Origin of the sequence: Streptomyces sp. NPDC085932 (genome assembly GCF_044540525.1) — a bacterium.
Lineage (GTDB): Bacteria > Actinomycetota > Actinomycetes > Streptomycetales > Streptomycetaceae > Streptomyces > Streptomyces levis.
In genome coordinates this window covers 1-54,266 of the sequence record NZ_JBITSJ010000011.1, presented here as the reverse complement: position 1 = coordinate 54,266, position 54,266 = coordinate 1, and the positions used below count along the sequence as shown (strand labels likewise).

The following is a 54,266-nucleotide window of genomic DNA, read 5'->3' as shown; positions in this document are numbered from 1 at the left end:
ATCTGCCTGTGCGGGAGTGGTCGGCCTTTCGGCCTGGATGGCGGTCATGCATGCCTCCTAGCAGTGGGTGATGCGGGGTGCCGAGGCCCGTCGGGCTCCGGTGTCTGCTACCAGACGGTGACGAGCAGCGAAGTCGGCTGGGAGCGGTCGCGCGCCTGGAGTCGGCGTGTGGTGCGGTCAGGCTGCGGTGGCCGGCGCGTGCGGGTGGTTCTTCGCGGCCTGGGCCAGCACTCGGGTGAAGTGCTCGGCGCGCTCGTTTCCCTCGGCCTCCTGGGCGCGGAGGTCGCCGAAGCGGGCCCAGTACCGCCGGCAGACGTCGCTGTCCATCAGCTGAGCGGCGTACCACGGCAGATGGCCGGCAGGGACGAAGCCGAGGCGGTCGCGCAGGCTGAGCATGCAGATGAGTTGGTTGGCCTTCAGCAGCTGCATGTACTCCTCGACGTCCATGTCCTGGGGCGTCCAGAGCTTGGCGATGTCGGGATTGGTGGACATATGCGTGAGCCAGCCGAGCTGGTTCTGTGTGAGGACTGCATCGTTGCGCTCGGCCTGGTGCCGCGCGTCCTGCCTGAGCCGGGCGGTTGCGACCACGGCGGTGGTGAGGGAGACGGCGACACCGGTAGCGATGACGGCGCTGGTGAGCTTCATACGTGAACGGTCCTTCGACTGGAGTGAGGGCGCGGACGAGTATTCGGATGGTGAGCAGGCAGCGGCTTCGTTCATGCGGCTTCCGGGAATGCGTCGGCCAGCGTGCTTTCGGCACGCGGCATCGAGGTGTACCTGCGGCGCACCGTGTTGAGGGCGACCGCGATGGGTGGCAGCCCGACGCTGGCTCTTCGCTCGTCCAGTGATTCCGGTGCGCGCAGTGGGCACAGTTCGATGCCGTTTGCTCGCAGGAGGAACTGGGTTCCGTACTCCTGTGCGTGCCCGCTGGTGATGAGGGCGCGGTCGTGCAGGTGTGCCCAGTGCTGAATGAGCGCGTCGCCGGCGTGGACCGCGCGCTGCAGCAGGGTGGTGGCGGCGCGCTGGAAGTCGGGTTCGTCATCGCTGTGCAGGGCGATGCTCCAGGCGGCGCGGGCGGTGGCCGGGCCAGTTGTGTTCGGCCAGGATGCGGCGCAGCACCTTGGTGTTGGCGTGATCGGCGTGACGGCTCTGGCCGAGTTGGAGGGCGTCGAGCTGGTTGCGCACTCGTTGGGCCCGGTGCGTGGCCGAAGCTTGGGCGCGGGCGATCAGCTCGCGAGCGAGGTCGGGCCGTCTGGGTTGAGCGGTCGTCACGTGCTGCCCCGTTCTTCCGGAGTGGCGGCGTGTGGCTCGTGGACGCGGCAGCCGATCAGTGCGCTCAGCCCGGGCCGACGTTCGGCGGCGATCTCGAGGCGGGCGACTCGGTCCCCTTCTTGTCCTGGGCCGGATCCCTGTACCTCCCAGCCCATGTTGGTGAGGCGACGCAGGAAGGCGGCGATGGGTTCGGCGTCGAGGGTGTGGCGGGCCAGTGCCTCGGCCCGTACGAGGGGGAGGTCGAGCCGGGCGGCGAAGTCGGATGCCCACAGGGTGATCAGCCGGGTGACGTCGTCGGGCTGGTCGGGCAGGGTGTGGACCCTTCCGAGGAAGAGGCTGGGGCCCTTGCCCCATCCGAGGCCGGGGTCGCGCTTGGGGATCATGCAGGCGAGCAGCTTCTCGTCCTCGAACAGCCCGGCCGGCTTCGTTTGCGGGTCGCGGAGGAGGGCCGGGATGTCGGCTCCGGCGGGTACCGGGAGACCGCGCAGGGCGAGCCAGCGCTGCCGGTCCTGTACGAGGGTGGCGGCTTCCTCCCGTTCGGCGTCCGTGTGTAACGTGCGCATCTCGTATGCGGCGGCCAGGGGCGCCGGGGTGAACGACGCCGCAGCGTGTTGCTCCCTGCGGCCCACGGGAGTTGGGGGCCTGCTCACCGGCTGGCTCCGCTCCGTGTCCGGTGGGCCTGCTCGGCCGTCAGCAGGTTCCAGCCATGGGCCAGAATCACCAGCTGGGTGGTGTCCTGTGCGCCCGTGTCGGCGAGGAGCTGGTTGAGCGCGGCGCGCAGGTCGGCCGGGGCGAGTTTGGCGGCGAGGGCGATGTCGCGGGCGTCGCTGTGCTCGGCGACGGCTCGCAGGAGCAGCAGTTGGTCCGCGCTGAGTTCCGGTGCCGGCCTGTCCGTTGTGGGCGGGGCGACCTGCTGTTCGGTGATCAGGCGGTGGACGATCACCGGGCGCTTGCAGCGGGGCGGGCAGTGGAGGCTTTCCCGGATGTCGCGCACGTACTGGCAGACGGTCACGGCCGACAGTCCGGTGCGTGTGGCGACCTCCGGGGGTGTGAGGCCGTTGGCGAGGTGCTGGGCGAGGCGCTGCAGGGTCGGCGTTAAGGGAGTGATCGGTGCGCTGGTCGTCATGGACGGGGTCACGGTGTCTCTTTCTCAGCTGAGTGGATGGTCGTGGGGAGGGGTGCCGCCGGTCCCCGCGGGGTGAGGGGGCCGGCGGCATGAGGCCCGTGCGCGGCGGTCTGTGGATCCGCGGGCGCCGCGCACGGGGGCTTATACGGCCGTGGGGCCGGGGCGTGCCCGGGTGGCTTCGGCGGCGAAGCGTTCGGACCACTGGATGTGGTCCTCGCCGAAGGCGGCGTCGGCCAGGCGGATGCGCTGGACTTCGCCGGTTCCGGCCGGTGGGTAGGTGTGCTGGATGTCGCGCCACAGGCGTTGGAGGCCGCAGTCGTCCTCGAGGGCGTAGGCGCCGTGCAGTTCCATGGCGTCCTGCCGGGGAGCTTCAATCGGGGCTGGTGCTGAGTACGGCAGGTCCCGGCACGTGAGGGCTTGCCAGCTGGCAGTCCGGGTTGAGGGAGGCGGGCCGTACCACCGGGCTGAGCTCTCCTGGCGGCACTTGACCCTCCCGCTGGGGCGGCGGTTCCTGATGTGGCACTTGGCTGATTGCCAGCAGCGTGAACCGGTGCGGTGCGGTTCCTCCTCAGGCTCGGGGAGCGGGCACCGGCTTGCTCAAGAACACAGCTGTGGAGGATCCCGAAGGTGAGGGATTTGTGCGAGGGACCTGCGTTCAATGGCGGTGGGTCCTATGGGTCGAGGGCGAGAGCCATGCCGATCACCAGGCCGCACGATCCGCTGATCATGATGATGAACAGAACTCCCGCGTACCGTCCGATGACGCGCTTCACAGCCCATACCGACTGTTGCTGTTCCTGACGGCCAGGCGGGCGCTCAGTTCCTCTCGCGTGCTGGGGGCTTTCACGGTCTCCGGGACGGCCTCCCACTCCTTCCCGCCGCCGATCGGCCTGAGGTGCACCCGTCCACCGAGCTCACCCATGACGACGCCGATACGTCCCCTAGCGGTGTCCTTCGCAAGTTCACCGATGCCTGGTCTGGTCTGCTGGTTGCTCGCCATGCAGGGAGCATCGCGAAACCCGGACCATCGCCAAAAGGTCCGCCTGGTTACCCAACTTGGGTAATATCGCGGCTAGTACAGCACCAGCGACGTTGCGTTACTATCGCAGCGGGGGAGTCAACCGATGCCCGACGCCGACCGGCCCCAAGAATTGCCTGCCAGGTTGCTCACCGATCCGCAGATGATCGATGCCTGCCGGGCCCGAGACTTTGCCAGGGTGTTCCGGCTAGTGAAGACCAGGGCGGGCATCTACCCGTCGATGATCGCCAGGCGCTGCGATCTGACGCCAAGCCGTGTCGGTGAAGTGATCGCAGGCAGTCGCAGGTTGCAGCACATGGACGTCATCGAGCGCATCGCGGACGGGCTGCGCATCCCGGGGCACATGTTGGGACTGGCCCGCCGATCATGGGAGACGCCGCCCACGCTCGCCATTGCCGAGCAAGAGCTCCCCCGAGTAGCGCTGCCCGAGCAAGAAACTCCCGCATCGCTGCCGGGCCCCGGCGTCGACAGCATTCTGGCCATGGCCGCCAACATGCCATTGAGCGGAGCGACCCTTGAAGCCTTCCAATCCTCCATCGAGGATTACTGGCGACGAGACGACCAGCATGGAGGGGAAGCACTGAGGCCGGCCATTGTGGGACAGCTCCGTTTCGTGGTGGCGTTACTGAAAGAGCACCGACCGCCCTCATTGCAGAACGGTCTCTACCGGATCGCTGCTGAACTGGCACGGCTCACCGGCTGGACCTACTTCGATGCCCGCCAATACAATCAGGCTCGCGTCTACTTCACCGAGGCGCTGCAACTGGCCAAGGAGATCGACGACCGCCAGTTCATGGCCAACGTCCTTGCGTGCATGAGCCTGCAAGCCACCTACCAGGACAAACCCGCAGACTCACTGGCACTCGTCACCGCCGCACAGGATCAAGCACGCTCAACCCCCAGTACCACCCCGCGAGTGCTGTCCATGCTGTCCATGCGCGAAGCATTCGCCCACGCCACTCTCGGGAGCCGGGGCGCCACCTACCGCGCGATCAGCGAGGCTCACGACCATTTCGAGCAGACCCAGACCAGCGACCCGGACCCGTCATGGGTGACATACTTTGATGAGCCAAAACTTATCGCAGACACGGGAATCGCCCACGGCCGGCTGGGAGAAGCTGCAACTGCGGAGCCGTTAATCATGGAGGCTCTCCGGCGGGAGGCCCGTACCAATATGCGAGGCCGAGCCTTCCACTCATTCTGGCTGGCACGGATGCAGCTAGACCAAGGCAAAATCGACCAGGCATGCCATACTGCCACCCAAGCTCTAGAGCCTGCTTCGGCCGTGGCTTCGGAACGAGTAACCGGACACCTGCGCGAATTCTACGGTCAGTTGGCCCCACATAGGAATGAGCCCGAAGCCCTCGCCTTCGAGGCCAGACTGAGGGAACTCCTCGCACCTGTTAGCGGTTCGCTTCGTCCATGAGCAGATACAGCAGACCCACAAGCGAGCCACTGCTCACGACCTCCCGGCGGTCGATCATGCCGCGCACCTCTGCCAGGGGAATCCACTCGATGCGGTCGGACTCGTTCTTTTCCGTGGGCGGTCCGGTAAGAACCGCACCATCGATTCGAAAGACATGATGCTGAGAATCGGTGATGCCGTTGGCCGGTTCCGCGTAGATCAGGGGCTTGATGGGGCCGGGGCGCCAACCAGTCTCCTCCAGCACTTCGCGGGCCACCGCCTCCTCCGGAGTTTCGCCTTCCTCAACCAACCCCATGGGCAGCTCCCAAGCCCATGAGTCCGTGATGAAGCGATGGCGCCACATCATCAGAACCTCTTGACGATCGTTGACCACCGCGGCCACGGCCAAGTGCCGAAGACGGACGACGTGGTACTCCCACCTGCGCCCATCCGGCTGCTGGACGTCCACAAGACACAGGTTCACCCAAGGATTGGTGTAAATCTGGCGCTCACCGTGGGTCTTCCACTCCATACCTGCGGCCCCTCTCGCTCGGTCTCTAGGATCTCAGACCGGCACCGAGGGCACGCCAGTTCGGCGCATTTTTGCGTCATCCTGACGAGATGTCTGCAGGGGGGCAACTCGCGCTCGATCGCGGCAGCGATCGTAACCGGAACGGGACGCTGGAGGGGAGGGCGAGGGCCAGGCAGGCGACGCACCCGCTTTCACGCATGTGACGGCGCGGCTGCGGGTTCCGCGCGGACGCCGGCGGCCCCGTACCGAGACGGGCATGGTCTAGGCAGAGTCGCCGGGCAGATCGATGTCCCCCGCGTCTGCGGAGAAAGGACTCGTCCGTGGACGTCAGCCGGACACGGCCAGGTGGAAACCCCTTCGTTGGCAGGTAGGACGGCTCGCATCTGCAGACGTACATCCAGCCCAGCGGACCACTTTCGCGTCGATGGGGAGGACCACCCAGGCCTCCCCGCCCCGACCCGTCACGAAGGAACGCCCCCGCGTTGGCAGGGAGGACGCGATACCGACCGCGGCCCCGCCTGCCTTCACCAAACCCTCCCCGCGTCGGCGGGTAGGACCGCGGCACCCTGCAGGCCGACATCTCCAGCGGCGGAGCACCTCCGCATCGGCGGGGAAGACGAGGACCACAGCAACGGCCGCGGAGACTGCGACGGAGCCCCCCTCGTCGGCGAGGGGGGGGCTCGATGGACACGCCCCGGTGGTCCAGGGAGACCGGAGCACCCCCGCGTCGGCGGGAGGACACGATCATCGGCATGCGAGGGCCTCCCTACTTCAGAGCACCCCCGCGTCGGCGCGGATGACAACGTCACCGTGTAGCCGCCGGTGCTGCCCAGCGGAACACCCGCGAGGGCGGGCAGGACCCCTCGTTAGTGCGGCCGGCAGTCGCCTTGGGCGGAACACCCCCGCCTCGGCGGGGAGGACCACAACCGGGCGATTACGGCGATTGGGTGGGGCGGAACACCCCCGTGTCGGCGGGGAGGACTCGACGGCGACGGCCGCGACTGCCGCGTGCGCCGGAACACCCGCGTCGGCGGGGAGGACCTGCGCGAGGCCGTGCCGGGCAGGGTGTACATCGGCCCCCCCCGCGTCGGCGGGGAGGACACCAGCTTCCGCGACACCACCCCGGTCCCCGCCGGAACACTCCCGCGTCGGCGGGGAGGACGCGGCGCGCAGCACGTCGAGCGGGTGCGCACCCCGGAACATCCCCGCGTCGGCGGGGAGGACGCGCCGAGCATGCGCGCGGTGTCGTCGACGGCCGGAGCACCCCCGCGTCGGCGGGGAGGGTTGCGGTGTACGAGCGCCGGGGGACGCCCCGTACGGAACACCCCCGCGTAGGCGGGGAGGACTGCTGGGTCATGCCAGGCCGCAGCCGCTGCTGCGGAACACCCCCGCGTTGGCGCGGACTTGCGGTCCATCTCGGCCCGCATGGTGTGGATCGGAAGACCTCGCGTCGGCGGGGCGGACGAGACGTTCAGGCCGTGCGCGGTCTCGGCGATCGGAACACCCCCGCGTCGGCGCGGAGGACGGAGGTCTGGCGACGACGGTACTCCGGAGCACCCCCGCGCTGGTGGAAGGACGACCCGACCACCGTCACCATCCCCATCGCGACCGGAACACCCTCGCGTCGGCGGGAGGACAAACCCCGCACCCACGTGATCGTCGCAGACACCGAAACGCCCCCGCGTCGGCGGGGAAGACGGGTTGTTTCACCACAGCAGTTCCCACGGATCCGGAACACCCCCACGTCGGTGGGGAGGACACCGTGATGTCCAGTCCCCCATCGGGACGGAACGGAACATCCCCGCGTCGGCGGGGAGACCCGGCGCGGCGATGGCGTCGCGCAGCGATCCGGGCGGAACACCCTCGCGTCGGCGGGGAGGACGAGGTCGACCCGTACGACCCCGGCGACGCCTCCCGAACACCCCCGCGTCGGCGGGGAGGACGGCAAGCCGAGGATCGCCCGGGACAAGGACGGCGGAACACCCCCGCGTCGGCGGGGAGGACACGAACGCCCCTCGGATCGTCGCCTCGTTCTCCGGAACACCTCCGCGTCGGCGGGGAGGACGACCGGCGGCTGTTCCGGCATCGGCGGGACGACGGAACACCCCCGCGTCAGCGGGGAGGACGTGGGCGGCACTGAATGGACCCGGGTCGACGACGGAGCACCCCCGCATCGGCGGGGAGGACGACGGCGCGACCCTGCAGTGCACCTGCCGGGACGGATCACCCCCGCGTCGGCGGGGAGGAGGCCGCGAGCGCAGCGCCCGCAAGCCAGGTGCCCGGAGCACCCCGCGTTGGCGGGGAGGACCCTGACAGGTCGACGAGCCAGCGCCCGGGAACCGAAGCACCCCCGCGTTGGCGGGGAGGACGTGTCGAGGTGCGCGGCGACTTGCAGCATGAGCGGAGCACCCCGCGTCGGCGGGGAGGACACCGAGTATGAGACGGAGTTCCCCGGGGACGGCGGGACACCCCCGCGCCGGCGGGGAGGGCCGGGCCGTCGACTACCAGCAGGCCGTGCTGTACGGAACACCCCCGCGTCGGCGGGGAGGACTCCCTCGCCTCCAGCTCAAGAACCTGCTGCTCCGGAACACCCCCGCGTCGGCGGGGAGGACGCCTCACTCGGCCTCACCGAGACTCATGATCGCGGAACACTCCCGTGTCGGCAGGGAGGACGCCTGCCTCGGATTCGTCGCCATCGTCGTCCTCGGAACACCCCCGCGTTGGCGGGGAGGACCGCGTGAACTTGTCCACGGTCTCGTCCCGCGGCGGACCCCCCGCGTCGGCGGGGAGGACTCGGAGGCGGCCCGCGAGGCGGACCCCGTCGACGGAACACCCCCGCGTCGGCGGGGAGGACCGGCAGACCCTCATCGTCGCCAGCATCGGCGGCGGAACACCCCCGCGTCGGCGGGGAGGACTGGGGGCCTGCTCCTCAGTGCTCAACTCGGGTCGGAACACCACCGCGTCAGCGGGGAGGACTCGACCAACGGCACCCAGGCCGCCCTCATCGGCGGAACACCCCCGCGTCGGCGGAGAAGAAGCCACCGCGTTCGAACGCACCATCCCGCCAGTCGGATTACCCCCGCGTCATCTGCCCGTACGAGCCGATGGGGATCGCGTACAGAACCCCCCCCGCGTCGGCGGGGAGGACGAGATCGAGGCCCCGGCCGACGACGCCCCGGTGGGAACACCCCGCGTCGGCGGGGAGGACGCGGCGCCGGCAGCGACGCCGGCGACGACCGACGGAACACCCCCGCGTCGGCGGGGAGGACAGGACACTGTTCTGCGCCGCGGAGGTCTCGGCCGGAGCACCCCCGCGTCGGCGGGGAAAACTGTTCCTTGGCGAGGCGACGAGCCTCGTCCACCGGAGCACCCCCGCGTTGGCGGGGAGGACGCGGCGCGGATGCTCCTCACGTAGTCATCGCACGGAGCACCCCCGTGTCGGCGGGGAGGACTTCTCCGGGCTGATCACGAAGTTGTTCGGGACCGGAACACCCCCGCGCCGGCGAGGAGGACGTCGTTGAGGACCCGGTCCGGGCCTCGCTGTACGGAACACCCGCGTCGGCGGGGAGGACCGACTGAACGGTCCACGATCCGCGGCCCGCTGCGGAACACCCCCGCGTCGGCAGGGAGGACCACATGCAGTCCGCGGCCGGGACCCTGCACGGCGGAACACCCCCGCGTTGGCGGGGAGGACATCGCCGACACGTTCAACGAGTACAGCACCATCGGAGCACCCCCGCGTTGGCGGGGAGACGCACCGCCGCCGAAGTGACTGGCGTCAATGAACGGAACACCTCCGCGTTGGCAGGGAGGACGGGGCCGGCTTCACGGCGATGAGCCGGTTGGGTGGAGCACCCCCGCGTCGGCGGGGAGGACTCCACCACCGGGCCGTGAGTCAGCGATCCGAGCGGAACACCCCCGCGTCGGCGGGCAGGGCCGGGCTCGACATTAGCGACACCGACAGCCACGGAGCACCCTCGCGTCGGCGGGGCCGGTTCAGGTCCTTCAGACGTCACGATAGTGCGGAACACCGCCGCGTTGGCGGGAAGAACCGGCCCCTTCGGTGACACACGGGGCACGAAGGCAAACACCTGGCCCGATGACAAGGCCTTCTTGGGTAAGCCAGCCGACGCAGGAACCGGTCTGACCCACATCGGCGCCCGTGAGTACGACCCAGCAATCGGCCAATTCATCAGTGTCGACCCCCTGCTCGCGCTTGATCAACATCAGTCCCTCAACGGATTTTCCTATGTCAGCCAGCATCCGGCCACGAGCAGTGACCCGACTGGTCTGTGCGAGGACGTTGTAGGAAATGGGCATTGCCGGCCAGGCAAGGTTGGAAAGGATGCAGTAGACCCGGCCTATCCGACTGACCTCACACCGCGTCCCGGTGGCACCGGTGGAGGTACCGGTCGCAGCGGCGGAACGGCGAGTACCGACAGTTCCGGAAACACCAGTAGCGGGGGATCAAGCAACGCATGTTGGCCGGTCTACGCCTGTGGTGCCAAGAAGGGTCCGTCGGACACCATGAACAACATGGGCAACGCCGGAGGCCCCGATATCCCGTCCATGTTCGATTCATTCGTGAATTCCTTCACCCAGGGTCCACTCGCAGCCTTCCTTTCCGGAGACATGGACGAGGCTTGGAGTCGACTCAACCCCGATTGCCCTAATCCCGCAGTGTGTGAGCCGGCTACGGGTTCGTTCGACGTTGGCGGGTCATCGTTGCTCGCTCGGGCAGCCACGAAGGCAACCTCCAAAGAGCTTGCAGCACAAGTAGAGGTCTTGTTCGCAAAGCAAATTGCAGGTAAGCGCCGAGCTGCTCTGGCGGGGAGGCTGGAAATCGAAGGAAGCCCTTCCTTGCTCCTTCTGGCGACGAGTGGGAAGCATGAGCAGGTAGGGCTCGTTCCGGTCGTGGGCGGGAATGGAAATCCCGCTCGCTACACGGCCACATCCACCGGAAAAAACGGTCGGGTGAATGACACGGAGTACAAGATGCTCACCTACATCGCCAATCAGTTGGGTGCGCCATCTAAGGTCAAGGGGAGCCTCACGTTGCACTCTTCGCAACAGGCGTGCTCTTCTTGTACACCCGTGATCGGAGAATTCGCTAAGGAGTTTCCCAACATTCGGATCAATTACACGTCGGGTCGATAGCGAATTTTGAACCCCCCGGGCCCTGTGGGGCTTCGGGGGGTTCATGTATCATCAGAGGATGATTGAGTATGTGAGTAATCTATGGAGCCCGACCCACCAGGCTGTTGAAGATGGCGATGTGGTTGAGTTGGCTCGGCTGTTGGACTCTGGCGCGGACCCGAATGAAGTTTGCTGTGGTATGACGCTTTTGGCTCACGCTGTTGACTATGAGGCCGATGTTGCCATCCAGAGCGGTCAGGAGATGGGAGTGACGCTGATTGCCGTCCTCCTTGCATATGGGGCATCTCCGATAATTACCGGTGATCCTGGAAAGGGCCCCCTTGATCTAGCGAATGAATATCAGCACGTCCAAGCCGCGCGGCTGCTGCAGCGTTTCTTGTAGGTAGTTCGTTGCCCGGTGGGCAACGGTGCTGTCACCGAAGTGATGCTTGTGAATCTGAAGGATGTCCGTAACCTTCAGCCAGCCCTTGAGTTACGGATCGCTCCGTGCGCCTGGAGCTAAAGGGTGTTGCGCACGTGTATTGATCACGCAGACGGTGCTTGAAAGACTTCACTGAAGCGGTCGAAACCCAGCACGGCCGGACAGTTGATCTTGACGCAGGTGGCCCAGATCCTGTCGTGATCTACGTTGTGCAATAGCTTTCAACTTGTCGTTTAACCTCGGTCTTTCTTGACAGTCCGCCGACGAAGTCGGTGGACCGTTTCGTGCCGTGGACTGAACCTGCGCAGGCCGAAGACCCGAGCGTCGCCTTGGGATGGCGTCGGATTCCACTGCTCCGGGTGTCGAGGCGCTGTTGCAGGGATGGGGAATCCGCTGGTCAGCCAGGGTCGGGCAGGTGGGTGAGCCTGTCGAGGGCTGTGGTGATGTGGCCGCTCCAGGGCCAGTGCCGGGCCAGGCGGAGGATCCGCCTACGGCCGGTGGTCACGAGTTGTCCCGCCGTGGTGCGCAGGCGGCGGGGCTCCCAGCACCCGGCCTCGCCCGTCAGTGCGAGCATCGACAACCACGCCAGCGGGTCCAGTGCGATCTGTCGTGGTTCTGCTCGACGAACGGGGCGCCAGCCTGCACGGTGAGGTTCAGGGCGACTTCCTCCGTACCTCTACGGCCAGCTCGGACCCGCCTGTTCGGACTGATGAGCACCCACCGGACGGCTGGCGCATGACCGCCACCGACATGGCGCGCCGAAGCCGTGACGGCGAGGCGGTCGTCAAGAGCGGACTGAAGCTGCGTCCGGGGATCCGGTTGCTGCTGGAGATCGAAAGCGAGCCGCCCGGAGTTGCTGCTGACGGGCACGGGTCTGACCGATCAGGGCCGGGTGATCACCGTGATGCTGGGGGAGGGCTGGAGCGCCGAGCAACTGCGACACGTCATCACCGGCCGGCCCCTGCCCACACCGGTGCGGACCTCGGTCGGTGCGATCATCGCGGCCTGGCTGCGTGCCGCCCAGGCCTACCCACCGCCCGCGGGCGCGGCCGGCCACCACATCACCTCTCAGCCGTCCGAGCCGGGCCCCCGGACAGCATGCGCAGAGCGGTCCTCGGGCGCGGCCGCGGCCCGTACGGTGACAGAGGCCCTGGCCTACCGGGCGCTGGTGGAATGCGCCGGCTGCGGAGTGCCCGTGACGGCGCCCGGCGAGGACCTCTGCCTGGCCTGCCTGGCCTGCCTGGCTGGCCGCGCTGCCGCGCCTGCCCTGGCCCCGCGCCCCGGTGCGCCCGCCTCGGCGGCGACGGCTGCTGCACCTGCCCCCGGCCCCATGTCCCGGCGTGCCACCCCGACGGCGACGGCCGTTGTACCACCTGCGCCACGGCGTCAGCCGGCAGCGCGGTCTTGATGCGTGCGAGCGCTGCAAGGCGAGGCTGAGCTTGCCAGTTGTCCTCTGACGTCGGCGTGGCAGCTCCGGCTGATGGCCCGGGCCGGGCCCGGCCCGGTGGGGGGGGGTGGGGGGGGGCCGGTCGGCGCATGATGACCGTCATGGAGAGCACGGTCGAGAAGATTAAGGTCTGGTTCCGGTTCGTCCCTCGTGAGGGGTGGTTCCCGCAGGACACTGAGGGGCTGTGGGCGACGAGGCTCGGTGATGACACGGCCTGTGTGCAAAACGCGCCTTTCTTGCAGGACGGGGTGGCCGAGGGCGATGTGGTGCGGTTTCGGACCGACTCCGACGGGCTCCACTGGGCCGTCGGGCGGGTCAGTCCCTCTGGCAACTGCACGATCCGTGTGGTGCCCGTACCCACCGGCCCCCTGGGGCGCAGTCCACACGCGGTGCATCAGCGCCTGTCGGCATTCAACCTCGCAGGCGAGGTCTTCAGTGAGGACTTCCCCTTGGTGGCCTTCACCGCCCCGGCCGGCGCGGACTTCGTCGGGATCAAGGCCCTTCTGCAGCAAGGCCAGGAGGAAGGCTGGGGGCACTACGAGGTCGGTTGCGGCACCGACGAGTGGTGGAACGCCTGAGATCGTCCCGACCTCCGACGAACATCCAGCCGAAACAGTTCACTCACCTGGGCATTCGCCGGACAGAAGGACGCCTCCCGGCATGAGCACGCGTCCCGCTCCGCGAAGGGTATTCGTGAAGGTAGTCGCGGGTGCATACTCGGGGATATGGCAGACACGACGGTGAAGATCGACACGGAGACCAGGGACCGGCTGGCTGCCATCGCGGCGGCCCGGGGCACGAGCGTGAGGGCGCTCCTGGCGGACCTCGCGGTCCAGGAGGAGAACCAGCTGCGTCTAAAGGCTGTCCCGTAACCACGGCCCATCCCTGCGGGCGGGGCACTCCGCGCTCCCGGGGCTACCCGAAGATGAGCTCGACGTCCTTGTCCACGCAGAACCGCAGGACGTTGATCAACTCTCTGACGTCTTCGATGCGCCGTCGGATGACAGGGTCGCTGTCGTCAGACTGTCGCTGGTCGAGAATCGCTTCCAGCCGGGGCAGCATGGCCGCGCATTGAGCTGGCGTCAGGTCGGGGCCGTCGTCGTCTGGATGGTTGAGCAGTGGCGCCAGCGTGGTGGAGACACTGCGCCACTGGCGCTCTCCGCCGAAGCCGTTCATTTCGGTGAGGGTGAACCCCTCGGCCTGAGCCAACCACTTCCTGAACATGCTGAAGCCGGTGTATGACCAGGAGACGTCCGGACTCGCCACGTCGTCGTCGCCCGGGAAGAGCATCAGTCCCACCTTGTCCCCCTTGGCTGTTCGTAGTCCAGGATCGCCGTGAGGAAGAGTGCCGGCAACTGAAATGATCTCCGGATGGCCGGTGTGATCACGGCGTCGGAGCCGTCCTGGATAGCCCCGTTCACCGGGCTGAGCCCACGCTGTTTCGGCAAGCTGGTGACGGCTGTGCGCCGCGAAACCGCGGCCAAGGAGCATCGCGGGCGCCCCTGGAGGCTGCCGCTGGAGGACCGCATCCTCTTGGTCGTCGCGTACTGGCGCACGAACTTGACGATGCGCCAGCTCGCCCCGCTGTTCGGCATCTCGAAGTCGGCGGCCGACCGGATCATCGACCACCTCGGGCCCCAGCTCGCGCTCCAGCCACGCAAGAGGTTCGCGAAGGACACCGTGCTCATCGTGGACGGCACCCTGGTCCCCACCCGGGACCGCACGATCGCCGAGCAGTCGAAGAACTACCGCTACTCCACAGCCCACCAGGTCGTCATCGACGCCGACACCCGGCTGGTCGTCGTGGTCGGCCGTCCTCTGCCCGGAAACCGGCACGACTCCCGCGGCTGGGAGGAATCCGGTGCCAAGGACGCCGTCGGCAAGACCGTGACCATCGCCGACGGCGGCTACCAGGGCACCGGCCTTGTCATCCCGCACCGCAGGGCCAGGAGCGAGGACCTACCCGCCTGGAAGGAAGAACACAACCGCTCCCACAAACGCGTCCGGGCCCGCGTCGAGCACACTTTCGCCCGCATGAAGAGCTGGAAGATCCTGCGCGACTGCCGCCTCAAGGGCGACGGCATCCACTACGCCATGCTCGGCATCGCTCGCCTGCACAACCTCAACCTCGCTGGATGACAGGTGAGTGCATGCAGCGGTCGACCACGTCAAAAACCGACCTCAAGATCAGTTACGGGACAACCTTTAGCCGATGCCACCGCGGCGTTCCGCGAGGTGGTCGCCCGGCCCGGCATCGCCGAGGCCTTCGACCGTGACTTCGGAGGCTTGGCTGAGGGCGTCGACAGCGCACACCGGGCGGCTTGATCTTGGATCTGCACATCGACATCCGCTGGCTCCTGGACCGGCAGGAGGAACTGCTCGGCAAACAGCTCACCGTGCGCGACTACTCAGGGCTCGTGGCCGCCGTCGCCCGCCACCGCGTGAACACCCCGAGCATCGAGGTCGGCGCGCCGGACGCCTTCTGGCGCGCGGCCGCTCTGCTGGAGCAGCTCGTCCTACTGCGGCCGCTGCCGGCGCGCAACGAGTTCCTCGCCTACGGCGTCGCCATCGCTTACATCCGGGCCTCCGGAGAAACCGTCGACGACTCCTACACCCCGTGGCGCGACCTGATCACCGACATCCGCGCCCTGCGCCTGACCGTCTACGACATCGCCGACCGGTTGCGGTCGCTGACCACGCCGTAGCACGGCTTCTCCGGAGCACCCGCAGGTGGGATTAGCGGCTGACGCGGCGAACACCTCGGCGCCTCGGGCACTGCCCGGGGCGCCGAGGAGGCCCTGCTGCACTGGCTGCGCCAGCGCAGCGACATCGTCACAGGTCCGTCCAGGGGCGGGGTGCGCCGCCGGCCAGTGGCGTCCACGCTGTCGCGGCGGGGCCGTGTTGTTCGAGGTCTTCGAGCACGGCCGCCCCGAGTGGCACCTGGCGGGCGAGGGCGGCGACCAGGGGGTGCTGGGCGGCCATCGCCTGCAGGTCGTTGATCCTGCCCTCCAGCCTGGTCCGCGAGGCGCCGGTCAGAACGAACAGCACGCGGGGGAAGATTGGGTACCAGCGCATCCAGCCGGGCTCGGAGGCGGCGTTCCTGCGCCGGCCGACCGGCTGGGCCTCGTACTGATGCAGCCGTGCGTAGTCGATCAGCTTCACCGCCAGGCGTTCACCGCTCATGGTGGCGCGGTCCACCTCCACGAACGCGCGCAGCTTACGCCGCTGCTCGCCCTCGACGGCCGTGTAGTACAGGACGGCGTCGGCCACCACCCGCTCACCTTCACCGATGGAGTGCGACACCTCCGGTGTCCAGTCCCAGGGGCCGTGCTCGTGCCCGAGCCGGCGGGCATCGGCCGCGAACGCCAGATGGGCGCGCACCACGGTCAGGGTGTGCGCGGTCTTCAGCGAAGCCGCGGTCGTAGAGGTGATGGGGTAAGGCGGCCGGCCTCGCAGGACGGGCAGGTCCCGGGTCAGGCGCGCCCCGTCGGGGGTGAGGTACCAGGCGCGGGTACGGGAGCGGTCCGAGCCCGGCAGGACCGTGTAGTCGACGAGGTTGTCGGAGCGCAGCCTGTTCAGAGCGCGGGAGATCAGCTGCCGTGTGCCGTCCGGGCGCAGCATCCGGCGCAGTTGGCCGGTGGTGGCGATGCGGTGCTGGGCGAGAGCCGTCATGAGCTGGTGGCTCAAGGCCTCGACGGGGCTGGGAGACGGAGGGGAATCGGGTGTTGCTGCAGGGGAGCGGGACATGAGGCTTCCTTCTCGGCACGCGCCATGTGGACCCAACCAAACGCGGGCCGTTCAACCGACGGCATCAGGTACCGATCAGAAAACCCAGGCACCACGACCAGACCACCGACCACCAAGGCCCGACCAGGGTCACGACTGAGAGACATCCTGCTGCTCGGCACCTTGGGCGGTATCGGGCGCGTATGGAGCATCGCGAGGATCGCATCGCAGGAGCTGCGCCCTCGATCACAGGGTGATTCTGAAGGCTTTGAAACGTGGACGATGGCCGGTCCGCAGCAGCATGGGCTGCTGCGGGGCGTAGTGGCGAGCTACGCCATGCCGGCCATCGCCTGCGGTAACCGGCTCGCACGGGGATCAACAACCCTTAGCCGGAGACCGCGTCTGTGAGGGGCAGTGGAGCGAGGTGCTCACCTGCCCGTTGTGCTACCTGAGCCCACGCTGGGCAGCTTGCTCGAGGATGCGCCGGCGCGTCCACCGGCGATATCCGCCCTTCTCGCTATAGGCGTCCACGGTGTTCAACAGCGGGAGGTTGCCCTGGGCGAGACTGCTGCTGAACGTGTTGATGCTCTTGAACCCGAGCAGTACGGCGGCCTGAGACGCCCCCAGCAGTTCGTCCGGATCGCCGTCGACGGGCACATTCGGAGACGGTAGTGCGGAGCGCTTGGCCTCGCTGCGCTTGCCGCGGCCGGGCCTGGTCTTCATCCAGTCCAGTAGCGTTTGTACGCGCCACAGTTGCCGGCGATAGGGCCGCTCGGGTGTTCCAAGTTCCTCGACCACGTCGGGTTCGGGGAAGTAGCCGGGGTGCTCACGGATGTAGGTGGTGACCTGCTTCGAGCTCTTGTAGCCCAGGAACCGTGATGCCTGGGCGGCGTTGAGCAACTCGTTCGGGTCGCGGGTGGGCGGCTTATGATCCTGGAAGCGAGACAGCTTGCGCTGGGCGAACCATCTGTCCACCTCATCCTTGTTCCACAGCCGGGCCCGGCCGCGGCCGCGTTGCCCAACAGCCTCGGGAAAGCCGTTGCTCTCCCGTTCGGCGTACAGACGGCTGACGCTCTGCGCGCTCAGTCCATGTTCCGTACGGATTCCTGCAGCGTCGATGAGGTGTGTCTCGGACTGTGCAGCCATGACTGAACACCTCGTCGCGTAGCGAGGAGCCGGCCCACCCGGCTCACGTCGCCCATAATGACGTGAGTGGCGCGCTGAAGTCCAGCCGATCGACAGATTTCAGGTCGGCCCCGGGTCCTCTCGCTGCCCGGAGGCGGCGTCTGTCATCCACCTCGGCGCGCCAGGATTTTCCGCTGCCCACAATCCCTGCCCTACATGGCGTAAGCGGACCCGGCGCGCGAGGTCCGCCCATGGCACACGGCAAAAGGGGGACAGGGGTACGGCCCCGCTTGACCCGGGGGCTGAGGCCGCCACGAGAGGTCACACCTCGGGGAGGAGGCCGATCCCTCGGTGGGCGGCGTCTTCCACCATGGCGGAGTAGGCGAGTGCCGCGGGGGTCATGTCCCATTCGGCCAGGGCGAGGAGGAGCACCATCTCTTCCCGGTCCCGTGAGGCGTCGTAGGGGACGTTGGCTGCTTCGGCTGCGGATGCGAGGTCGGCGGTGGACAGCCCCTGCAGGCGGGTCGCGGTCGCCTGGTGGGTCTCCTGCAGGCCTTGGTGGTAGAGCACGTTGCCTTCGCGCAGCAGGTTCAGGAGGTCCTCGCCGTCAGCGGCCGGTGCGGCTGCGGACAGTTCCAACAGGCGTTGGGTGCTGGTCGTCATCATGGTCAGTATGCCTCTCTGGAGGAACGGGGAGGGACAGTCAGGGAGCGGTGGTGCCCGCGGTGCAGCCGTCGCAGGTGGGGCCGGAGGGCGGGTGGGCGGCCAAGTCGACGGCCTTGCGGGGCGGCTTCTGCAGCGCGCGGCGTACTTGCTGCTCCAGCAGGTCCATGTCGGGGCCGTCGTCGGGCAGGACGATGCCGGGGTCGGGGGCGGTGGGCTGGCGGCTGGCTGTGATGAGGTCGGTGATGCGCCAGTCGGGGCGGAAGCTGTCGCCGCGGGCGGATTCGACCTCGGCATACAGCGCGGCGAGCCGGGGCCGGCGGGCGATGGCGAGCAGCAGGTCCCGCTTGGAGGCGAACACGCACAGCGAGCACGAACACCGACTGGTCCCCCGCCAGTCGTCCGCGCCCGGGTAGGAGTCATAAGTCCAGTGGTGGGGCACGGGCGCGTCCTGATGCCATTCGAGGACGGCGGCGGTGGGCCAGTCCTTGACCGGCAGCCACTCGTCGACGATACGGGCGCTGTTGGTGAGGACGTTGCGGTAGGCGGGATGGTCGGCGCGGTCGCGGCTCTCGTCGGCGCGCAGGCCCATGACCTTGAGGATGCGTACGGGTCGGCCGAGCTCGCGGCGCAGGCGCCGCACCAGGGGTGTCCAGGCGCTGGAGATGATCGACTCCTTGGCGTACTTGCGGCAGTAGGGGCTGCCCATGCGGGGGAAGCGGCCGTAGGCGGCGATCTCGGTGAGTAAGAACGCGGGCCGTGCGACTTCCACATGGCGTTCGGGCGGGATCCCGCAGGCAGCGCTCTGGGCGGCGGCGAGCTCGGACATCGACGGGTAGCGCGTGCCGTCGATGTGCACGGCCGGCCACTCCAGCGGCCCGAGCGTGGCGTGGTAGGTGATCACCCGGTCGGTGACCCCGGCCGCCGCGGCGTCCTGCGTGAAGGACCACAGCATGACGCTGCTGTCCTTGCCACCGGACAGCTGCGGTGCGAGCAGGTCGTAGGCGGCCAGGTCCGGGGTGGGGGCAGGGCAGACGGTGGGCAAGGCGGGCATGACTGCTCCAGGGAAGGGTCCGGGGGAGGGAGTGGGTGGCCGTCACCGGGCGGCCGGTTCGGGGTCGGGACGGCGCGGGTAGGCCGGTCGCGCATCGAACCCGATCTTGATGCGGGCGCGTTGTCGCCGGTTGCGGCCGAGCGGGAAGACGTACCTGTGACAGCCGCGGTGGCGAACGGCACGGGTGCCGACCGCCTCCAGGGCCTCTCGCAGCCACACCGCCGGATCGCACCCGGCCCGCGGCACGGCAGCGCCCAACGCGATCAGCCGGGACTCGACGTACTGGTGACCTTGCTCCTGGCGGCGGACCTTCTGCGCGGCCCGGTCGGAAGCGCGCGAGTTCGCGGATTCCTGGAGGCCCCAACCGCTGAACCTGCGCGTCGTCGCCGGGTTGGAGCCGGGGACGAAGGCGGGTTCGTCTGTGCCTGCAGGGATGTGGCGGCGGTTAGACCCGTGGGGATCGGCGGCATGTGACACCGGTTGCTGTCCACGGTGCGATGAGGGCGGCGGCCAGGGAGATGGTAGCCAGGAGGAAGAAGAGGGGCTCGTAACCGCCGAGGGGCACGGCCAGGGCGGCGCCGGCGAACGGCGCGAGGGCTGCCGCTGTGGTGGCCGGTGCTGCGAGGAGTCCGGAGAGGCGGCCGTAGTGGGTGGTGCCCCAGCGGTCGATGATGGCGGTGGCCTGGAGGAGGGTGAGGTTGCCGCGGACCATGCCGGCCACGATCGACACGGCGATGAGCAGGGCGTAAGGGCCGGCCGCGGCGGCGAAGGCGACGGTGGTCAGCGCGCCGAGCGCGATCAGGATTGTGGTGCGGGCGGTGGCGGTGGTGCGGCGGGCTAGGGCTGCGTACAGGGTGCGGCCGAGTGTCTGTCCAGCGCCGCCGATGCCGAGGGCCCAGGCGGCCTGGCTGGTGGTGTACCCGCGTTCCAGGAGGAGCGGGATGAGCGCGACGACGACGGCGTACATCGCGAAGCCCGACAGGGTGAAGGCGGCGGCGAGCATGAGGAACGGCCGGCTGCGCCCAACGCCAGCCGCGCCCACAGCAGCGTGTGCAGGAGCGGTTGGGGCGTCGGGCCAGGGTGCGCGCAGGGCCAGGGCGTGAGCGGGGATGGTAATGACGGCGAGGATGCCGGCGAGTACGAGGTAGGTGTGGCGCCAGGACAGGTGGTCGGCGAGGGTCGCGGTCAGGGGTGCGAAGACGGTGGAGGCCAGCCCGCCGGCGAGGGTGACGATGGTCAGGGCGCGCACGTGGTCGGGGGTCCACCAGCGGGTGAGGGCGGCGAACGCGGGCTGGTAGAAGGTGGCCGCCATCGCGAGTCCGGCGAGCGTCCAACCGGCGACGAAGAGCGGGAGGTTCCGGGCCGTAGCCACGATCAGCAGGCTGATGACGCCGAGCACAGACCCTGCGGTCATGACGGCGCGCGGGCCGCGCCGGTCGAGGATGCGCCCGACGCGGATTCCGGCGAGGGCGGAGATGACGAGAGCGAGGGAGAACGCCGCGGTGGTCGCCCCGGTAGGCCAGCCGGTCGCGGCGGTGATCTGGGGGTTGAGGACGGGGAAGGCGTAGTAGACGATGCCCCAGCTCACGATCTGCGTAGCGCAGAGGGCGGGCAGGGCGGCGCTGGGGCGCGACCGGTCCCCTGTTCCGGTCGCGCCCCCGCGCGCAGGGGTGCTCAGGTTGGTCACGAGCCGCAGCAGCCGCCCGCCGGTGCCTCCTCGGCGGCCGCGCCGACCGCGGCGGGGGCGCCGAGCTGGACGAGCTGCGGCGCCGGGGCGCAGCAGCCGCCGCCGTCGCCCTGAGCGGCGTCGGGGGCGTCGAACAGGCCCGCACCACCGCACACCCCTGTCTCGGGGAGAGTGAGTTCGACGCGGTCGGCGGACTCGAGATCACCGGCGATCGCGGCGGCGACGGAGCGGACCTGCTCGTAGCCGGTCATCGCCAGGAACGTCGGGGCGCGGCCGTAGGACTTCATGCCGACCAGGTAGACGCCCTGCTCGGGGTGGGAGAGCTCGCGGTGGCCGTGCGGGTAGACGGTGCCGCACGAGTGCTGGTTGGGGTCGATCAGCGGAGCCAACTCGACTGGGGCCTGGAGGCGTTCGTCGAGGCCGAGGCGCAGCTCGGAGAGGAAGGACAGGTCGGGGCGGAAGCCGGTCAGCACGATGACCTCGTCGACCGGGTCCAGGCGGCGTCCGTCCTCGCCGACCAGGAGCAGCCGGTTGTCGGCGTCGCGCTCGATGGCCTCGGTGCGGAAGCCGGTGACCGCGTCTGCGTGGCCGGCGTCGACGGCGGCCTTGGCGGCCAGGCCCAGGGCGCCGCGCGCCGGGAGCTGGTCGGCTTCGCCGCCGCCGAAGGTGGAGCCGGAGATGCCTCGGCGCAGGATCCACACGCCCTTGGTGCCCGTGCCGTCGTTGGACTTGGCGAGGTCGGCGAGGTAGGCGAGTGCGGTGAACGCGGAGGCGCCGGAGCCGATCACGGCGGTGCGCTTGCCCGCGTACCGGGCGCGGACGGCGGGGTTCTTCAGGTCCGGGACGCGGTAGGTGATCCGGTCCGCGGCGGCCTTTTCGCCGAGCGCGGGCAGTCCGCTGCCGCCGGCCGGGCTGGGCGTGGTCCAGGTGCCGGAGGCGTCGATGACCGCGCGGGCGAAGAGGCGCTGCTCACGGCCGTCGGCGTAGGCGACGTGCACGACGAACGGCTGGGCCTCGCGGTCGGCATCCACGATCCTGTCCCGGCCGGCCCGAGAGACGCCGGTGACCGTGGCGCCGGTGCGGACACGGTCGCCGAGGACGTCGGCGAGCGGCTGCAGGTACTGCTCGGCCCAGTCGCCGCCGGAGGGGTAGGTGGCCGGATCCGGCCGCGTCCAGCCGGTGGGAGCGAGGAGCTTCTCGGCCGCCGGGTCGACGACCTCACCCCAAGTGGAGAACAGCCGCACGTGCGACCACTCGCGCACCGCGGCACCGGCCCTCTGGCCGGCTTCCAGGACCAGGGGTTCGATGCCCTGGTTGATGAGGTGGGCGGCGGCGGCCAGACCGGCGGGGCCGGCCCCGATCACGACGACGGGCAGCTCGGTGGTGGCGGGCGCGTTCACGGCGACTCCTTGCGTGTTTCGACATCTGTCGATGGCTTGCGCGGCCCAGCATGACACCTGTATTGATGAGCGTCAACATAGACATCTATCGAACTCAGGGGGATTCGCTGATGGAGCACATCGACGTCGCCGTCATCGGCGGCGGCCAGTCCGGACTCGCCACCGCCCACGCACTGCTGCGGCGCGGGCTGCGACCGGTGGTGCTGGAGGCATCAGACCGTGCGGCCGGTTCGTGGCCGCACTACTACGACAGCCTCACGCTGTTCTCACCCGCCCGGTACAGCTCCCTGCCCGGGATGCCGTTCCCCGGCGCCGACCGCGACCGCTACCCCCACCGCGACGAGGTCGTCGCCTACCTCACCGCCTACGCCGACCGCCTGGACGCTGACATCCGCACCGGCAGCCGCGTCACCGCGGTCCGCCGCACCGGCGACGGCTTCGCGGTGGAATTGGAAGACGGCGGGATGCTGTCCGCGCGGGCCATCGTGGCGGCCTCCGGGACATTCGGGCACCCGCACCGGCCCACACTGCCGGGTCTGGAGGAGTTCACCGGGCAGGTGCTGCACGCCGCCGACTACCGCAGTCCGGCCCCCTTCTCCGGCCGCCGGGTGGTCGTGGTCGGGGCCGGCAACTCCGCAGTGCAGATCGCCGCCGAGCTCGCCGAGACGGCACGGGTCACGCTCGCCACCCGCGGGCCGGTGAAGTTCGCAGCCCAGCGCGTCCTCGGCCGCGACCTGCACTTCTGGACGTCCCGTACGGGCCTGGACGCCGCGCCCCTCGGCCGGTTCCTTGCGCACCCGCCGGCGCAGCCGGTCCTCGACGACGGCCGCTACCGCGCCGCCCTGGCCGCCGACAGGCCCGACCGGCGGCCACTGTTCACCGGCGCCGACGGGTCCAAGCTCGTCTGGCCGGACGGATGCCTGGAGGAGGTCGACACGGTCGTGCTCGCCACCGGCTACCGCCCCGACCTGCCCTACCTCACCGGCCTCGACGGCGCTCTCGACGCCACCGGGAACCCCCGCCACCGCGAGGGCCTCGCCACCGGGGCACCGGGCCTGGCGCTCGTCGGGCTGGAATGGCAGCGCAGCCTGTCGTCGAACTCCCTGCGCGGCGTGGGCCGGGACGCGGAACGGATCGCCCGACGCCTGGCCGCCCACGTCGGGCGCCGGTGACGGACTCCCGCGTTAGTTCGACATGTGTCAACATAGACGCATGTCGAATGCCAAGGTGCTGCCGCTGCTCGAAGCCGACGGTCAGGTTGTGGTGCCGTGCTGCCCGCCGCTGACCGAACGGCCGATGACCGCTGAGGAGGCCGAGACGGCGGCGCGGATGTTCAAGGCGCTTGGTGACCCGGTCCGGCTGCGGCTGTTCTCCGCCGTGGCCTCGCACGAGGGCGGGGAGGCGTGCGTGTGCGACATCTCCGACGTCGGCGTCTCCCAGCCCACCGTCTCCCACCACCTGAAGAAGCTGAAAGAGGCCGGGCTGCTCACCTCCGAGCGGCGCGGCACCTGGGTCTACTACCGGGTCGAGCCGTCCGTGCTTGCCGCGATGGGCAAGCTGCTGACCCTGCCGGCCGCGGCCTGACGATCGAACGGAATCGGACAGAGGGGGAAGCGGTGAGCGGGGCGCTGAGCGCGGTGGTGGTGCCGCTGGCGGCGGAGCATGCCGAGCAGGTGCTGGCGATCTACCAGGCGGGCATTGACGAGGGCAACGCGACCTTCGAGACCAGCCCACCATCATGGGAGGCGTTCGATGCGGCGAAGCTGCCGGAGCACCGCTTCGCCGCGCTCGACGCGGACGGGTCGGTGCTGGGCTGGGTCCCGGCGAGCAGGGTGTCGGACCGGTGCGCGTACGCGGGGGTGGTTGAGCACTCCGTCTACGTCCGCCCCGACGCCCGTGGCCGCGGCATCGCCTCCGCCCTGCTCAAGGCGCTGATCGACTCCACCGAGCAGGCCGGGATCTGGACCATCCAATCCGGGATCTTCCCCGAGAACACCGCCAGCCTCGCCGTCCACCGGCGTGCCGGCTTTCGTGTCATCGGCACCCGGGAGCGGATCGGGCGCCACCGCGGCGTCTGGCGCGACGTCGTCCTCGTCGAGCGCCGCAGTCCCGCCGTCATCTGACGTCCTCACTCCTCGATCACGGCGACCGCATCGAGCCCGGCGTGGCGCAGCGTCCGCTGGACGGCGCGCCGGGCCCCGTGGATTGTGAGTGTCGCGGGCTTTGGCCGCAGCGTGGCCGCCCGCAGCAGCGCGTAGGCGCACGCCAGGTTAAAGCGGGTGACCCCGCTCATGTCCACGAACCACTCGGTGGCCTCCCGCAGCGGCGGGGCATCAAGGCGTTGTTCCAGCTCCCGCAGCGACTCGGTCCCGATCTGACCGGCCAGGACCAGCTCGGCCGGGCGGTTGTCGGGCGCGGAGACCGCCATAACCGGCCCGGCCGGCGGCGTGGACGGGGGGTCGGCTGCCACGGTGACCTTCCTCCAGGGGCCCGGTGCGTCTACTTTGTTCCTCCATGGTCACCCCAGGCCCCGTGCCTGGGAGGGGTCCTCGGGAGTCGCAGCCACAGCACCTGATGCGCTGCCGCAGAGGCAGAGCACGCCGGAGCCGGGAGCGGTCAGGGGCGCACCGGCTCGCGCTCGGGCAGCCGTGCCCGCAGGGTGGCGGCGAAGTCCTCGGCGCGGGCGAGCTGCACGCGCAGCTTCTCCACCTGCTCCGCCGCGCTCTGTTCGTATTCGCGCACGCGCTGAAGGAGTACCTCGCGCTCATCCGGGCTGAGTTCGTCACCGGCGTCGAGGCGGTCGGTGGCGTCCAGCAGGTCGCGCATCTGATCCAGCGTGAAACCGAGCGGCTTCATCCGCCGGATGACCATGAGACGGGCGACGTCGGTCTCGGTGTAGAGCCGGAACCCGCCCTGGGAGCGGGCGGAAGGGACGACGAGACCGGTCTCCTCGTAGTGCCGGATGGTGCGCAGGGACAACTCCGTTCGCGCGGCGACCTCGCCGATCTGCATGTGCTTGCCGTCCACGCCCGTGTTCCTGGCCCTTCCCGTCATGGCGGGCCGCGTCCCGTGCGACCCCACCTACCTCTACTCTAACGTTAGGGTAGAGTTGATGAAGGTGAGGGCGGCACGGCTGCCCCGCTGCTGCCGTTTCCGGGGCCGATGGCGCCCCCGGCGAAGATCCGATTCTTGCAGGAGAGACGCGTGCGCAAGCCCATGACGCCGACCGCCGCCGCCTGCCCGCCGTGACCCTTCGCCCTCGGACGTGACCCGCCCGGCCGGACACCATCCCGGCCCCCGGCTCGCGTCCTCCACGACTTCCCGGCCCGCCTCGGGCCGCCCGCGGGAAACCGGCCGGTCTCCCGCGCTCCTTCCCGCACGCCCGGCCTGCCAGTGGGGTGTGCCCGAGCACGACAGGTACGCATTTCCTTGTCTTCTGCTGCTGTGACTCCCGCCGCGCGGCTGCGCGGCCTCAAGCCCGACTGGCTGAACAACCCCAAGGTCTGGCGCACCGAGGTCCTGGCCGGCCTGGTCGTCGCCCTGGCGCTGATCCCCGAGGCGATCTCCTTCTCGATCATCGCCGGGGTCGACCCGGCGGTCGGTCTGTTCGCCTCCTTCACCATGGCCGTGGTCATCTCGATCGTCGGCGGCCGCCGCGCGATGATCTCCGCAGCCACCGGTGCCATCGCTCTGGTCATCGCCCCGCTCAACCGCGAGCACGGCCTGGGCTACCTGATCGCCGCCGTCATCCTCGCCGGCGTCTTCCAGGTCGCCCTCGGCGCGCTCGGGGTGGCGAAGCTGATGCGGTTTATCCCGCGCAGCGTGATGGTCGGCTTCGTCAACGCCCTCGCGATCCTGATCTTCATGGCCCAGGTCCCCGAGATGCGCGACGTGCCCTGGGCCGTCTACCCGCTGATCATCGGCGGGCTGGCGCTGATGGTGTTCTTCCCGAAGGTCACCACCGTCATCCCGGCGCCGCTGGTCTCCATCGTGATCCTCACCGTGATCACCGTCGGCGCGGCCATCGCGGTGCCGACCGTCGGGGACAAGGGCGCGCTGCCGTCGTCGCTGCCGGTGCCCGGCCTGCCCGACGTGCCGTTCACGATGGACACGCTGACGACGATCGCCCCGTACGCGTTCGCGATGGCGCTGGTCGGCCTGATGGAGTCGCTGATGACCGCGAAGCTGGTCGACGACATCACCGACAGCCACTCCAACAAGACCCGCGAGTCCATCGGCCAGGGCGTCGCCAACATCGTCACCGGCTTCTTCGGCGGGATGGGTGGCTGCGCCATGATCGGCCAGACGATGATCAACGTGAAGGTCTCCGGCGCCCGCACCCGCGTCTCGACCTTCCTCGCCGGGGCTTTCCTTATGGTGCTGTGCATCGTCTTCGGGCCGGTCGTCTCCGACATCCCGATGGCTGCCCTGGTCGCCGTCATGATCATGGTGTCGTTCGCGACGTTCGACTGGCACTCCATCGCCCCCAAGACCCTGAAGCGGATGCCCGCCGGGGAGATCGCCGTCATGGTGATTACCGTCGCGTGCGTGGTTGCCACGCACAACCTTGCCGTCGGCGTCGTCGTCGGCTCCATCACCGCGATGGTGATCTTCGCCAAGCGCGTCGCGCACCTCGCCGAGGTCACCGCCGTGGTCGACCCCGACGGCAAGACGGTCGTCTACCGGGTCACCGGAGAGCTGTTCTTCGCCTCCTCCAACGACCTCGTCGGCCAGTTCGACTACGCCGGCGACCCGAAGAGGGTCGCGATCGACCTCTCCGCAGCGCACGTCTGGGACGCCTCCTCCGTCGCGGCCCTGGACGCGATCGAGACGAAGTACGCCCAGCGCGGCAAGACGGTGGAGATCACCGGACTGAACGACCCCAGCGCCCAGCTGCACGGCAAGCTCAGCGGCGAACTCGCGGCCAGCCACTGACGCAACCGAGAACCGTGTCGGGTCGGTGCCCACCCTGGGATGGGCACCGACCCGACGGTCGTTTCGAGCAGCGGCTAGCTGCGCAGAAGGTGTGCGATTGCCCCGGTAGCGTCCCGGGCCGGGCGGCCGACGCCGATCAAGGTGGCCGACGCCGGGCCGGTCCAGTCGCCGTAGCCGAGCAGGTGCAGCCGCGGCTCGCCAAGAGCACGAGTGCCGTCGGTGGGGATGTGGCCGCGCGGGCCGCGCAGGTTCAGCGGTGCCAGGTGGGACAGGGCCGGGCGGAAGCCGGTACACCAGATGACCGCGTCCACAGCGGTGTGGCTGTCGTCGGCCCACCAGGCGCCGTCGGCGGTGAGCCGGGAAAACATTGGCTTCGCGTGCAGGAGGCTGGCGTCACGGGCGGCCCGAACCGGGGGTACGGCGACGATGTCGCCGAGCGAGGCCACCCCGCCGGTGTCGCTGCGGCCGGCATCGAGGGCGCGGCGGCGGGCGGTGGCGACGTCGAACAGCGCGCGGCCGTCGATATCGTCCGGCAGAAACCGCGGCGGGCGCTGCGTCACCCACGTCACCTCGACGTGGCCGTCCAGGGCGAGGTCGGCGGCGATCTGGGCGCCGGAGTTCCCGCCACCGACTACGAGGACGCGCTGTCCGGCGAAGTCGGTCGGGCAGCGGTAGTCCACGGTATGGAGCTGGCGGCCGGTGAAGGCGGATCGGCCGGGTACGGCGGGGATGAAGGGCCGCGACCAGGTGCCGGTCGCGCTGATGACGCCGCGGGCCCGCCAGGTGCCGGTGTCCGCCTCGACCAGAAGCCTCTCGCCGTCGCGGCGTACGGCGCGCACGCGGGTGCCGTGCTGGACGGGCAGGTCGTAACGTTTCTCGTAGTCGGCGAGGTAGTCCACCACGTGCCCGGCGCCCGGGTACGTCTCGCCCGTCTGGGCGGGCATGAGCCGCCCGGGCAGCGAGGAGTGCTCGGCAGGGGAGAACAGGTGCAGCGAGTCCCACATGTGCTGCCAGGACCCGCCCGGCGCCGAATCAGCGTCCAGGATCACGAAGTCGAGGCCGCGCCGGCGCAGGTGGTAGCCGGCGGCGAGCCCTGCCTGGCCGCCGCCGACCACCACCACATCCGCGTGCTGCGTCACGGGGCCGTCGTCACCGCGCTGGCGGCGAACTTTTTTCGCCAGGCGAGCGCGACGTAGACCAGGCCGATCAGGACCGGGACTTCGATGAGCGGGCCGACGACGCCGGACAGCGCCTGGCCGGAGGTGACGCCGAAGGTGGCGATGGCGACCGCGATGGCCAGCTCGAAGTTGTTGCCCGCCGCGGTGAAGGCGAGGGTCGTGGTGCGGTCGTAGGCGAGTCCCAGACCCTTGCCGAGGAGGAAGGTGCCGAAGAACATGACCGCGAAGTACACCAGCAGCGGCAGCGCGATCCGGGCGACGTCCAGCGGCTGGGAGGTGATGGTCTTCCCCTGGAGGGCGAAGAGAATGACGATCGTGAACAGCAGGCCGTACAGCGCCCACGGGCCGATCTTCGGCAGGAACTTCGCCTCGTAGTCGGCGCGGCCCAGCTTCTGCTCGCCGAGGCGGCGGGTGAGGAAGCCGGCCAGCAGCGGGATGCCGAGGAAGATGATGACGTTCAGCGCGATGTGCCAGACGGATACGTCCAGGCCCTGGCCGTCGCCGAGGTTCATCCAGCGGGGCAGCAGGTCGAGGTAGAACCACCCCAGCAGACCGAACGCCAGGACCTGGAACACCGAGTTCAGCGCGACCAGGACGGCGGCGGCCTCGCGGTCGCCGCAGGCGAGGTCGTTCCAGATGATGACCATGGCGATGCAGCGGGCCAGGCCGACGATGATCAGGCCGGTGCGGTACTCGGGCAGGTCCGGCAGGAAGATCCACGCCAGGGCGAACATCACCGCCGGTCCCAGGACCCAGTTGATGACCAGCGAAGAGATCAGCAGCTTGCGGTCGCTGGTCACGCGGTCGAGCCGGTCGTAGCGGACCTTCGCCAGGACCGGGTACATCATCACGAGCAGGCCGAGCGCGATCGGCAGGGAGATGCCGCCGATCTCGATCTTCGCGAGCGCGTCGTTCATGCCCGGGATCAGCCGGCCCAGGCCCAGACCGACGGCCATGGCGATCAGGATCCACACCGCGAGGTAGCGGTCGAGGGTGGAGAGCTTCTTGACGATCGAGTCGTCCCCGGCCGGGCCGGCGCCCTGGGCGCCGGTGGTGGTGGGCTCGGTGGAGGTCACGGGCAGGCCCTCTTGTTCTCGGCGGCGGCACGGGCGGAGGCGGCAAGCTCGGCGAACTGCTCCGAGAGGCCGGCCAGGACCTCGGGCTTGAGCTTGTAGTAGGTGAAGCGGCCGCACGGCTCGGTCTCCACCAGCCCCGCCTCGCGCAGCACCTTCAGATGGTTGGACAGGTTGGTCTGCTTGGCTCCGGTCTCCTCGACCAGGTGCGTCGTGCAGAGCGTCTCGCGCGCGAGCAGGGTCACGATCTGAAGGCGGAGCGGATCGCCCAGCACCCGGATCACGTCAGGATCGACTGAAGTCAGCATGCACTGATACTCTCACATCATCACTCGCTGATACCAGCGGGAGCTGAAGTCATTGGCGGCTGGGTTCCGCCATGCGACGAGAGAGAACGATCACCATGGCCGACAAGCCGTCCGTCCTGTTCGTCTGCGTCCACAACGCCGGCCGCTCCCAGATGGCCGCCGCGTGGCTGACCCACCTGGCCGGAGACCGCGTCGAGGTCCGCTCCGCCGGCTCCAACCCCGGCGACCAGGTCAACCCGGCCGCCGTCCAGGCCATGGCCGAAGTCGGCATCGACATCTCCAAGGAGACGCCGAAGATCCTCACCATCGACGCGGTCCGCGAATCGGACGTCTGCATCACCATGGGCTGCGGCGACACCTGCCCCGTCTTCCCCGGCAAGCGCTACCTCGACTGGAAGCTCGAGGACCCGGCCGGCCAGGGCGTCGAGGCCGTCCGCCCCATCCGCGACGAGATCAAGACCCTCGTCGAGGGCCTGATCGCCGAGATCGCCCCCGCGAAGCCGGAGGCGACGGCGTGAGCGAGATACGCGAGGTCGTCATCATCGGCTCCGGCCCCGCCGGATACACCGCCGCCCTCTACACCGCCCGCGCCCAGCTGAAGCCCCTGCTCTTCGGCAGCTCCATCTTCGTCGGCGGCTCCCTGACCACCACGACCGAGGTCGAGAACTTCCCCGGCTTCCCCGACGGCGTCGACGGGCCGGTCCTCATGGAGAACATGCGGGCCCAGGCCGAGAAGTTCGGCGCCGAGATGATCGACGACGACATCGTGGCCGTCGACCTCACCGGCGACATCAAGCTGCTCACCGACTCCGCGGGCACCGTCCACCGCGCGAAGACGGTGATCATCGCGACCGGCTCCGGCTACCGCAAGCTCGGCCTGCCGAACGAGGACGAGCTGTCCGGCCGGGGCGTGTCCTGGTGCGCGACCTGCGACGGGTTCTTCTTCCGTGACCGCGACATCGCCGTGGTCGGCGGTGGCGACACCGCCATGGAGGAAGCCACCTTCCTCACCCGCTTCGCCCGCTCGGTCACCGTCGTCCACCGCCGCTCCACCCTGCGCGCCTCGAAGGTCATGCAGGACCGGGCCTTCGCCGACGACAAGATCTCCTTCGCCTTCGACAGCGAGATCGCCGAGATCAAGGAGACGAACGGCATGCTCGGCGGCGTCGTCCTGCGCGACGTCTTCACCGGCGCCACCCGCGACCTGGACGTCACGGGGCTGTTCATCGCCATCGGCCACGACCCGCGCACCGAACTCTTCAAGGGCCAGCTCGACCTTGACGCCGAGGGCTACATCGCCGTCGCCTCCCCGTCGACGCGCACCAGCCTGCCGGGGGTGTTCGCCGCCGGCGACGTCGTCGACCACACCTACCGCCAGGCCATCACCGCTGCCGGCACCGGCGCGGCCGCAGCCCTGGACGCCGAGCGCTACCTCGCCGCCCGCGGCGCGGCAGAGACCGAGCCAGTGACCGCTGCCGTCCCGGCCTGAGCAACGCTCGCAGGAGGGGCCGCCCGGATGCTCCGGGCGGCCCCGTTGCTGTCGCTCTCGCACCAGCGGTCATCGGGGAAGCTGGGAGGTCTTCTCCGGATGGGCTACGCCGACGTAGTGCATGGCGGTCTTCTCCGTGATGCCGAACAGGCGCATCAGCTTCAGCGGATCGCCGCACTCGAGCGCCTCGTTCAGGATCCGGTCCTGCCGCAGGCCGTCCAAGGTCACGCCTTTGGGCAGCGCCCCTCGGAGCGTGCCGATGTGGACGGCTGGCTGATCGGGGTCGAGCGCGGTCTTCTGGCTGACCAGCAGATGCGGGTTCGTCGAGGCCGGCCATCGGCGGTGGCGGTAGGTCAGCCACTCGGCGGCCAAGCGGTGTGTGAACTGCTCAAGGTAGAGGGTGTGCCGCAGCAGACCGCGTCGGATCTCGACGGTGCCGCGGGCGAGGTCCACATCGGCTGTCTGGATCGTGCGCATGTCGTGGCCGGAGACCGCGTGCACGGCTGCCAGGGCGACGGTCAGGCGCCCGAGTGGAGTGGCAGAGTGGTCCAACAGCCCGGCGAGCAGGTCGCTGGGCACGGACCGCGGCATCCCCTTCAGGTCGCCGACGGGCAGGTTTCGCGCCGGATCACGGAAGACGACGCGTTGCCGCTTCAGGGAACGGAACAGGCTGCGCAGGACGATGGCGAGCTGTCGGCGGGCGTGGCCGGACAGGTCGTTCACGGCGTCCTCGACCTGCTGCTGAGTGATCTCCCGCAGCGTGGCCACCCCGCTCGCCGTCCAGTCGCTGAGCACCGGCTGGACGTAGGTGAGGTAGCGGCGGATTCCGTCCCAGCTGCGGAACTCGCCCTCTCGGCGTCCCTGGCTGCGCAGCACGTCTACCCAGGCGCGGACCTCGCTCGCGACGGGCTGCGGCAGCGCGTCGAGGGTGGCCTCGATCCAGACCAGATCGGCGTCCTGGTGGAGGTCCGGGTCGTCGACGAGCAGGCTGCGGGCGCGCAGGAACTGGCACACAGGCTTGGCGGCGAGGTTCGGATCGAGCTGGGCCAGGTCGTGGACGTCGCGCTCGAGGACGGCCGTCTCGGCACCGAGCCAGTACATGAGGATGGTGAGGGTGTGGATGTTCTTGCGGTAGTCCGGGGCCTGTTGGTCCGCGCGCAGCTGAAGGTACTCCTCCACCACGAGCCGTGCCCGCTCGGTGAGAGGCAGCTCGGCCCGCGGTCGGCGCCGGAACCGGGTGAGCACCGGTGACCAGTCGCGCCGCATGGCGAATAGCGCTTCCTGGCCGCGTGCCGTCCGTCCTGCGGGTGTCTCGTCTGTGCCGGCGGCAGGTGGGGCATCGACCGGCACGGGCAGGACCGGCCCACCCACGCCGGCAGGGAGAGTGATCTCCAGTTGGGTGGCCCGGGACGTCGCCGGCCTGGCTTCGTCCAGGAGGCGGTACGGATGACAGGTGCGGCAGCGGTCGGCACGCAACGGCAAGTCCTCGCGGCGGCACCGCACACACCGGCCGCGCGGATGTCGCTCGCGCCAATGCCGGCACGGAGAGCAGCGGAACCCGGACCGGCGGCCCACGGGCATCCAGCCGTGGCAGTCCCGGCACTGCCGCGGCACGCGCGGCGGAACTGGAACCGGATCAGTCATGTACGGGGTGCGGGCGGGCTGGTTCGTACGCGAAAACCGCATCGGCTCCGGTGCGGCCTCCAGCAGGTCGGCCCGCAGCAGAACCAGCCGCACCGCATCGCGGTGGGTGGGCAGGTCCCGCAGCATCGGCTCGGGGAGACGGTCAGCTCCCTCGGCCTCGCGGACCGCCAGGGCGAGGCGGACCATCTCGGCAACCACGTAGTGCCAGCCCTGGCTCATGCCGTGCTCGGCCGCCATCTCCACCAGGACGGGACGGGCACGGTCCCAGCCGGACAGCGGCCGGCCGATGATCGCCCGCACCGTGGCATCGGTCAGTGTGCGCGGCACGGTGAACAGGGCGAGCTGGCGGGGGAAACCCGGCTCCAGTACGGCCGACGTTCCGGTGGTGGGCGCCTGCTCCTGCTTGAGCTTGAGCCGCCACGCCTGGCTCACGCGACGCCCGCCGTCGGTCCTTCGGACCAGCTTGCGGGCCTGCGTCGCGTAGTCGTGCCACGTGCCGACGATGAGCTGCAGGTCGCGCGGCCGGGCTCCTGCACCGCCCAGGGCCCACTCGGCGTCATCGACGGCCCGGATCGCCTGCAGGCACGGCTTGCACAGGCCATCGGTATTCAGGTGGGCCTCGTGCCGGCATCGCGGGCATACTCCCCGCTCGGGGTACGTCCGCTTCCAGGCCCGGCAGCCGTGGCACGTCCGGGTCCACCGCAGTACCGACCAGCTCAGGCACATCTCGCAGCTGCGGGCGCTGCCCTCGTTCGCCATCTCCCATTCCCTCAGCTCGGAGGCAGTGAGCGCGGCCCGCCGCGGCGAGGACCGCGCGGCACCGGCCGCACCGGCCCCGGCGGCTGGACCTCGGCACCCACGGCGACGTCGCCGGCCTCCCCTGTTGGCTGGGCGCCGGCGAGCGGTTCGGCCTGGAGCAGATCCGCGACGGTGCAGTCCAATGCCGCACACATCAGGTCCAGGTCGTCCAGCCTCACCGTGACCGGAGTTCCGCCCCACAGTGCGGCGACCTTGCTCAGCGAAGGGTTGAACCCCACCTGCTGGAAAGCAGCCAGCACCTCGGTCGGCCGCCACAGGTCCCGCTGGGCGGCCACCATCCGCAGATTCCACTTCACCGGAGGTTCCCCTTGTCCATCACCAGTCGTTGGGCCGCCCGGGAACTCGCGGCCAGGTTCGCGTGCTCCGGGTCGGCGTGCGCGGTCGCCATGTACCGCAGGGTCGTGGTCGCCCAGTCGTGTCCGAGGACCTTCTGCACCTCCCACAACGTCATCCCGCGCTCGTAGTTGTGGGTGGCGCATGCATGCCGCAGCAGGTGCGGGAACAGGTCGCTGACCGGTCCGCTCAGGTAGGCGCCGGCTGCTTGGTGGAGGGCCCGGCGGAACGTCGAGGGGATGATCGCCGGCGCGATCGGAAGGTTCAACGCGGCCACCGCCGTGGGCTTGCGCTCCGACGGCCACAGCGGCGCCTTGGGATGCTCGACGTCGTCGCCGAACTCGCCGCGGATCTCCTCGATGTACCACCACAGCAGCGCGCGACCCTCCTGGAACATGTATGCCTCGCGCGGCCGGGGCCCCGACCCGTGGGCGCCCTTGCCGAGCACGACGAAGCGGCCCCACTGGCCGTGCTCCCAGTGCAGGTCGCCCATGCACACCCCACACAGCTCGGCCGCCCGGACGCCGGACAGGTACGCGACCTTCGTCATCACGTAGTCGCGGCAGGCGACCAGGTACTTCCGGGCGTTCGGCAGATCCTCACGCCAGCGGCCGAAGAAGTCCCGCAACGCCGTCTGCGAGGGCGGGATCCGCAGACCGAAATCGCCGCGATGGCGCGGTCGGTTGAACACGTCGATGGGCGACTCGACGGCCTGGCCGAAGCGGCGCATGATCTCGCCGGCGTAGCGCTGTTCGAGGAACGCGAAGTACGCGTCGATCTTGTTGATCTTTCCGCGCAGAGTCGACGGGGCACGCTTCCCGGGGCCGGCGAAATACCGGTCGACCTCGCGGGACGTGAGCTGCCACGGCACCGTGCCGTAGAACTCACAGACCTCCACCACCGGCTTGATCAGCCCATCCAGCGTCGTCGGTGCCAGCCCAGCGGCATCCCTCGCCCACTGGTACTCCGACAGCGTGTCGAGGAAGAAGCTCTCCTCGTCCTGCGCCGAGATGCGTGCCTGACGGCGCCGCTGGAGCGTGACGACGTCCGCGAGCCCGCTCTCGACGGAGACCGCGGCGGGATCCACCGGCACAGTCGGCTCAGGTCCGGGGCGCACGAGCGTCAGCACGCGAGTTTCGGAATCTGACACGAAACCGCAGATTACGGCGATCACTCGCAGAATCTGCGAGTTACTGCGGAGATCTCACACCATCGGGTGACAGGCCCGTACGGTGCGATCTACCTGCTGAAATGCAGGTTCACCGCCGCCGAGTAGCGTTGGGGAACCCGCGCGTACTCCACTATTGAGCACCGTGCCGTCGGGCAGGACCTTAAGGGTCCGCGCGGTCGCCCTGCCGGCGTAGATCCCGTTCGTGGCCTGGTAGATCCGGCCGCAATGGCCCGGCATGATCAAACGGCCGGAGGCGGTGCGCCGGGGCACGGGGTCGGCGAAGGACACCACGCCGCGCACGCCCGCGGCGAGCAGCTCGGTGTGGCAGCGGGCCAGGAACCAGCTTTCGGAGTTGCCCGGGCACTCGTCCAAGAGCACGAACCGCGAGCATTCGAGGGCTTCCGTGACGGGGGCCAGGTCCGGCAGTGCCCGGGTGAGCACGGCCTGGTTCACCGGTACGCCGAACACCGCCACGCCGCTCAGCCGCCGCTCGCCGGCCGAGACTTCGTACAGGCCGAACCTGCGCACGGCTGCCGGGTAGGAGGCGGAGTAGTGATGCGTGCGGACGAACGCTTCGGCGTCCTTCTCGCTGATTGGCTCCACCTCGTAGTGGCGAGCGTCGAACCCGCCTTCGCTGACGTGCCGCCAGGAGTGCGTGCGCTCACGCCACCGCTGGCACCAGGGCGACGCGGTCGGCACCTCCGGGAGGTCGTCGAACGGCAGCGCCTGCTGAACCGCGGGCATCACCGCTCCCGCCCGTCTGCGGTTGCTTGCGGTCGCGGGCTGCGGAGGCGGAGCTGAACGGTGGTTGCGGACGTGGTCGTCGTTGCGCCGGCAAGGCGCGGGAAGGTCGTCATGCGTCGTCTCCAGACAGAGGGGGCGGGCGAGGATTGCGCGGCCCATACGGGACCGGGCGGCGGGAGGCTCAGTTGAGGGGGAGCGGGGTGGGGGTGCCGGAGAGCAGGGCGTGCCATTCGCGTTCGAAGGCGTCGTCCTGCTTGTCGATCACCCGGGCGGGGGCGGTGACGAACAGTTCCTCCGCCATGGGCCAGTTCTCGCGGCGGGGGCGGAGCCAGGCGCGGGCGCGCCCGTAGCGCTGGTCGTGCTCGACGTCGATGCCGTGCCGCTCGGAGACGCTGATGAGCCGCTGGGCCAGTCGCTGCGGGCGGCCGAGGTCGACGCGTTCGGTGGAGCGCATGACCGGGCGGCGCTTGCCGGTCTCGGACAGCAGGAACAGGCGCCGCACGTGGTACAGCGCCCAGGGCATGTCGAGCTCGCGCTCGAAGGCTTCCAGGCAGGCGCGGTCTTCGGGCCGGTCGGCATCGAGGAGTTCGAGCAGGCTGCGCTTGCCGTACAGCTTGGCGTTGGGGTTCAGGCTCATCGCGGTGTACTCCAGGCGCAGGACCTCACCGGCGATGTCGGGGTGGGCGCGCATGCGCTCGAGGTGGGCGGGCAGCGAGCCCATGGAGACGGGGAAGCAGCAGAAGGTGCAGTACGACTTCGGCCAGTGCACGCCGAACCGCTGAAGGAGGTAGTCCTCGCACTGCCGCCGGTGCCAGCCCCAGTCGAGGAGCGGGTAGACACCGGTGCGCCCGGGGATCTCCGAGGCAGCCGCGTCCCCGAAGCAGCGCCCGGGCTCGTCGGCGTTGAAGCCCATGATCTGCCGGAACGGGCGCCCGCCCATCACCGGCACGAGCCAGCGGTCCCCGACTTCGCCCTTGGCGCGCAGGCTGCACTTGCGGGTGCCGGCCTGCTGGGGGACGGTGCCGACGGACTCCAGCTCGTCCCACAGCGTCCACGGCCCGCGGGCGAAGAGCCGCTGAGGGTATCGGGAGTCGTCCAGGACCGTGATGCCGGCCGCCTTCAGCTGCCCGGAGCGGGACAGCTGCACGAGGCGCACCCCGTGCTCACGCAACAGCGGCAGCATGAACTCCTCGACCAGCAGCCGGGTCTCGGGCCACTCGCTGCCGGTGGCCATGTACAGCACCACGGTGCGCTCGAGGTCGATGCCGTGCGCGGCGGGGTCGGTGAGCATGCGGGCGAGGTAGGCGGTGGAGTCGGCGCCCAGGCCCCAGTTGATGACGGTGTCCACCTCCTCGTCCCGGCTCAGGCCGGGCAGCGGCGGCGTGTGGACGGCGGCGGGCATGGCGGTTGTCACTCCTTCGCGGTGGGCTCGGGCAGGCGGTGGGCGGGGATGACGAGGACCTGGTCGTCGGCGGGCCACGGCGGATGACCGGGCGGGGACGGGCGGTGGTCACCTTGCGGCGTGCCCCTCGTGCAGCGCGGCGGCCGCCGCCCACCACGCCTCGCGCAGCGCAGGATCCTCGCGGGCCTGCTTGCACAGGCCGCGGTGCTCACCCATGCCGCCCGACAGGGGCGTGTGCAGGTGAGGGATGGCGGGGCGCAGGAGTGCGGCGTAGTCCTGACCGCCGAGGAAGATCACGTCGGCGTCGTGGGTGCCGAGAGTCGCGGCGTGGTCGGCAATCCGCTCGGGGGCGACGGCCCGCTCGTCGCCGATCTGCACGTCGTACGGCAGCAGCGGACGCTTGAGATCGACCAGGCCGTGCAGTGCGGACATGATCCGGATCAGCGAGGGGTCGGTGAGGGCGTCGGCCGCCAGGCGCAGCGACCGGTGGTACAGGCCGGTGTACAGCTCCCCCGCGGGGTAGCCGGCGTTGACGTTGCCGTAGTCGTTGAAGCCCGGATGCGGCTTCTTCCCGTTCCCGCACGCGATGATGACGAGCCGTCGCCGCCGCACGTCGATGCCGCCGCGCTGGCGGGCATACGTCCGGCCGGCCGGGGTGAGGTGCAGTGAGATGGATCGGCCGTAGGTGGTGGCGTATCCGGCGGCCTGGACGGCGCGCAGCGTGGGTGCGCGGAACCACTTCTGGCCGGCCCAGTACACGTCGTGGTCGTCGCGGCCGGGCACGCGTTGGTCGGGACGTCCGGCCGCCGTCACGACCGCCTCGTGCTGCACCCCGGGGAGCTTCGGCGGGATCGGCTCTGCGGGCAGGGCGTCCGGCGTGTGGCCGTGTCGCTGCCGCCACTCCTCCAGCGCGGACCAGCCCTGCTCGGTCATCCGGTGGGTGCCGCCGTCGCCCGTGTGGGGGACGACCATGCCGTCCGCCACCAGCTTGGCCATCGTGGCGGGGTGGCCGGAGGCGAGGCCGTTGTCGTTCTGGTCCAGGGCGCGTGCGCCCTGCGGAGTGAGCTGGAACATGGGGGACTTCCTTCCTGCCCGGCCGGGCAGTGAGCAGGGGGGGGCAGCGGTGAGGGGGGAGGCGTGGCACCGGCCCTTGGGGGGGCAGTGGCGCCCCGAGGGCCGGTGCGGACGGATCGGGCGGTCCGGCGGGCTGAGGCGCGGGGCAGCCTCTTGGGCCGGGGCGGTGCGGTCGGGGGTGTCAGAGGAGGGCGAGCGCCTGGGCGGGGTTCGGACAGAGCTCCGCGCGCTGTTCGGCGATCAGCGTGCGGTGCCGCCGGCGCGGATGTCGTCTTCGGCGGGCGGGGCGGTGAGCAGCGGGCGGCGCAGGTCGAGTGCGGCCTGGGCGGTGCGCAGGGTGTGGCTGTGGTCCAGGGCCTCGATGAGGACCACCGCCTTGGACAGGGCGGCCAGGAGGCGGGCGCTGGCTTGGTGGGTGGCGCCGCTGGCGGGGGTGCCGGGCGGGTAGAGGCTGATCACGGCGCCGCCGCCGGTGGGGATGCGTTTCATCAGGGCGGCGTGGGCGTAGGGGTGGGCGCGGTCCAGGCCGCGGGGCAGGACGGCCAAGGTGGCCCGCCCGGTGAGCGCGGCCGCCTGGTGGGCGGCGGCGTCCACACCGAAGGCGAGGGTGGCGGTGACGGTGTGTCCGGCCTCGGCGATGGCGTGGGCGTAGTCCTGGGTGGCGGTCAGGGCGTGGGCGGTGGCGTTGCGGTTGCCGGTGACGGCCACCGTGCTGGCGGTCAGCTCGGGCAGGTGGCCACGGCCCAGCACCCACAGCCCCAGCGGCTGGCGTTCGCCCAGCACGGTGAGGGCGGTGGGCCAGCCCTCATCGGAGCGGGTGATGAACTGGCAGTACAGCAGGGACCTGTTCAGTTCCTCATCGGGCCGGTATCGGGCCAGGCGCCCGCTGGCGTCGGCTTGCACGCGTTGCTGCCACACGTTGGCGGCGCTGTGTGCGGCGAGGTCCCCGGCAACCTCCTCGGGGGTGAAGTGGGCGGCGAGCGCGGCGAGCGCGGACCGCTCGGACGGGGTGCGGGCAGCAGGCATGACGGTCTCCAGACGGAAGCCACGCCGGCGGTGAACCGGCGGGGACGAACACGGCAGGGCCGGGCAGGACAGGGGGAGGCTGCGGGGCGCTGGCAGGCGAACCAGCGCCCCGCGAGGTGGTGCGGGGGAGAAAGGGAGGAGCGGTGGTGCGGTCCCGGCAGGCGAACCGGCTCCGCACTGGCGCGGCGAAGAAGAAGTGGTCAGCGACCGGCGTTCGGGGAGGAGGCGCCGGCCGACGTGCGGGCGGTGGTGCGGTGCCATCCGGTGGCCCGACGCTGCTCCCACCAGGCGGGCGGGGCGCCCGCCTGGGTGGCGGCCGGGCCACGGGCACCGGCTGCGGCGGGCTGCGCGGCCGCCGGGGCAGCGACCGAGGCGACCGACGCGGTGGGGGAGATGGGGGCGGCGGCGGCCGGGCTGGGCAGGCTGGTTTCGGTGTAGGCGATGCGCTGGCGCAGGCTGATGCCGAGGTCATCGACGCTCAGATAGACGGCGTTGTCCCGGATCTCGGTGACGCGCCCGGTGGCCAGCACGCGCACCCCGTCGACGAGGGACTCGGTGGCGTTGCGGGCCAGGTCCCGCCAGGCGGTGCACACGTAGCGGATGAGGGGCCCGTCACGCCACTGCTGCGCGGCCGCGTCCCACTGGGTGGTGGTCTGGGTGAGGCGGAAGCGGCAGACGGCGACGCCAGAGTCGGTGAAGCGGACTTCCACGTTGCCGGTCACGGTGCCGGACACGTGAGTGACGGACGGGGCCATGCGAACACCTCCTGAATCCCATAATAGCTACTTAGCGAAATGAGGCAATCCCCCCATCCGCGTTGCCCGTCAGCCTCCGAAGCCGCCGCCGCCACGCCTGCGTCGACGCTCGCGCGGCACTGGTGCTGAACACGGTGGCGTCCTCGACTTCCACCTGGAGCGGGACGGTGCCGTCGGGCCGGACCAGTTGCTCGTGGGTGGTGTCCAGGTGTACGGAGACCCGGACGGCGCGCTTGTCGGGGTCGAGGTAGGCGAAGACGAGGATCCCGGCGAGTTCGATGCAGGGCAGGCCTTCGTCGTCGGGGCCGGCCATGGGGTGGAAGACGGCCGCGCTGTTGGCCTTCGCGCAGTCGTCGGGGTCGGTGATGTCGAGGGGTGTGGGTGTGCGGATGTGGCGGGAGATGTCGTCGGTGTAGAGGGTGTAGCCCTCGTCGCCGCGGTGCCGGTCGTTGCCGTAGTAGAGGTCCACCGCCGTCTGGTCGTCGGCGGGAGGGCGGTAGGGGACACCGTCCTGGTCGCTGACGTTGTCCCAGCAGCTGCGCACGTGCTGCGCGAGTGAGGCCAGGGCGGAGGCGTGGTCGGCCCACAGTGTGATGTCGTCGCCGTGCCGGTCCCACTGGCGCAGCACCCACGCCCGGCCGGTCACCTGTACCGCGACGTCCTTGGAGGTTGCGAAGTTGAAGTGGCTGAACCACTCACTGAGGATGTCGGCGGTGTCCGCGCCCGGCCATTCGCCGGTGCGCAGCTGGAGGTTGTCCATGAGCTCGGCCAGTTCGAGGATGGCCGCGCCCTCGGGCGTGGCCGCGTCCGGTGTGATCCGCACGGGCTTCTCCTTTCAGGGGGCAAGGGTGGTCAGGACTCGTTCCACAGGGAGTTGACCAGATCCATCAGCTGCTGCTGGTCGGGGGTGAGGGTGGCGGTGCGCAGCAGACGCCGGCGCAGGACGGGCACGCCGGTGCTGATGCCGATGGGCGCATCGGGCCGGTCGGGGGCGGAGACGATGCGGTAGCTGGAGGTGTGGATCATCCAGGCCTCGTAGCGGTCGGCGGGGCGGCCGCTGCGCGCGGTGTGCCCTTCGTCGGGAGTGCGGGCCGGGCACGGGCAGGCCGGGTCGGTGCAGGGGCGCCCGGCGGGATGGGTGGCCAGGACGGAGCTCCGCCGGTAGTGGGTGGCGGTGCCATTGAGCATGGGGCAGTGCGCGGCCGTGTAGGGCAGGCACTCGGGGTGCAGCGCCGGTTCCGGCGCGTGCCCTCGGGCGGCGTCGGCTGGTCGGACGACCAGGTAGCACCGCTCGTTGAGGTGCTGGCCGCAGATCTGACACAGGCGTCGCAGGAAGGCGGTGCGGGCCCGGTCGGCGTCCAGGCTGCCGAAGGCGGCGTGCCCGCCGTGGATCAGGGACACCCACGGCACAACCAGCCCGCCCGCAAGCGGCCGGCGCGCACAGCGCTGGGGTATCGCGTGCATCGGTCTTCTCCCATCGGGTCACAGGTTCGTATGGCTGGGTGTCAGGTGTTGGGCGTCGGTGGGTCGGTCAGGAGGTCATCCCAGCGGGCGTAGTGGCAGCCGGTCGCTTCGTGTAGGCGCAGGTGCAGCCAGGCCAGGCCCTGCCCGGTGTGCAGGACGGCTTCGGCGCCGATGGCCGCGGCCCGCGGGTGGACGGTGTCGTCGCCGGGGTCGGCGAGGGCGAGGATCAGTCCGGAACGGCGGGGCATGTGGCGCAGCGTGAAGGCGCTGTAGCTGCGGTCGTCCAGGATCACGAGCGGGGCGAGCCGGTACTCCTCAGCGCTGAACAGCGGAGAGGGCAGCCGCCGCAGCGGAACCGCGCAGGGCAGCAGACCGAGCGGGTCCTCGTCCGGACGGTCGCTGATGACCAGTACCGGCGTCCACGCTCGCTCTTGAGGCGCTGAAGCTGAGTCGGGCATGGCAAAACGAGTCGCTTTCGACATCGGAGACGGAAGAGGAGGCCGGGGGCGGAATGAAGTGCGAAGGTCGTCCCGCCCCCGCGCCGGTTGATTCAGCCCAGCGGGTAGAGCACCAGGGCCCGGACGGCGCTGTCGGGGATACGGCCCGCATACAGCTCGCGTAGCTCCCGGTCCAGCTCCAGCCGCTCGGCCAGCGGGTAGATGGCACCACTCCGGCCGGTGTCGGTCGGCGCATAGCGGCCGTGGTCGAAGGTGGCGAACGGCGAGAAGGAGCTGCCTTTGGCATCGCTGGAGAGCACCACCGGCGTGTTGCCGGGCAGTCCGCTCCAGTTGTACCGGACCAGCCGGCGCAGGACGGCCAAGGTCAGGGGACGATAGTGCTCGTCCTCCGCAGTGGCTGGTGTCTGCTGGTTGTCGTCCATGAGGACCTCTCAGGTAGAGGGAACGGGGAAGGGCAGACTGGGCAGGACACAGCCCACCCGGGCGCCGGGCGGAATGGCCGATGGCGGGGCGGTCAGTTGGTCGATGCCGGTGCGGCGGGCTGGGCCGTCTGGTGGGGCCACTGCCAGGTGCCGTGGTGGAGGTCGGTCCAGCGGTGGGCGCCGTCCGGATTCCACGTCACCCGCACCGGGCCCCAGCCGCCGATCGGACAGGTGCGGCGGATCGCTGCGTGGTGGCCGGGCAGGTGGTCACGGCGCAGGTTGCTGCCGTCCAGCTGCGGGGCCTGGCCGAGCTGGTCCAGGGCTTGGAGCACGTCGGCCAGCAGCGCCCAGAGTTGGTCGGGGTCCTGGGGCAGTTGGCGGATGCGCTGGTCGGAGGCGATGATGCGGCGGGCCGCTTCGTCACCGCGGCGGTACCACGCGCCGCCGCCGGGGGTGGTCCGCACGGCCGCACGCAGCGTCTTGGTGTCCGGCCTGGCGGGCTCGCCGGGGCGGGTGAGGATGCGGAACGTCTCGGCCACTGCGAGGTAGTAGGCCGCTTCGTGTGCCGGCTTCAGCGGGCCGTCGTCCGCCTCGGTGCTCTGTGGCTCGGGCACGGGCGCGCCCCTCATCTCGCGGGCGTAGGCCCGGGCGGTTGCAACGGTGCGGGAGGAGATGGCCATGGTCGCTCTCCGGCTTCTCATACGTGTGGGGGCAGGAACGGCCACGCTCGGGCGGCTGTTGGGGCCGCCGGGCGGGACAGGGCCGTGGGCGCTGTCCTGCCCGGCGGGCGCGGGGGCGGTCAGTCCTCGATCAGGTCCAGGCAGGAGACCGGGACGCCGTTGCCGGGCAGCCGGAACCGCTTGGTGTCCTCGGGGATGCTGTAGCGGTTGCGCGGGTCGGTGCGCAGCCGCTGGGTGGAGTCCTCGTCCAGCAGGAACCCCGCTCGGCTGCCGGTGCGGTTGCGCTCCTGAACCGTGCCGGTCAGGCCACGCAGGTGCGCCGGGCGCAGCGTGTCGTTGAGGCGGGCGCGGCGACCGGCCACGATGCCGCTGTAGGCGGCCTTGTCGAGCTCGCCGAGCCGCCGGGCGGCGGCCTCCTGGACCTGCGCGACGGCGGCCGGATCGGTCAGATGCCTGATGAAGGCGCGCACGTGCTCGATGCCGATGGGCATGGCGGTTCTTCCTCTCTGAGGGGAGGGGGACCGGCCGGGCACCGGGTGTGCCCGGCCGGAGCTTTCGGGAAGGGGCGGGGACGTCAGGCGTCGGCGCTGGAGTCGCTGTCGGCCTCGGCGCTGGAGGCGCCGTCGGTAGTGCTGTCGGTGGTGGGCCGGTGGCTGGCCACGGCCTGCTGCTCGACCTCGGAGAGCTGGTAGCTGCCGTTGTCGGCCTTGCCCAGGGATTCGAGAAGGAGCAGGTAGCGGGCCTGCCAGGTGGTGAGGTGCGACCAGGTCTTGGGCTCGCGGATGCCGTACTCGCAGGCGGCGGCGACCTGCGCGAACAGGGCGTTGGCCAGGCGGGCCTTGGGAAGCTGCGCCGCCGTCTCGGCCAGGTCGGCCTTCTCGGGCTCCTTGATGCCCAGGAACCGCGCGAGGGTCTCCATCTCGCGCTTGTCGGTCCAGGAGCTGTAGTAGTAGGGCAGCGTGAGCAGCACTTCCTGCGCGAAGACGCGGGCGGTGTCCGGCAGGGTCTTCATGCGCACGAGCCGGGTGACGAAGTCCTGGCGCGGTTCGACGGCGGCCTTCCACGCCCGGTTGCAGGCGATGACCTTCCGGCGCTCCTCGGCTGCCTTCTCGTCCTGCTCGGTGCGCGGCTTCTTCGGCTTGGGGCGGACCTTGTGGCCGTACTGGGCCGGGTCGGAGCAGTGCCACACGGGCCGGTGCTCCTCGTCCAGCCGGGCACTGTGGCCGGGGCAGCCCTTGTGGTTGTCCTCGGTGAGCGGGTTGCCCAGACCGGTGGTGAGCTCCGACAGCGGCTGGGAGGGGTCCTTCTGCCCGTAGGACGGCCGCGTCAGCAGCGGGATGCCGGCCGCCTCCAGCTCCGCCAGCACCCTGGCCCGCGTCACGGCGTCTGCCTGCTCGGCTTTGAGCAGGGCCATTTCCTGGTCCCAGTGACCGCGCCCGCCGCCGCCCTCCGCCTGGTCGCGCTGAAGCGCCCGCAGCAGCCGCCGCTCGGCGTTCGGCACGTCCTTGACCTCGGCGAGCTGGGCGGTCTGCTCCAGATCCATCCCACCGGCCGCCGCCCGGCGCAGCGCCGCGTCGTCCAGCTTCTGCGCCGCCTTCGCCTGCTTGGCCGCGTTCCTCCCGACCCCCAGCGCCTTGGCAGCCCTGCGCCGGTCGATGTCGTCCATGCCGATCAGCGCCAGTTCCTGCGCCTTGAGGGTGTCGCGCTCGCTCATGCCCTCGCGGTGGTCGTTCTCCACCAGGGACAGGAACCGCGTCCAGCCGTCACGGCCCAGCAGGTCCTCACGCACGTACGCCTTCACCGCCCGCACCGGGCGGCCCTCCGCCTCGGCGGCGGCGTTCGCCACCTGCTGCGCCTGCGCACGCCGCCAGCCCTTGAACACCCCGAAGGTGCCGTCGGGCTTGGGCCGGACGCTGATGGGCTCCTCGACGCCGATCTCCTTCACGGAAGCGATCAGCTTCTCGTCCGGCTCGGTGTCGTGCTCACGGGCGTTGCACTCGTCACGCACCAGCAGCGCGGCGTCCAGCCACACCACCTGTGTGGTGTTCTCCTCCGGAGGGGCGGGCGATTCGGTCGGGGTCGAGACGGCGGTAGCCATGAGGCTCTCCTTCTCCCTGCCAATCGGCGGAACGGGTTCTATTCCATAATAGGAACTCTGCTCGATAGGTCTAGATACCCTTTGAGCTGAGGAAATTGAGGAGGTGCGGAACGTGGGTGGCCAGGCCCCGGTTGTCCACTTCGGGCGGGTGCTGGCGCACCCGCCCGAAGTGGAGTCAGGGGGTCAGGCGGGTGACCTGCCGGGTGGGCAGGTGAACGCGCAGGACGTCCTCGTGGCCCGGCGGGTCCAGCACTGCGAGTCGGTTGAGTGCGGCGGCCAGTTCCGGGTCGGCGAAGATCTCCTCGGCCATCGCCGCCTCGCCCACTGGTACGGCGGTAATCGTGGTGGTGGTGTGCCGCAGGTCAGGGATGTCCTCATTGCTGGTGAGTGCTGCGATGAACGGGCTCCAGCCGACTCCCAGGCCCTCCGTCGTCCGCTCGATTGTCGTGAAGTACGCGGCCACTGCCGGGGGGTTGTCGCCCGTCTGCTCGGCTGCGAACGCCGCGACGCGGTCCACCGCGACCTGCCGCCAGGCCTCCTCGGTGGCCGAAAGGGTTTCGATGATCAATGCATCCAGCGTCCTGGGTGCGAGGCGGCGCAGCGCGTCGCGCACCAGGGACTTGGTCGGCCAGGCCAGCAGTTCGGCCAGTTCGGTCGGCTTCACGGGTGGTGTCCTCCTCGTGTGAGGTGGTGGCGGCGCCCGGCGTCCGGGCTCCCGCATCAGCACAGCTACCATAATAGCTGCTAAATGCTGCATGTGAACCCGCCTCTGACCTGCTCTTTTGCCGCTAGTCGTGGTCGTGGCGCGGGGGTAGCGGAAAGGTGCGCCTGGGGTCCGTTCGTGCGCAGTGCTCGCAGTAGGCGGTGATGCGGTTGGCGGTGCAGGCGCCCCACTGGCATTCGAAGTTCTCGCGTGGCCCGCACAGCATGCACCGCCACAGGGTGATGCCGTGCAGCTCGCATGGTGCGTAGCGCTCGCGCGGGGGTAGGGCCTGCCGTGCGGGGCGGGGGCGTTCCAGGCGGTTCAGTTCGGCGGCCGGGAAGGACTCCTGCCCGTCTCGGATCCAGCGCGGCGACAGCTCCTCGAAGCGCTCGGGCGTGGTGTAGTACGGCTGCCCGGCCGGGCTGAACACCAGAGCTAGATGGCCGGCGCAGACGAGGGTCTCCAGCCGGCGGTAGCTGAACTCCCGCATCAGATCCAGCATCTCGTCTTGGCGCACGCTCCAGGCGTAGCCGTACCGGCGCAGGATGCGCCGCTCGGCGGCCGCGGGGCCGCTCTGGGCGGCGTCGAGTGCCTCCACGGCCGCGATGGCGGCGGCAGGGTCGGCGGCCAGTTCGCGCGCTGCGGCCTCGGCGGCCTCGGGGGTGGTGTGGCTGCCGAGGGCGTACCCGTGGAGCTGGTCCACCACCTGGTGGACCCCCTCGTGCTCGGCGGCGGCGTACCGGACGGGCGGCTGAGGACGGTGACGGGGCATGGCGCATCCCCCTTCTTCGAAGTGGCAATCGGGCAGTGGCGGGGATCAGTCGGGACCGCTGGCCGAACGCGGCACGGCGCCCCACGAGGACAGGACGTGGTGGCCCAGCCCGCGCAGCACCCTGGTGATGCGGTCCACGGCTGCGGGAATGTCGTCGGCCCGGCAGGTGTACGCCTCGATCTCCTCGTTCCAGGCGAACCCGTGGGCGGTGAGGTACTCCACCGTGCCGGGTGTGAGGTCACGGGAGGACTGGGGGGCGGCGACGAGTCCGTGAGCGGGGTCCGGTACGACCAGGAACACGGGTCTCCTTCGGGGAGTTGCGGGCCGCCCGCGTGGGGCGGCCCGATGGCGGTGACCGGTCAGCGGGTGACGGTGATGGTGTAGTCGGCGTCGAGGACGGCGAGGGCGGCGCGGATGGCGGCGCGGGTCTCCGGGCTGGGCACGGAGTACTGGAACTCCAGGGCCTGTACGGCGTCGTTCAGGTGCTCGTCGGGCATTGGCAGCCGGTAGCCGCTGCGGTAGAGGGCTACGGCGGTGGCGGTGGCGACCCGGCTGCGGTTGTAGGCGACGGCCTCCTCGGCGCTCACGGTGGTGCCGAACGCTTCGCGGGCGGTGGGCGGCAGGGCGGCGATCCCGGCCGTGAAGCGGCGGGTGGGGATACGCAGGCGGGCCGGTCGCAGGGCCCGGCGCAGCGATCGCAGCATGGCAACTCCTAAGCAGGGGGGCACTGGAACGTGGGTAAGGGAAGACGGTTGCTGCCGTTGTGGGGGCGAGGGAGGGGCGGGGAAAGGATGCCCTTTCTCTTGCTACCCATAATAGGTTCTCTACAGTTTGTGTGAACCCGCCTCTGACGTGCTCTTTTGCGTTCTCAATCCCAGGGTGAGGGCGGCGAGCATGGGGAGTACCGCGTCGGCTGGGCCGCCGGCCTCGACGTGGACTCGCTCCCCGGCAGCGCCGACCGTGACGGAGAGACTGTCGACTTGGGCGGGGCGGTGCTGTCCGGTGGGCTCGTGTGTGTGCTGCCAGATGATCCGGGTGCGCCGGTGCTGCTCCTCGATGCGGGCGCCGGGGAGCGCGGCGGCCACGGTCTCGGCGACGGTGCGGCGGGCGCGTGCTTCGGCCTGCTGGCGGGCGGTGAGTTCGGTGACCTGTGCCAGTGCCTGGGTGTGCAGGGGGTACAGCCGCCGGGTGATCTCGCGTGCCACGTGGGCCGGGCTGATGGCCGTTACCTTGATCGACGGCGCCTGAACCTGGGTCTCGTCCGGCAGTGCGGCGTAGATCTGCAGCCGGTCGGGGCGCCGGGGGTCGTACTGGTCCAGGCGCAGGCCCCGGTTCTCGTCGTCGATAATGATCCGTCCCAGCTTGTGCGGATAGCCGGGGCGGGTGCGGCAGTGCGTGCCCAGTTCGCGCGCCACCTGCTCGGCGAACGCATCCATCTCGTTCTGCGTGGTCAACTGCTGCGCCATGGCGGCGGCTCCTCTACGTCCTCGGGCGGGTGGTCGGCCCCGCAGCGGGGCGGTGGGCGGGGGCGTTCCTCTCGCGGCGTTGGGCGTCGTGGCGGTAGTCGTCGGCGGTGTATCCGGTGTCGCACCACGGCTTGCAGAGTTCGCCCGGTGCGGCGCCGCACGTTTCGCAGTGGTCGTCGAAGTCCTCGGGGCGCCATGGGCGCGGCGGGCCGGTCATGCGGCCTCACCTCTCGGTTCAAAGGGTGGTGGTCCACAGCTGGAGGCCGGGACCGGTGCGGACGGTGATGCGTGGGGGTGCCGGCATGGCGCGGTAGTCGGACACGCGCACGTAGCCGCCGGGTTCGGTGTCCAGGCGGATGATGTCGTCCTGCCACTCCCATGCGACGAGCAGGTCCGCGGGGAGGGTGCTGAGGTCGTCGGCCTCCACCCGCGTGGCCCAGGCGGTCAGTTCCTCGCCGTAGACCTGGCGCCACTGGCGCAGGATGAACAGCAGCTGGCCGAAGTCGTCGACCAGGGCCAGCGCGCGGGCCTTGTCGGGAGTGGGGCACTCGGCGAACCGGGGGACGTCGGGCCGGGTGCGCTCGCCCAGACTCATCAGCCAACCCATGATCAGAACCTTTCTCATCGATGCGTGCCGGGATGCCGGGGGTGGCCCGGCGTGGGGCCACCCCCGGGGCGGGTCAGGGGCGGGTGAGGTCGCGGTGGATGCGTTCGCTGGTCTGGCGTGCTTCGCGGCGGGCCTGCTCGGCGGCGGCCTCGGGGCTGGTGGCGTAGACGAGCTCGACGCTGCCGAAGGAGTCTTCGGCGTCGCAGGCGTGTTGGTCGTGAGCGTCGGCCCGGGTTGCCGGGTCGGCTGGGGCCTCCTCGATGTGCCAGATCTCCACTTCTCCGCAGCCTTTCCACTGACCGACCACGAAGTAGGCGCGCTCCGCGCCCTGGGGCGCGGCACCGTGCGGGGCCGGTCGGTGGTTGCTGGGCCGGGTTTGGGCGGCGCGCAGGGAGTCGGCCTCGGCCTGGGCGCGGCGTGCGTACTCGCGTTCGCGCACGGCTGCGGTGCGGCAGTAGGGGCCCCGCCACTGCTCGACGGCGACGGTACGGGACAGGGAGCCGGGGTAGTCGGCCAGCACGAGCAGGAGTGCCGGGTGCGGGCAGGCGGTGAACCAGCGTGCTGCGGTCCACCACGCGGTCACGGCGGCACGCCGTGCGGGCGTCGCGGCGCGGGCCTGATCCTCCAGGCGGGCGGCTTCGGCCTGGTGGTGGGCGACCGACCATGTCAGGAAGCGCAGCATGGCCGGGGTGTCCCGGTGCCGGGCGCCTTCCAGGATCACGAACAGGTCCTCGCGCTGGGCGACGTGCTCGGCGCAGCCGCGTAGGACGGCGGTGAGCGTCGCCTCGGTCTTCGGTGACGGCTCGTGTCCGGCGGCGGACTCCATCGGATACACCGTCACCTGCGGGTGGTCCAAGTCGTCGCGGTAGAGGGTCAGGCTGCCCCGGTAGCCGGTGCGGCTGCGGGCCAGCCGCGGCAGGTCCTCGGCGGGGGCGGTGGCCCGGAAGGAGTTCACCGGCCCCAGACACGCGCGCACGGCGGTGAACCGGTTCCAGTGGTGGGGGTCGTGGGTGCCGGTGACGTACACGCTGCCGCGCATCGCTCCACCCAGCTTGAACACGACGGCGTCGTCCTGGAGGGGGCCGGCGGTGGCGTGCACGCGGCCGGCGGGTGTCTCTACGGTCAGGCTCGGACCGGTCATAGGCGGTGTCTCCTGTGCGTTGCGGGGTGGGCTTCCTGGACGGCCCCGAGCAGAGCCGGGGGCCGGTGCAGAGGGGGCGGGTGCGCTGGCGTGCTGTTGCGCGGCCCGTGCCGTCACCCTGCGGCGACGGCACGGGCGGGCGTCTTGCCTCAGCTCTCCGCCAGAAGACGCGTGAGCTGCTCGTCGAGACACAGGTGGTCGCGTTCCGTACCGGGCGGCACAACGGCGTCGGTGCGCTTCACGAAGGACTCCAGGGCCCGCGCCGGGGCCTCCAGCAGGGCTTCACCCTCCGGTGTGCTCAGGGCGATGCACACGATGCCCAGACCGTGACTGCGCGACGGCCAGACGCGGACGTCGCCGGTGCCCGTGGGGCGGTGAAGCCCCTCGGCGAGGAGGTCGCGGGCGAACACCCACGTGACGGTTTCCTCGGCTCCGGTGTGGAAGGTGGCGTGCACGGCGTAGGGGTCGGCCGTGTCATATCGCAGACCCGTCCGGACAGGTCGGGAAGAGTCACCGGCCAGAATGAGCCGCAGGTGCAGTTCGCGGCTGACGGTGGTGTCCATGAGCGGCAGGGCCTTTCGCTCGGTGTGCGCTGGTGACGGCAGGCTTCTCAGCCGTGGCGGCTCTCCTCGCCGGTGTCGGTGATCCGGGGCAGGGGCGGGGCCGGGTAGACCTCGCGCTGGACGGCGTTGACGCCCGGGCAGGGGGTGACCGCGCGGCGGACGTCGTCCGTGTTCATGGGGTGCAGCCACCCCTCACGCACGCTCCAGCCGCACGCCCGGGGGCGCGGCTCGGCGGCCGTGGTGGCCACCAGGACGGCACTGCGCACGGTGCTGCCCTCCAGCGCGAACACCAGCAGCGCACTGAGGGCGTAGAACTCGGCGTCGTCGACTACGGCCAGACGGGCCGGGTCGGTGTTCAGACTGAGGTCGGCGCGGCCCGTGACGAACGCGTCGTCGGTGCGCTCGACTGCGAAGTTGAGCGTGTGCATGCCGTCGCCGAGTGCCTCGAACACGGCGGCAAGGGCGGTCATCGCGCGGTCCATGGCGGCCTGGGTGGCTGCGTCGTCGGGACGCGCGAGCTCCGGGCGTGCAGACATGGCGTGTCACTCCTGGAAGGTGATGGGCCGGGGCGCAGCAACGGCCTCTCTCCCCGCGCAGCGGGTGGCCCCGGGGCTGCGCCCCGGGGCAGTGGGGGGCGGCTCGCTGCGCTTGCCGCGTGGGTGGGGTCCCTTGCGCTGCGCTTCGGGGACCGGCGGGCGGGCTGCTGCGCAGCCGCGTGGTGCGGCAGGGAGAGGGTCGGGCGCGCTGCGCGTCCCTGCTCGGGTGGGGCGCTGCGCGCTGGGGGCGTGTGGGGCCCGCGCGGGCTGGGGAGGGGAGGGCGGGGGGATGCCCCGGCCCGCGCGGGGGCTTGGTGGGTTAGCCGTGTGCGGCGGCGGCCGTGAGGGCCGGGAGCGCGAGTGCTTCGAGGGCGGCGGCCTGGTCGGCGTCGGTGAGGGTCTGCGCGGTCGACGTGACGGCCTGCATGACGCCTCCGGCCGTGATCTGCCCGCCCCGGATGAAGTGGGCCAGGATGGTTTCCTTGGCCTCGGCGCCGATGCTGAGCGTCTTGGTGACGTGCTCGATCGTCTTCGTCGGGTCGGCCAGCGGCTTACCGGCCGCGTCCTCCATCTCACGCACCTTCGCCTCGACGTACTCCCGGGACAGGAACGTGCGCACCGCGTCGGCGGTCTTGGACGTGATCAGCTCCAGCGTCTTGCGCTGGGTCTGCCCGGACCAGGACACCACGCCCTCGTCCTGCTTGCCGCCGAGGTGGACGGCGCGCATGACGTCCTTGGCCATCGTCATGCCGTTGCGACAGACCTGGATCACCGCGCGCGGGGTGATCGTGTAGGCACCGCCCCCGACTTCGCTGTTGGTGATGACGAATCCGGCGGAGATCAGCGGCAGCTCATCACCGCTGCGCTCGTCGAACGGCGAACGGTAGCCGCGCAGCAGGCTGCGGGCCTGGACGGCGACCGCCTCGGACTCCACCCGCACGTACATGCGCCGGTCGGTCAGATCGCAGCCGGTGACCTGGGTGGGGTGCCCGGACTGCTTCACCCCGTCCAGCGCGGCCAGCAGCATGTCCAGGTTGTCCATCAGCTTGTAGCTGTCGGACAGCAGCGCACGGGCCACGCCCTCGGCCGGCCGCATCCCGGGGCCGTGCTCACCCCGGAACGCACGGAGCATGAAACGCCGCTCGGGGGCAGTGCGCAGCCACGCGTTGACGTTCTCGTCCAGCAGCGGGACGTTGTCGGCGCGCATGCGGCGCAGGTAGGCGAGCGGGATCTTGAGCTTGTCGGCGATGCCCTCGTCGGCGACGGCGGTGGGCCGGTAGACGCCGTCCACGTCCGTGACACCGTCCTCGGTGATCAGCGACTCCACACCCTCCACGTGCAGGTTGCCCTCACGGAAGCGCAGGGCGGCGGCCGGAGCGATCACGTCCAGCTTGCGGCGGTTCTGGTCCTCCAGGATGCGGGCCAGATCGGCCAGACCGGCATTCCGGGCCCCGGTCGGGGCGGCGACGTTCACGGCGCGCTCGGCGAACTGCTGAGTCATGCTCTCCCCTTCGTTGCGTCCCGGGGGCGGGGCCACCGCCCCCGGGACGCTGCGTTGATTTCTGCGGAGCCGAGGGGCGGGGCCACCGCCCCCGACTAATTCCATAATAGGCCCTTAGGGGAGGTTGAGAATCCCCCCTCTGACCTGCGCCTTTACTGAATCCAGCGATACTCGGGCAGCGGGGTGACGCTCACCCGGCGGACGTTCCGGACCACTGTGACGGGAACGCCCCCGCGCATCTCGCACAGGTCGTACCGGACCTCGGACGTTCGACAGAACGGGTCGGCGAGCGCGTGAATGGCGCGCACCCAGTAGCGACCGTGACGGCTGGTCTGGCTGCCGTGATACTCCACCCTCTGCCACAGCACCGCCCCGGCGTTCTGCGGGTCCAGAGTCCTCGCGATGGCGAACGCACGCGCGACCGTCTCACGGTCAAGCGGCACATCCGCCAGAGCCGGGGCCGTGTGTCCGGTACGCACACCCAGCGCCCACCCCAGCTCGAAGAAATGCAACACCGTCTCGAACTGCTCCCACGGCAGTCGCAGCGCGCCCGAGCCACTGCTCATCAGATCGTCCAGGGCGTAACGTGCCTGATCTTCCTCCGCTGCCGTGAGCGGCGCCCCGGCCTGCTCGGCAATCCGCGTGTTCTCCATGGTTTCCCTTCCCTCGTGCCGTTGCCTGACCGAAGGGGGCGCCCCGGACGGGCGCCCCCGGGGTGAACTACTTCAGGAACCCGCGCGACCGAAGGAACTCGGACGTCATGAGCGCGATCCCCTGCGGCTTGTAGATCTGCGGAAACCTCCGCATCTCCACCTCGGTACGCCCGGTCTCGTCCGGCTCGATGAACTCATGGACGATTCGGTACGGCTGGTCACCCATCGGCATTTCCAGAACGACCGGACCCACCTTCGTTTCGAAGCGAATTCCGGTGTAATTCGCGTCGGCGTTGTGCACGACCTTCGCACCCGTGCGTGCGCAGGCAAGCGGCAGGAAACTCGCGATAGTTCGAGCCTGAATAGCCAGACCTCCCATAGGAGCGTCCTGACCACCGCGCACCCGCCGTACGATCCCGCCGGAAATGCTGATCTCCACGATTTCTCCCCTTCGTTGATCACTGTGCGTTCGGGGGGTCGCCTCCCCCCTTCGCTTCCCATAATAGGGTACTCGGAAGCGGAGAGGGAAGGGGTTGCGCTGGATGTTGCGCTAGATGTTGCGTCATGGCGTTGCGCTAGATGTTGCGCTAGGTGTTGCACCTTCTCCCGGTCGGCCTCTCGATCCCTCCTGCTCAAAGCAGCCTTTGCGACTGGTCAGACTGCTGACATCCCCTCTGCTGCCGCTCACCGTGCCTGGAATAAGAAAGGAGGCGGGGCGGGTACGGTCGGCGCGGCGGCATCGGGGATCGCGGCCGGTAGTTCTGATTGCGCGTCAGCGGTGGCCTCCGCGCCCGGGCGCTGGCGCGCCCGGATAGCGGTCGACGTGAATCGGAAGCCGGGCGGACATTAGGGCTTGCCTTTCGGGGTGAATCGGGAAGACGACGCACAGCCTGTTACAGGGTCACAGGCCCAATTCCAGAATCGATCGGGCACCCTCTTTTGAAGCAACTTCGGGGGAGGGGTGGCCTGGTTTCGCCAAAGCTACATACTGCATCAACCAACACCCTTGGCCGTCATCGTTGCTGCCCGGGCCGCAGGCCCGTTGTCTGACTGCGCGCAGCGCGGTCAGACACAGTGCGGGGCGCAGCCCCCGCACTGCTCCGGGAGCGCAGCGAACGGAGCATCAACCCGCCTGCGCAGCAGGCGGGTTGAGCGGGACGCGCAGCGTCCCGCCAGCGCTCACGCGGAGCGGGAGCG

General features: G+C 70.2%; 62 protein-coding genes, 3 pseudogenes and 1 CRISPR repeat array (1 of these 66 running past the window's edge). Of the genes and pseudogenes, 15 read left to right on the top strand and 50 right to left on the bottom strand.

The features are described 5' to 3' along the window. From ACIGAQ_RS36985 to ACIGAQ_RS36950, 8 genes are all read right to left on the bottom strand, one after another. Positions 1–48: the start of an FxLD family lanthipeptide gene (locus ACIGAQ_RS36985; RefSeq protein WP_399791003.1), read on the bottom strand. 132 nt of this gene lie to the left of the window's left edge; only the first 48 of its 180 coding nucleotides appear in the window; its start codon is at positions 46–48; its stop codon lies off the left edge, out of view. Between the two features lie 129 nt (positions 49–177). Next, on the bottom strand, positions 178–645 hold the full coding sequence (locus ACIGAQ_RS36980; protein ID WP_399791001.1) for a DUF6082 family protein: 468 nt from the start codon (positions 643–645) through the stop codon (positions 178–180). Between the two features lie 71 nt (positions 646–716). Next, the gene (locus tag ACIGAQ_RS36975; protein ID WP_399791072.1) at positions 717–1,052 is read right to left on the bottom strand and encodes a DUF6624 domain-containing protein; all 336 of its coding nucleotides are present in this window, start codon (positions 1,050–1,052) and stop codon (positions 717–719) included. Further along, on the bottom strand, positions 1,039–1,272 hold the full coding sequence (locus ACIGAQ_RS36970) for a hypothetical protein (RefSeq protein WP_399790998.1): 234 nt from the start codon (positions 1,270–1,272) through the stop codon (positions 1,039–1,041). Before ACIGAQ_RS36970 ends, ACIGAQ_RS36975 begins: the two co-directional genes overlap by 14 nt. Beyond that, entirely contained in the window at positions 1,269–1,835 is a 567-nt protein-coding gene (locus ACIGAQ_RS36965) for a hypothetical protein (protein ID WP_399790995.1), read from the bottom strand. The genes ACIGAQ_RS36970 and ACIGAQ_RS36965 overlap by 4 nt, the downstream gene beginning before the upstream one ends. An 83-nt stretch (positions 1,836–1,918) precedes the next feature. Further along, positions 1,919–2,398: a DNA-binding protein gene (locus ACIGAQ_RS36960; RefSeq protein WP_399790992.1), complete on the bottom strand. Its 480-nt coding sequence runs from the start codon at positions 2,396–2,398 to the stop codon at positions 1,919–1,921. A gap of 141 nt (positions 2,399–2,539) precedes the next feature. Further along, entirely contained in the window at positions 2,540–2,749 is a 210-nt protein-coding gene (locus tag ACIGAQ_RS36955; protein WP_399790989.1) for an acyl-CoA dehydrogenase family protein, read from the bottom strand. A 418-nt stretch (positions 2,750–3,167) separates the two neighbouring features. Beyond that, a complete protein-coding gene (locus ACIGAQ_RS36950; protein ID WP_365744438.1) occupies positions 3,168–3,398 on the bottom strand; it encodes a hypothetical protein in 231 nt (76 codons plus the stop codon). A 124-nt stretch (positions 3,399–3,522) separates the two neighbouring features. On the opposite strand from ACIGAQ_RS36950, the gene ACIGAQ_RS36945 reads away from it, so the two are divergent. Continuing rightward, positions 3,523–4,863 (top strand): hypothetical protein, encoded by a 1,341-nt coding sequence (locus ACIGAQ_RS36945; protein WP_399790985.1) that lies wholly within the window; start codon positions 3,523–3,525, stop codon positions 4,861–4,863. Here ACIGAQ_RS36945 and ACIGAQ_RS36940 read toward each other — a convergent pair. Next, entirely contained in the window at positions 4,841–5,374 is a 534-nt protein-coding gene (locus tag ACIGAQ_RS36940; protein WP_399790982.1) for an NUDIX hydrolase, read from the bottom strand. The genes ACIGAQ_RS36945 and ACIGAQ_RS36940 overlap by 23 nt on opposite strands. A gap of 166 nt (positions 5,375–5,540) precedes the next feature. On the opposite strand from ACIGAQ_RS36940, the pseudogene ACIGAQ_RS36935 reads away from it, so the two are divergent. From ACIGAQ_RS36935 to ACIGAQ_RS36920, 4 genes and pseudogenes are all read left to right on the top strand, one after another. Further along, positions 5,541–5,636 (top strand): annotated as a pseudogene (locus ACIGAQ_RS36935) (IS5/IS1182 family transposase); the annotation flags it as partial. 759 nt (positions 5,637–6,395) lie between these two features. Further along, a CRISPR array of direct repeats spans positions 6,396–8,411; the repeat unit is 18 nt; unit sequence CCCGCGTCGGCGGGGAGG. Between the two features lie 983 nt (positions 8,412–9,394). Then, a pseudogene (locus ACIGAQ_RS36930) lies at positions 9,395–9,655 on the top strand (RHS repeat-associated core domain-containing protein); the annotation flags it as partial. Positions 9,656–9,910: 255 nt separating this feature from the next. Continuing rightward, positions 9,911–10,531, top strand: coding sequence for a deaminase domain-containing protein (locus ACIGAQ_RS36925; RefSeq protein WP_399791069.1), 621 nt, complete (start codon positions 9,911–9,913; stop codon positions 10,529–10,531). A 58-nt stretch (positions 10,532–10,589) separates the two neighbouring features. Further along, the gene (locus ACIGAQ_RS36920) at positions 10,590–10,913 is read left to right on the top strand and encodes an ankyrin repeat domain-containing protein (protein WP_399790979.1); all 324 of its coding nucleotides are present in this window, start codon (positions 10,590–10,592) and stop codon (positions 10,911–10,913) included. 436 nt (positions 10,914–11,349) lie between these two features. Here ACIGAQ_RS36920 and ACIGAQ_RS36915 read toward each other — a convergent pair. Next, a pseudogene (locus ACIGAQ_RS36915) lies at positions 11,350–11,559 on the bottom strand (IS1380 family transposase); the annotation flags it as partial. A gap of 929 nt (positions 11,560–12,488) precedes the next feature. Here ACIGAQ_RS36915 and ACIGAQ_RS36910 point away from each other — a divergent pair. Continuing rightward, positions 12,489–12,977, top strand: coding sequence for a DUF4265 domain-containing protein (locus ACIGAQ_RS36910; protein ID WP_399790976.1), 489 nt, complete (start codon positions 12,489–12,491; stop codon positions 12,975–12,977). Positions 12,978–13,124: 147 nt separating this feature from the next. Beyond that, positions 13,125–13,271, top strand: a complete 147-nt coding sequence (locus ACIGAQ_RS36905) for a hypothetical protein (RefSeq protein WP_399790973.1) — start codon at positions 13,125–13,127, stop codon at positions 13,269–13,271. A gap of 43 nt (positions 13,272–13,314) precedes the next feature. On the opposite strand, the gene ACIGAQ_RS36900 is transcribed toward ACIGAQ_RS36905, so the two are convergent. Further along, entirely contained in the window at positions 13,315–13,689 is a 375-nt protein-coding gene (locus tag ACIGAQ_RS36900; RefSeq protein ID WP_394814359.1) for a hypothetical protein, read from the bottom strand. Positions 13,690–13,770: 81 nt separating this feature from the next. Here ACIGAQ_RS36900 and ACIGAQ_RS36895 point away from each other — a divergent pair, with 81 nt between their 5' ends. Together ACIGAQ_RS36895 and ACIGAQ_RS36890 are read left to right on the top strand one after the other, a co-directional pair. Continuing rightward, positions 13,771–14,538 carry a transposase gene (locus ACIGAQ_RS36895; RefSeq protein ID WP_399790970.1) on the top strand — a complete coding sequence of 256 codons (768 nt, stop codon included), beginning with the start codon at positions 13,771–13,773 and terminating at the stop codon, positions 14,536–14,538. A gap of 188 nt (positions 14,539–14,726) precedes the next feature. Beyond that, positions 14,727–15,104: a toxin Doc gene (locus ACIGAQ_RS36890; protein ID WP_399791066.1), complete on the top strand. Its 378-nt coding sequence runs from the start codon at positions 14,727–14,729 to the stop codon at positions 15,102–15,104. A 127-nt stretch (positions 15,105–15,231) separates the two neighbouring features. Here the strand turns inward: ACIGAQ_RS36890 and ACIGAQ_RS36885 are convergent, their stop codons facing one another. The 6 genes from ACIGAQ_RS36885 to ACIGAQ_RS36860 all read right to left on the bottom strand — a co-directional run bounded on the left by ACIGAQ_RS36885 (position 15,232) and on the right by ACIGAQ_RS36860 (position 22,054). Next, a complete protein-coding gene (locus ACIGAQ_RS36885; RefSeq protein WP_399790967.1) occupies positions 15,232–16,071 on the bottom strand; it encodes a replication-relaxation family protein in 840 nt (279 codons plus the stop codon). Positions 16,072–16,569: 498 nt separating this feature from the next. Further along, positions 16,570–17,271, bottom strand: coding sequence for a hypothetical protein (locus ACIGAQ_RS36880; RefSeq protein WP_399790964.1), 702 nt, complete (start codon positions 17,269–17,271; stop codon positions 16,570–16,572). A gap of 300 nt (positions 17,272–17,571) precedes the next feature. Next, complete coding sequence (locus ACIGAQ_RS36875) at positions 17,572–17,913, bottom strand: hypothetical protein (RefSeq protein ID WP_399790961.1); 342 nt, start codon at positions 17,911–17,913, stop codon at positions 17,572–17,574. Positions 17,914–17,953: 40 nt separating this feature from the next. Beyond that, positions 17,954–18,967, bottom strand: coding sequence for a phosphoadenosine phosphosulfate reductase (locus tag ACIGAQ_RS36870; protein WP_399790959.1), 1,014 nt, complete (start codon positions 18,965–18,967; stop codon positions 17,954–17,956). A 445-nt stretch (positions 18,968–19,412) separates the two neighbouring features. Continuing rightward, positions 19,413–20,654, bottom strand: a complete 1,242-nt coding sequence (locus ACIGAQ_RS36865; protein WP_399790956.1) for an MFS transporter — start codon at positions 20,652–20,654, stop codon at positions 19,413–19,415. After that, positions 20,651–22,054, bottom strand: a complete 1,404-nt coding sequence (locus tag ACIGAQ_RS36860; protein ID WP_399790953.1) for an NAD(P)-binding domain-containing protein — start codon at positions 22,052–22,054, stop codon at positions 20,651–20,653. The genes ACIGAQ_RS36865 and ACIGAQ_RS36860 overlap by 4 nt, the downstream gene beginning before the upstream one ends. A 110-nt stretch (positions 22,055–22,164) precedes the next feature. Between ACIGAQ_RS36860 and ACIGAQ_RS36855 the strand changes: the two genes are divergently transcribed. From ACIGAQ_RS36855 to ACIGAQ_RS36845, 3 genes are read left to right on the top strand one after another with little or no spacing between them, the layout of a single operon-like run. After that, a complete protein-coding gene (locus ACIGAQ_RS36855; protein ID WP_399791063.1) occupies positions 22,165–23,226 on the top strand; it encodes a flavin-containing monooxygenase in 1,062 nt (353 codons plus the stop codon). A gap of 40 nt (positions 23,227–23,266) precedes the next feature. Next, positions 23,267–23,638: a helix-turn-helix transcriptional regulator gene (locus ACIGAQ_RS36850; protein ID WP_215170288.1), complete on the top strand. Its 372-nt coding sequence runs from the start codon at positions 23,267–23,269 to the stop codon at positions 23,636–23,638. A gap of 32 nt (positions 23,639–23,670) precedes the next feature. Further along, positions 23,671–24,177, top strand: coding sequence for a GNAT family N-acetyltransferase (locus tag ACIGAQ_RS36845; RefSeq protein ID WP_399790950.1), 507 nt, complete (start codon positions 23,671–23,673; stop codon positions 24,175–24,177). Between the two features lie 5 nt (positions 24,178–24,182). Here the strand turns inward: ACIGAQ_RS36845 and ACIGAQ_RS36840 are convergent, their stop codons facing one another. Both ACIGAQ_RS36840 and ACIGAQ_RS36835 read right to left on the bottom strand, forming a co-directional pair. Beyond that, complete coding sequence (locus tag ACIGAQ_RS36840) at positions 24,183–24,524, bottom strand: STAS domain-containing protein (RefSeq protein ID WP_399790947.1); 342 nt, start codon at positions 24,522–24,524, stop codon at positions 24,183–24,185. Positions 24,525–24,670: 146 nt separating this feature from the next. Then, a complete protein-coding gene (locus ACIGAQ_RS36835) occupies positions 24,671–25,081 on the bottom strand; it encodes a MerR family transcriptional regulator (RefSeq protein ID WP_399790944.1) in 411 nt (136 codons plus the stop codon). Positions 25,082–25,498: 417 nt separating this feature from the next. Here ACIGAQ_RS36835 and ACIGAQ_RS36830 point away from each other — a divergent pair, with 417 nt between their 5' ends. Further along, positions 25,499–26,989 (top strand): SulP family inorganic anion transporter, encoded by a 1,491-nt coding sequence (locus ACIGAQ_RS36830; protein WP_399790941.1) that lies wholly within the window; start codon positions 25,499–25,501, stop codon positions 26,987–26,989. A gap of 74 nt (positions 26,990–27,063) precedes the next feature. On the opposite strand, the gene ACIGAQ_RS36825 is transcribed toward ACIGAQ_RS36830, so the two are convergent. From ACIGAQ_RS36825 to ACIGAQ_RS36815, 3 genes are read right to left on the bottom strand one after another with little or no spacing between them, the layout of a single operon-like run. Beyond that, a complete protein-coding gene (locus ACIGAQ_RS36825) occupies positions 27,064–28,128 on the bottom strand; it encodes an ArsO family NAD(P)H-dependent flavin-containing monooxygenase (protein ID WP_399790937.1) in 1,065 nt (354 codons plus the stop codon). Further along, positions 28,125–29,243, bottom strand: a complete 1,119-nt coding sequence (arsB, locus tag ACIGAQ_RS36820; RefSeq protein WP_399790934.1) for an ACR3 family arsenite efflux transporter — start codon at positions 29,241–29,243, stop codon at positions 28,125–28,127. The genes ACIGAQ_RS36825 and arsB overlap by 4 nt, the downstream gene beginning before the upstream one ends. Continuing rightward, positions 29,240–29,548 (bottom strand): ArsR/SmtB family transcription factor, encoded by a 309-nt coding sequence (locus ACIGAQ_RS36815; protein WP_399790931.1) that lies wholly within the window; start codon positions 29,546–29,548, stop codon positions 29,240–29,242. The genes arsB and ACIGAQ_RS36815 overlap by 4 nt, the downstream gene beginning before the upstream one ends. Positions 29,549–29,643: 95 nt before the next feature. Between ACIGAQ_RS36815 and ACIGAQ_RS36810 the strand changes: the two genes are divergently transcribed. Both ACIGAQ_RS36810 and trxB read left to right on the top strand, forming a co-directional pair. Next, the gene (locus ACIGAQ_RS36810) at positions 29,644–30,066 is read left to right on the top strand and encodes an arsenate reductase ArsC (RefSeq protein WP_399791060.1); all 423 of its coding nucleotides are present in this window, start codon (positions 29,644–29,646) and stop codon (positions 30,064–30,066) included. Continuing rightward, entirely contained in the window at positions 30,063–31,037 is a 975-nt protein-coding gene (gene trxB / locus ACIGAQ_RS36805; RefSeq protein ID WP_399790929.1) for a thioredoxin-disulfide reductase, read from the top strand. Before ACIGAQ_RS36810 ends, trxB begins: the two co-directional genes overlap by 4 nt. 69 nt (positions 31,038–31,106) lie before the next feature. Here the strand turns inward: trxB and ACIGAQ_RS36800 are convergent, their stop codons facing one another. The 28 genes from ACIGAQ_RS36800 to ACIGAQ_RS36665 all read right to left on the bottom strand — a co-directional run bounded on the left by ACIGAQ_RS36800 (position 31,107) and on the right by ACIGAQ_RS36665 (position 53,508). After that, entirely contained in the window at positions 31,107–33,440 is a 2,334-nt protein-coding gene (locus ACIGAQ_RS36800; protein WP_399790926.1) for a hypothetical protein, read from the bottom strand. Positions 33,441–33,451: 11 nt separating this feature from the next. Next, entirely contained in the window at positions 33,452–33,796 is a 345-nt protein-coding gene (locus ACIGAQ_RS36795) for a helix-turn-helix domain-containing protein (RefSeq protein WP_399790923.1), read from the bottom strand. Continuing rightward, entirely contained in the window at positions 33,793–34,920 is a 1,128-nt protein-coding gene (locus tag ACIGAQ_RS36790) for a tyrosine-type recombinase/integrase (RefSeq protein ID WP_399790920.1), read from the bottom strand. The genes ACIGAQ_RS36795 and ACIGAQ_RS36790 overlap by 4 nt, the downstream gene beginning before the upstream one ends. Before the next feature lie 117 nt (positions 34,921–35,037). Next, positions 35,038–35,748 carry a hypothetical protein gene (locus tag ACIGAQ_RS36785; RefSeq protein ID WP_399790917.1) on the bottom strand — a complete coding sequence of 237 codons (711 nt, stop codon included), beginning with the start codon at positions 35,746–35,748 and terminating at the stop codon, positions 35,038–35,040. A 181-nt stretch (positions 35,749–35,929) separates the two neighbouring features. Continuing rightward, on the bottom strand, positions 35,930–37,150 hold the full coding sequence (locus tag ACIGAQ_RS36780) for a hypothetical protein (RefSeq protein ID WP_399790915.1): 1,221 nt from the start codon (positions 37,148–37,150) through the stop codon (positions 35,930–35,932). Between the two features lie 108 nt (positions 37,151–37,258). Next, positions 37,259–38,224: a DUF6884 domain-containing protein gene (locus tag ACIGAQ_RS36775; protein ID WP_399790912.1), complete on the bottom strand. Its 966-nt coding sequence runs from the start codon at positions 38,222–38,224 to the stop codon at positions 37,259–37,261. 240 nt (positions 38,225–38,464) lie between these two features. Continuing rightward, positions 38,465–39,250, bottom strand: coding sequence for a DNA-processing protein DprA (locus tag ACIGAQ_RS36770; protein ID WP_399790909.1), 786 nt, complete (start codon positions 39,248–39,250; stop codon positions 38,465–38,467). A gap of 200 nt (positions 39,251–39,450) precedes the next feature. Then, entirely contained in the window at positions 39,451–40,005 is a 555-nt protein-coding gene (locus ACIGAQ_RS36765) for a single-stranded DNA-binding protein (protein ID WP_399790907.1), read from the bottom strand. Between the two features lie 31 nt (positions 40,006–40,036). After that, positions 40,037–40,828: a hypothetical protein gene (locus ACIGAQ_RS36760; RefSeq protein WP_399790904.1), complete on the bottom strand. Its 792-nt coding sequence runs from the start codon at positions 40,826–40,828 to the stop codon at positions 40,037–40,039. Between the two features lie 29 nt (positions 40,829–40,857). Continuing rightward, the gene (locus ACIGAQ_RS36755) at positions 40,858–41,469 is read right to left on the bottom strand and encodes a cell envelope biogenesis protein OmpA (RefSeq protein WP_399790902.1); all 612 of its coding nucleotides are present in this window, start codon (positions 41,467–41,469) and stop codon (positions 40,858–40,860) included. A 41-nt stretch (positions 41,470–41,510) separates the two neighbouring features. Continuing rightward, positions 41,511–41,927 carry a hypothetical protein gene (locus ACIGAQ_RS36750; RefSeq protein WP_399790899.1) on the bottom strand — a complete coding sequence of 139 codons (417 nt, stop codon included), beginning with the start codon at positions 41,925–41,927 and terminating at the stop codon, positions 41,511–41,513. 92 nt (positions 41,928–42,019) lie between these two features. Beyond that, positions 42,020–42,349: a hypothetical protein gene (locus tag ACIGAQ_RS36745; protein ID WP_399790896.1), complete on the bottom strand. Its 330-nt coding sequence runs from the start codon at positions 42,347–42,349 to the stop codon at positions 42,020–42,022. Between the two features lie 92 nt (positions 42,350–42,441). After that, positions 42,442–43,029, bottom strand: coding sequence for a hypothetical protein (locus ACIGAQ_RS36740; RefSeq protein ID WP_399790893.1), 588 nt, complete (start codon positions 43,027–43,029; stop codon positions 42,442–42,444). 119 nt (positions 43,030–43,148) lie between these two features. Continuing rightward, entirely contained in the window at positions 43,149–43,520 is a 372-nt protein-coding gene (locus ACIGAQ_RS36735) for a hypothetical protein (protein WP_399790890.1), read from the bottom strand. 83 nt (positions 43,521–43,603) lie between these two features. Further along, positions 43,604–45,127 carry a ParB/RepB/Spo0J family partition protein gene (locus ACIGAQ_RS36730; RefSeq protein ID WP_399790887.1) on the bottom strand — a complete coding sequence of 508 codons (1,524 nt, stop codon included), beginning with the start codon at positions 45,125–45,127 and terminating at the stop codon, positions 43,604–43,606. 175 nt (positions 45,128–45,302) lie between these two features. After that, a complete protein-coding gene (locus ACIGAQ_RS36725) occupies positions 45,303–45,791 on the bottom strand; it encodes a hypothetical protein (protein WP_399790884.1) in 489 nt (162 codons plus the stop codon). Positions 45,792–45,915: 124 nt separating this feature from the next. Then, positions 45,916–46,602, bottom strand: coding sequence for a hypothetical protein (locus tag ACIGAQ_RS36720; RefSeq protein ID WP_399790881.1), 687 nt, complete (start codon positions 46,600–46,602; stop codon positions 45,916–45,918). Between the two features lie 45 nt (positions 46,603–46,647). Next, complete coding sequence (locus tag ACIGAQ_RS36715) at positions 46,648–46,902, bottom strand: hypothetical protein (protein ID WP_399790878.1); 255 nt, start codon at positions 46,900–46,902, stop codon at positions 46,648–46,650. Between the two features lie 59 nt (positions 46,903–46,961). Beyond that, positions 46,962–47,306, bottom strand: a complete 345-nt coding sequence (locus ACIGAQ_RS36710; RefSeq protein ID WP_399790875.1) for a hypothetical protein — start codon at positions 47,304–47,306, stop codon at positions 46,962–46,964. 120 nt (positions 47,307–47,426) lie between these two features. After that, on the bottom strand, positions 47,427–48,068 hold the full coding sequence (locus tag ACIGAQ_RS36705) for a hypothetical protein (RefSeq protein WP_399790872.1): 642 nt from the start codon (positions 48,066–48,068) through the stop codon (positions 47,427–47,429). Between the two features lie 13 nt (positions 48,069–48,081). Continuing rightward, positions 48,082–48,285, bottom strand: a complete 204-nt coding sequence (locus ACIGAQ_RS36700) for a hypothetical protein (RefSeq protein ID WP_399790869.1) — start codon at positions 48,283–48,285, stop codon at positions 48,082–48,084. A gap of 18 nt (positions 48,286–48,303) precedes the next feature. Continuing rightward, positions 48,304–48,675 (bottom strand): hypothetical protein, encoded by a 372-nt coding sequence (locus ACIGAQ_RS36695; protein ID WP_399790866.1) that lies wholly within the window; start codon positions 48,673–48,675, stop codon positions 48,304–48,306. A 73-nt stretch (positions 48,676–48,748) separates the two neighbouring features. Beyond that, on the bottom strand, positions 48,749–49,816 hold the full coding sequence (locus ACIGAQ_RS36690; protein ID WP_399790863.1) for a hypothetical protein: 1,068 nt from the start codon (positions 49,814–49,816) through the stop codon (positions 48,749–48,751). Positions 49,817–49,965: 149 nt separating this feature from the next. Further along, the gene (locus tag ACIGAQ_RS36685; protein ID WP_399790860.1) at positions 49,966–50,379 is read right to left on the bottom strand and encodes an SsgA family sporulation/cell division regulator; all 414 of its coding nucleotides are present in this window, start codon (positions 50,377–50,379) and stop codon (positions 49,966–49,968) included. Positions 50,380–50,426: 47 nt separating this feature from the next. Continuing rightward, positions 50,427–50,915: a hypothetical protein gene (locus tag ACIGAQ_RS36680; protein WP_399790857.1), complete on the bottom strand. Its 489-nt coding sequence runs from the start codon at positions 50,913–50,915 to the stop codon at positions 50,427–50,429. Positions 50,916–51,234: 319 nt separating this feature from the next. Continuing rightward, positions 51,235–52,416 (bottom strand): DUF932 domain-containing protein, encoded by a 1,182-nt coding sequence (locus tag ACIGAQ_RS36675; protein WP_399790854.1) that lies wholly within the window; start codon positions 52,414–52,416, stop codon positions 51,235–51,237. Positions 52,417–52,568: 152 nt separating this feature from the next. Beyond that, complete coding sequence (locus tag ACIGAQ_RS36670; protein WP_399790851.1) at positions 52,569–53,069, bottom strand: hypothetical protein; 501 nt, start codon at positions 53,067–53,069, stop codon at positions 52,569–52,571. Positions 53,070–53,136: 67 nt separating this feature from the next. Further along, complete coding sequence (locus ACIGAQ_RS36665) at positions 53,137–53,508, bottom strand: hypothetical protein (RefSeq protein WP_362287083.1); 372 nt, start codon at positions 53,506–53,508, stop codon at positions 53,137–53,139. Positions 53,509–54,266: the final 758 nt, after the last annotated feature.

Coding starts and splice junctions, on each gene's coding strand:
- ACIGAQ_RS36980 (WP_399791001.1), bottom strand. CDS start 645: ATGAAGCTCACCAGCGCCGTCATCGCTACCGGTGTCGCCGTCTCCCTC.
- ACIGAQ_RS36965 (WP_399790995.1), bottom strand. CDS start 1,835: ATGCGCACGTTACACACGGACGCCGAACGGGAGGAAGCCGCCACCCTC.
- ACIGAQ_RS36960 (WP_399790992.1), bottom strand. CDS start 2,398: ATGACGACCAGCGCACCGATCACTCCCTTAACGCCGACCCTGCAGCGC.
- ACIGAQ_RS36955 (WP_399790989.1), bottom strand. CDS start 2,749: ATGGAACTGCACGGCGCCTACGCCCTCGAGGACGACTGCGGCCTCCAA.
- ACIGAQ_RS36950 (WP_365744438.1), bottom strand. CDS start 3,398: ATGGCGAGCAACCAGCAGACCAGACCAGGCATCGGTGAACTTGCGAAG.
- ACIGAQ_RS36945 (WP_399790985.1), top strand. CDS start 3,523: ATGCCCGACGCCGACCGGCCCCAAGAATTGCCTGCCAGGTTGCTCACC.
- ACIGAQ_RS36940 (WP_399790982.1), bottom strand. CDS start 5,374: ATGGAGTGGAAGACCCACGGTGAGCGCCAGATTTACACCAATCCTTGG.
- ACIGAQ_RS36925 (WP_399791069.1), top strand. CDS start 9,911: ATGGGCAACGCCGGAGGCCCCGATATCCCGTCCATGTTCGATTCATTC.
- ACIGAQ_RS36920 (WP_399790979.1), top strand. CDS start 10,590: ATGATTGAGTATGTGAGTAATCTATGGAGCCCGACCCACCAGGCTGTT.
- ACIGAQ_RS36910 (WP_399790976.1), top strand. CDS start 12,489: ATGATGACCGTCATGGAGAGCACGGTCGAGAAGATTAAGGTCTGGTTC.
- ACIGAQ_RS36905 (WP_399790973.1), top strand. CDS start 13,125: ATGGCAGACACGACGGTGAAGATCGACACGGAGACCAGGGACCGGCTG.
- ACIGAQ_RS36900 (WP_394814359.1), bottom strand. CDS start 13,689: ATGCTCTTCCCGGGCGACGACGACGTGGCGAGTCCGGACGTCTCCTGG.
- ACIGAQ_RS36895 (WP_399790970.1), top strand. CDS start 13,771: ATGGCCGGTGTGATCACGGCGTCGGAGCCGTCCTGGATAGCCCCGTTC.
- ACIGAQ_RS36885 (WP_399790967.1), bottom strand. CDS start 16,071: ATGACGGCTCTCGCCCAGCACCGCATCGCCACCACCGGCCAACTGCGC.
- ACIGAQ_RS36880 (WP_399790964.1), bottom strand. CDS start 17,271: ATGGCTGCACAGTCCGAGACACACCTCATCGACGCTGCAGGAATCCGT.
- ACIGAQ_RS36875 (WP_399790961.1), bottom strand. CDS start 17,913: ATGACGACCAGCACCCAACGCCTGTTGGAACTGTCCGCAGCCGCACCG.
- ACIGAQ_RS36870 (WP_399790959.1), bottom strand. CDS start 18,967: ATGCCCGCCTTGCCCACCGTCTGCCCTGCCCCCACCCCGGACCTGGCC.
- ACIGAQ_RS36855 (WP_399791063.1), top strand. CDS start 22,165: ATGGAGCACATCGACGTCGCCGTCATCGGCGGCGGCCAGTCCGGACTC.
- ACIGAQ_RS36850 (WP_215170288.1), top strand. CDS start 23,267: ATGTCGAATGCCAAGGTGCTGCCGCTGCTCGAAGCCGACGGTCAGGTT.
- ACIGAQ_RS36815 (WP_399790931.1), bottom strand. CDS start 29,548: ATGCTGACTTCAGTCGATCCTGACGTGATCCGGGTGCTGGGCGATCCG.
- ACIGAQ_RS36810 (WP_399791060.1), top strand. CDS start 29,644: ATGGCCGACAAGCCGTCCGTCCTGTTCGTCTGCGTCCACAACGCCGGC.
- ACIGAQ_RS36800 (WP_399790926.1), bottom strand. CDS start 33,440: ATGGCGAACGAGGGCAGCGCCCGCAGCTGCGAGATGTGCCTGAGCTGG.
- ACIGAQ_RS36785 (WP_399790917.1), bottom strand. CDS start 35,748: ATGCCCGCGGTTCAGCAGGCGCTGCCGTTCGACGACCTCCCGGAGGTG.
- ACIGAQ_RS36780 (WP_399790915.1), bottom strand. CDS start 37,150: ATGCCCGCCGCCGTCCACACGCCGCCGCTGCCCGGCCTGAGCCGGGAC.
- ACIGAQ_RS36775 (WP_399790912.1), bottom strand. CDS start 38,224: ATGTTCCAGCTCACTCCGCAGGGCGCACGCGCCCTGGACCAGAACGAC.
- ACIGAQ_RS36770 (WP_399790909.1), bottom strand. CDS start 39,250: ATGCCTGCTGCCCGCACCCCGTCCGAGCGGTCCGCGCTCGCCGCGCTC.
- ACIGAQ_RS36765 (WP_399790907.1), bottom strand. CDS start 40,005: ATGGCCCCGTCCGTCACTCACGTGTCCGGCACCGTGACCGGCAACGTG.
- ACIGAQ_RS36755 (WP_399790902.1), bottom strand. CDS start 41,469: ATGCACGCGATACCCCAGCGCTGTGCGCGCCGGCCGCTTGCGGGCGGG.
- ACIGAQ_RS36750 (WP_399790899.1), bottom strand. CDS start 41,927: ATGCCCGACTCAGCTTCAGCGCCTCAAGAGCGAGCGTGGACGCCGGTA.
- ACIGAQ_RS36745 (WP_399790896.1), bottom strand. CDS start 42,349: ATGGACGACAACCAGCAGACACCAGCCACTGCGGAGGACGAGCACTAT.
- ACIGAQ_RS36740 (WP_399790893.1), bottom strand. CDS start 43,029: ATGGCCATCTCCTCCCGCACCGTTGCAACCGCCCGGGCCTACGCCCGC.
- ACIGAQ_RS36735 (WP_399790890.1), bottom strand. CDS start 43,520: ATGCCCATCGGCATCGAGCACGTGCGCGCCTTCATCAGGCATCTGACC.
- ACIGAQ_RS36730 (WP_399790887.1), bottom strand. CDS start 45,127: ATGGCTACCGCCGTCTCGACCCCGACCGAATCGCCCGCCCCTCCGGAG.
- ACIGAQ_RS36720 (WP_399790881.1), bottom strand. CDS start 46,602: ATGCCCCGTCACCGTCCTCAGCCGCCCGTCCGGTACGCCGCCGCCGAG.
- ACIGAQ_RS36710 (WP_399790875.1), bottom strand. CDS start 47,306: ATGCTGCGATCGCTGCGCCGGGCCCTGCGACCGGCCCGCCTGCGTATC.
- ACIGAQ_RS36705 (WP_399790872.1), bottom strand. CDS start 48,068: ATGGCGCAGCAGTTGACCACGCAGAACGAGATGGATGCGTTCGCCGAG.
- ACIGAQ_RS36700 (WP_399790869.1), bottom strand. CDS start 48,285: ATGACCGGCCCGCCGCGCCCATGGCGCCCCGAGGACTTCGACGACCAC.
- ACIGAQ_RS36695 (WP_399790866.1), bottom strand. CDS start 48,675: ATGGGTTGGCTGATGAGTCTGGGCGAGCGCACCCGGCCCGACGTCCCC.
- ACIGAQ_RS36690 (WP_399790863.1), bottom strand. CDS start 49,816: ATGACCGGTCCGAGCCTGACCGTAGAGACACCCGCCGGCCGCGTGCAC.
- ACIGAQ_RS36685 (WP_399790860.1), bottom strand. CDS start 50,379: ATGGACACCACCGTCAGCCGCGAACTGCACCTGCGGCTCATTCTGGCC.
- ACIGAQ_RS36680 (WP_399790857.1), bottom strand. CDS start 50,915: ATGTCTGCACGCCCGGAGCTCGCGCGTCCCGACGACGCAGCCACCCAG.
- ACIGAQ_RS36675 (WP_399790854.1), bottom strand. CDS start 52,416: ATGACTCAGCAGTTCGCCGAGCGCGCCGTGAACGTCGCCGCCCCGACC.
- ACIGAQ_RS36670 (WP_399790851.1), bottom strand. CDS start 53,069: ATGGAGAACACGCGGATTGCCGAGCAGGCCGGGGCGCCGCTCACGGCA.